Raw genomic sequence first — 41,595 nt, forward strand, 5'->3', positions numbered from 1 at the left:
ATTTTGGCTCTGCTGTTCAGCACTTTCTGTATGTTCAATAGTTTTTGTAAACGTCCTCTTGCTCATACGACACTCTGAACAATATCAGCATCTGTACCGCTACTCACTGCTGAAATGTTTGGAAAGTTGTTATGCGAGCCACTTACTAGAGCGTTTTGATTGTGCATGACTGCATTTATCTCTGCCATGATACCAAGTGCCAATGCTTCAGGACCGTCACCACCCAGCTTATAACCAATCGGATAGTGTAATTTATGGATGCCAGCATCCAAAATAGTAGGATTGCTAAGATTCATGCTGATTTCATTAATCAAGCGCTTAGTACGATAGCGTGGCCCCAACTGTCCTAAGTACTTATAATTGTCTGGATGCTTCAGCAGTATCGCTAGGCGAGCACGATCTTGACTCAAGCTGTGTGACATTAGCGCGACTGCTGCGTTATTACTCAGCTTAAGCAAAGTTTCACTGTCACCTAAAGGTAACGACATCACAGCGTCTGCTTGAGGAAACCGCATACGAGTTGCATATTGCGCGCGACTGTCTATAACTGTCACATGCCAATCTTGCAATTTAGCCATGGTCACCAGTGGCATTACATCATTACCTGCGCCGCAAATTAATAAACGCAATTGTGGTTGCAGGCGTTGCACGATCCACTCTGTTGTTACCTCACCATTTTCCACTGTCATGTATTCGGCATTATTATCAGACAATTTATATTGTGCTAGTTCTTCTGCGGTATCGTAGAGTGTACTTGAAGGATTTATTTCCTCTTGTTCTGAAATATCTCCTACACTACACTGTTCATCTAGATTAACCCGCATACCGATTTGCACATCATCACTGCTTCGCGATACAACATCTTGATGCTGATAGTCGTTAGCACGAATTAAAGTCGCCACAGTAATCGGCTGCTGAGTACGCCGAACGTTATGGATTAACTCTAACAATGGCTCAGCCGTTGCTAGTCGCTCAAACAATATATGTACTCGTCCATTACAACCCAGTCCAAAATTTAGCTCATCGAAGTCTGCGTCATCTAAATCGTCATCTAAGTCATTGTCTAAACTGTCATTTAAATCTCTATCTGTCTCGTCATGTATATCAGACTTAGTTTCGTTAACGCCTGCTTGCGCTTTACCATCGTCAGCGTATTCAATGTCATCACCAGTTTGATAAACCTGCACATTGGCACCATTACGCGTAAGCCAAAAAGCACGTTTGATAATATGCGGCTCCAAGCAACCACCACTAATCATCCCAACTGAGCGATCATCCTCACAGATGAGCATCATCGCGCCAGCACGGCGATACGCTGAACCCTCGGTACGTACGACTGTTGCCAATACAGCATCAATACCTTGCTGCTGAGCTTTGCTTGCCAGCCTAAGAATGTCAGCGACCTGATTCATAACACCTCTTATTTGATAATTACTTTCTTGATAATGACAGTACTGCTGATTAAGTTATAAAAACCCGCTCATTAAGCGGGTTCCTGTCGTACATATAGCTTAAAAAATTACTCTGGCATCTCGTAAAGCAGCTTGTCGAGCGTAATCGGAAAATCATAAACACTTACGCCAACGGCATTGTATATAGCATTAGCAATCGCAGCGGCAGCGCCGGCAATAGCCGTCTCACCAATACCTTTGATATGCATTGGGTTGGTATAAGAATCATCCTCTTCGACCAATATCACATCTAACTGCGGTACGTCGGCATTGACTGGTACGTGGTACTCGGCAAGGTCATGGTTACACAGACGACCGTCACGTTTGTCGTGGATGATCTCCTCCATCAATGCTGAACCAATACCAAATACCATGCCGCCATAGCATTGTGAGGTTGCAGTTTTGTGATTAAGAATACGACCTGCTGCAAATGCACCCGTCATACGTTTTACTCGGATTTCACCCGTGACTTTATGCACGGCTACTTCAGCGAAATTGGCACCAAAAGATGATTGACGATACTTTTTACCATTTTTACCTGGCTTTATCTGTCCTTTAGCACTAACTTTTTGCTCCTCATAACCTGCGACTACCTCGGTAAGCGCATATGACTCTTTATTCTCAAAATTATACTTTTCTGTTTCTGACAGTGTTTTTTCTTCTAATGCGTTCTCTGAAGTTGTATCGTGCTTGCCTACTTGCTTAATTTGACCATTATCCAGTTGTATCGTATCAGGATATAAGCCGACTTTTTCTGCTAGCATTTCACGTAGCTGCTCACAAGCTAGATATACTCCGCTACCTGCGCTCGCCGCACCCCAACTACCACCAGAACCTGATGCAGGTGGTAAGGCACTATCACCTAATTTCATCTCGATATGGTCAATGGGTAGCCCTAGTAAATCTGCAGCTACCTGAGAAAACACGGTATAAGACCCTGTACCGATATCTGTCATATCTGTTTCTATAACCGCCTTAATACCAAGTGCTTTTGATTTGTCGATTTGCAGCGTTGCTCGCGCTTCAGACGGTTGCAGCTGGTTACCACGTGCTGCCGCAGCCATCCCTGTCCCTATCCACCAGTCGCCTTCTAACTGACTGGCAGGCTTTGCGTTTCGCTGACTCCAACCGAACTGCTCAGCACCTTGCTCCATACAAGCAATCAGCTGACGCGTCGAAAATGGAATGTCTTTACTAGGGTCTTTTTCGGGTTCATTACGGCGACGCAGCTCTATAGGATCAATATCTAACTGCGCGGCCAACTCGTCCATTGCACATTCAACAGCAATCATACCGACCGCTTCACCAGGTGCTCGCATTGAGCCTGATAGCACTTGGTTCATATCGACCATTCCATAATTTACACGGCGGTTTTTACCGCGATATAAGTAATGAGTAGATAAGGCAGTTGGCTCAAAGAACGCTTCGTCTGGCAAATTGCTAGCAATGGTATCGTGTATCAAAGTATCGATAACACCATCGCAGTCACAGCCAATCGCAATGCGCTGCCGAGTGTTCGAGCGTCTGACCGTTGCTTCCATCACCTGTGGACGCGTCATTGTAATCAATACTGGACGACCAAGCTCTTTTGAAGCAATGGCAGCTGCGATAGATTCAGGGGCGATACCGAGCTTGCTACCAAAACCACCACCGACATAGTGCGCGATTAGCTGAACTTGATCTTTGTTTAAGTCTAGCGCATCCATCACTTGCTGCTTACAAGACGCAAGCATTTGATTGGCTGTATAAAGAACGAGCTTATCGCCTTCCCAGTGGGCTAATGTTGCGTGCGGCTCCATCGCCGAGCTGTTTTGACTCGGTGTATGATAAAAACGATCTAGTGTCACCTCAGCATCAATCAATCCTTGCTCTGGATCGCCTTGGACATAGTTTTTATCAGGGCCTTTTTTTTCATCGACTTCATGGGCGTTGGATAACTCTTTAGTAAAATTCAATGCCGCTTGGTCAGTCTCATCTTTATAAGTGACTTTAAGTGCGTTCGCTCCTTCCGTTGCTGCCTCAAAGGTTTCAGCGATGACCACTGCAATAGGCTGACCATGATAAAAAATCTCAGTCGCTCCCTGCTTCGGCGCTTTTTTTAATCCACCTTGCTGTGAATTACGCAAAAAGTGCTTAGGATCTGTCACAACCTTGATAATATCAGGAATGCAGTCTAAAGAACTGCTATCGATATTCTCGACTTGGCCTTTGGCAATGGTTGCACCGACCAAGACACCGTACGCTTTATTGTCTAAATAGATTTCGGCACTGTAAGGCGCTTGACCACTAACCTTTAGCGAACCGTCAACACGGTTGATAGGCTTACCAACCAATTTGCTCGCTGTTGTACTAAACAAAGACTCAACAGGCTCATCCATGATCATTTTTTTGGTCGGCTCTGACTGAGTTATTGATTCAAATAATAACATGATTATGCTCCCTCGCTCGCTAGTGCGCGCTGAATGACTTGTTTTAGTAGGCGACGCGTCAACGGTATCTTGAAGTCATTCTGACCATTACCTTTAGCATCCTTCAATAACAAATCAGCGGCTTGCGCGATAACGTCATTATTGCCATCGGTATTCGTTAATAATGCCTCAACTTCTTCGTTACGCCATGGCTCAGTACCGATACCACCAAATGCCAGTCGTACCGTCTTTAGATTGCCGCTATCATCAGTGTCTATCACTGCGCTACAGGATACCAGTGCAAAGGCATAAGAGGCGCGATCTCGCACTTTGTCATAGGTGTGCATGCCTTTGATAGGTGCAGGTAACACAACGTGAGTAATTAACTCGCCTGCCTCTAGTACGTTTTCGATATGCGGCGTATCTTTTGGTAAGCAATAAAAATCTTTAACATCAATAGTGCGAGTCGAGCCGTCAGGTTTGACTGTCTCGATAGTGGCATCCAACAAGCGCATGGCCACTGCCATATCAGACGGATGCTGAGCAATACAGGCATCGCTCGTACCTAAAATAGCCAGCGTACGGTTCTCGCCATTAATAGCAGGACAACCTGTGCCCGGCTCTCGCTTATTACAGGCGCTATCTGTTTGATAGAAGTAGTAACAACGGGTGCGCTGTAAAAAATTACCACCAGTCGTTGCTTTGTTACGCAGCTGACCTGTCGCCCCTGCCAAAATCGCTCGGGACAATACTGGGTAATTTTCAATAACATCAGGGTGCGCTGCCAAATCGCTATTGGTCACAAGCGTACCGATACGCAAACCACCGTCAGCAGTGGTTTCGACTTGTTCTAATTCCAAACGAGTAATATCGACCAATTTAATTGGCGTCTCGACCTCCAGTTTCATCAAGTCTAATAAGTTGGTACCACCTGCGATAAAAGAAGCCTCTTTATCACTGGCAGATATCGCGGCTTGCTCTGGTGCATCAGCACGGCTATATTCGAAGCGTTTCATGAGTGGCCTCCTGTGATACCAGTCGCTGTCTTACTATTTGTCGTATTGTTATCTGCTGAGGCCTTGCCAAGTTGCGCCTCACTCGGTGGCGGTGACCAAATACCTGTGACATTTGAGGTTTGCGCAGCGTTGTCTGTGGTTTGAATACTAGACTCTGACACTTCATTTTCAAGCACTTGTGAAATAGCTTTGATGATGTTCGGATAAGCTGAACAGCGACAAATGTTACCACTCATTCGCTCAGCAATTTCTTGTACAAGGAAACCATCAGGATTTTGCAAATCTGTGCTGACATGGCTTGGCCAGTTTTGTTTTACTTCTTCTATCAATGCAGTCGCTGAGCAAATCTGACCGGGTGTGCAATATCCACACTGAAAGGCGTCATTGTCTTTAAACGCTTGCTGCAACGCCGATAGTGAGTCTGGCGTTCCGATGCCTTCAATCGTGGTGATGTCATCGCCATTATGCATAAGAGCGAGCGTCAGACAGGAATTGACCCGTCGTCCATTGATAAGCATCGTACAAGCCCCGCATTGACCGTGGTCACAGCCTTTTTTGGGTCCAGTGATTTGCAGGTGCTGACGACAGACGTCGAGCAGTGTCGTACGGGTATCAAGATTTTCAAGCTGATAATCTTGCTTATTGATTGTTAAAGTCAAAGTAGACATGCTGGCTTCTCGCTGGCAGATGAACATAATAAAAAGCTGAAATACGCTTTAAAAAGAGAGCGTCGATAAATTTATTATGGCGTATGAAAAAAATTGTTTTGTTTTTACTTTGTAGGGATTCCAGTGTAGTTTTTAATCTACTAGACTCTAGAAATGTTAGCGCTACTAATAGGTGACATATTGTTTATCTTCAGTTTTTTACGTGATATCAGAGAGAGTTCCGATAAAAAAAGCCCCATAAACGGCAAGTTCATGGAGCTTTCAAATAGCTTTTTTCTATATAGAATTTGCTTACTGTATTTCTTAAATGCAACCTTTACGTAGCTAGCAACTGGCTACGCTTTCATGATAGTCGTTTTTTCATTAAAGCGTGATTTTGGTAACTCAGTATTAAGATCACCTTTACTACAGTAACCAAACGAAACGACCGCCACAGCAGTGTGACCTTTAATACGCAAATAAAACGCTTTTGTACTGTAATGCCGTTTTATCGCCTTAGCAATATTTTTCACCTGTGACTTCATTGTTGATATTAAGTTTTTATTCCCTCTCAGCGAATTTCTTCTTTAATTATCATTTCAACGAAGCCGCTCTGAATAAAAGCATATTCTAGGAATATGCCTGCTTGGCTAAGTATACGTAGATTTTATTATTACCGAGTCAACGTATCGAAAGAACGCCTACTTACTCGTTAATAATAGTTACAATTACGCTATCGAATTGGCGACTTAGACGGCGCAGACTACATTGTAATCACTTAGTCATTCTCTTAGTATGAACTGACTTGCTACCTAATCATTAAGTATATCTACTTGATTCCAACTAATACGCTACTATCTATACACCCCAAATAAAACATACATAATAGTATCTGTGAGGAAATATGAGCACATCAGAAAAACTGCTCCGAATAGACATCGTTTCAGACGTCGTTTGCCCTTGGTGCGTCATAGGCTATCGTCAATTAGCAGCAGCACTTGAGCAAACTAACACAGCTCACACCATCCACTGGCACCCATTTGAGCTAAACCCAAATATGCCAAGCGAGGGTCAAAACCTACGCGAACATATTATTGAAAAATACGGCTCTACTAAGCAAGAATCAGATGCTAGCCGAGTCAGAATGACTGAAGCTGGTTCCGAAGTTGGTTTTGAATTCAATTTCAACGATGACACACGCATGCACAACACTTTTAATTTGCATCAGCTGCTACATTTCGCTGATCAACAAGGCCGCATGCATGAGTTAAAACAAGCGTTATTTGCCGCGCATTTCACCAATAACAGAGACATCTCTGATATCAATGTGCTTGCCGATATTGCAGCAGAGACTGGGCTCGATCGTAGTGAATCATTGGCGGTATTAGAAGGTCAGTTCTTTGCAAATGAAGTTCGAGCAGAAGAGCAGCACTGGCAACAGCAAGGCATCCAAAGTGTACCAGCGATTATCTTTAATGAGCGTCATCTGGTCAGCGGCGCCCAAGGGGTCGAGAACTACATCAGTATATTAGAGCAATTGGCAAACATGACTGAATAAATCGCCTAACGTTATAAAAATGTCATTCTATAAAAGGATTGTTTATGTCTTCTGAACGCTTCCCCTCGATTATTGTGTTTGACGTCAATGAAACATTGCTCGACATCGACACACTAATGCCTTTATTCACGCGCGTCTTTGGTGAGCAAATAGTACTAAGAGAGTGGTTCGCTCAGCTAGTATTGTACTCACAAACCATGACATTGTCTGGTCTCTATACGTCTTTTGGCGAACTTGGCGTTGGGGCGTTGCAAATGGTTGCTGATATTAGACAAGTGACTTTGACAGACGACGACATCAATGAGTTCAAAGAAAGAATGAGTGCCCTGCCTGCTCATCCTGATGCTGCGCCTGCACTGACTCGTTTGCGCGATGCAGGGTTCCGACTGGTCACACTGACCAACTCAGCGAGCAGCACCTCTCCAACGCCACTAGAAAAAGCAGGTCTCAGTCAGTTCTTTGAGCAGCACTTCAGTATTGAGCCTGTTGGCAAGTTTAAGCCCGCACCTGAAACGTATCAGTTGGTGGCTGAGACATTAGATGTTGACATGTCAGAGATGTGTCTTGTTGCTTGTCACCTTTGGGATACTATAGGTGCTCAAGCGGCTGGTTGTCGCGGTGCGTTTTTGACCCGTCCTTATAATGCGATGCTGAACGCGCCCAATGTACCAGTTCCAGATTTGACCGCATCAGATTTATCGGTACTAGTCGATCAACTTATTAGCAAAAAAAGTGCTTAATACATCCAGCTAATAGGCTGTGTTTAGGCATAACGTACAAAAAAAGCTGCTTCAATATTGAAGCAGCTTTTTTCGTTTTAAAAGTATAATGTGAAAGCGATGACTACCATACAATAGCGTTAATATGTTCGTCAAAAACCCTACATCATAAAAGACTATGCATCGTAAAGCACCACACTTAAAAATTGACGACCGTACGAATACTTTCACCTTTGTGCATCAAGTCAAACGCTTCGTTAACGTCTTCTATTGGCATCGTATGAGTGATGAAATCTTGTAATGGAATCTCACCCGCTAGGTAGCGCTCGACATAACCTGGTAGTTCTGTGCGACCTTTTACACCGCCAAATGCTGAGCCTTTCCAAACTCGACCAGTCACTAACTGGAACGGACGAGTAGAAATTTCTTGCCCAGCACCAGCCACACCGATGATGACCGATTCACCCCAACCTTTATGACAGCACTCTAGCGCTGAACGCATGACATCAACGTTACCGATACATTCAAATGAATAATCAACACCGCCATCAGTCAACTCAACGATCACTTCGTGAATTGGTTTGTCATAGTTTTTAGGGTTGATAAAGTCAGTTGCGCCTAGCTTTTCGGCCAACTCAAACTTGCTTTCGTTAATATCAATTACGATGATACGGCTGGCTTTTGCCATAGCAGCGCCAATCACGGCTGACAGTCCGATACCGCCCATACCAAAGATAGCAACCGTTGCACCCTCTTCGACTTTTGCAGTATTCATGACTGCACCCATGCCGGTAGTCACACCACAACCGAGTAAGCAAACCTCTTCTAATGGGGCTTCTTTATTGACTTTGGCCAAAGAAATTTCTGGTAAAACCGTGTACTCAGAGAAAGTTGAGCAACCCATATAATGATAGATAGGCTCGCCATCTTTATAGAAACGCGTGGTACCATCTGGCATCAAGCCTTTACCCTGAGTCTCGCGTACTGCCGAGCAAAGATTGGTTTTGCCTGAGCGGCACATTTTACAGACGCCGCATTCTGCTGTGTATAACGGAATGACATGATCGCCGACCTGAACGCTGGTCACGCCCTCGCCCACTTGCTCAACGATACCGCCGCCTTCATGGCCCAAGATCGAAGGAAACACGCCTTCTGGATCTTCACCAGATAAGGTAAAAGCATCTGTGTGGCAGACACCGCTAGCGACGATTTTTACCAATACTTCGCCTTTACGCGGTAGCATGACGTCTACTTCTTCGATAGATAGTGGCTGGTTTGGACCCCACGCGATGGCTGCTTTTGATTTAATAAATTTATCGGACATAAAAATCTCTCTTTTAATTGATTGTTATTTATGGGTAATGACACAACAGTTTTGCTATAAGTACAAGCAGTTCTAATAAATTACTAATGCATGTTAGCGTTCACTATATCTACAGTTAAAACAAATAAAGATAGACTAAGCCGAGCTTATCTTGCCTGCCCTTTATAGGCAAGCATCGATGATAGTAAAACACCACTTTTTTACATTGATACTAACCATTATATTTGTTTCTGAGCTGATAACAATATGCTATATTTGCAAATATCTTTTACATACTGGTAATAATCATGCGCTGGGAAGGGATTAGTGAGTTTGTCTACGTAGCAGAATATGAGAGCTTTACGCGTGGTGCGAAAGAGCTTGGCATCTCGACTGCACAAGTCAGCCGCCAAATCAGCGCACTAGAGAAGCGCTTAAATATAAAGCTACTATATCGAACCACGCGCAGGGTCTCACTGACTGAAGAAGGCCGTGTTTTCTATCAGCACTGCCGCAGTGTGCTCGATGGGTTAGATGCGGCTGAGCAAGCCGTCAGTAACTTACAATCAAAGCCCCAAGGCAGGATAAAACTAACGGCGCCTGTGACTTACGGTGAGCAGCAGTTGTTACCACTCATCAATGATTTCATGATGCAGTATCACGATATCGAAGTGACTGCCTTTTTGAGTAACCAGAAAGTCGATTTGATTGAAGGGGGTTATGATTTGGCCATTCGTATTGGCAAACTGCATGACTCGACGATGATGGCAAAGAAACTTAGCCTGCGCACTAATTTTGTCTGCGCTGCGCCTTCTTATCTACAAAAACACGGTATACCGCATCATCTGAGTGATTTGAGTCAACATAATTGCCTATTGGGTACTCGTGACTACTGGCACTTTATAGATACCACTAAAGTAAAAGAGAACCGTGATACTCATGGTAGGGCGGACAACCAACAAACGAGTGTAGAAAGACACCTACGTGTCTCTGGTACTGTGCAATATAATAGCGGCTATAGTCTGGTCGATGCTGCGCTAAAAGGTCTGGGTATCGTACAGCTGCCTGATTATTATGTGCAAAAATATTTAGCGTCTGGTGAATTGGTTAGTTTGCTTGATGACTATAGAGAGCCTGAAGAAAGCATTTGGGCTGTTTATCCGCATAACCGTCATCTATCACCGAAGATTAGATTGTTAGTCGATTATCTGGCGGAACATTTGGTTTAACGTTCTGTTAAGAGCTGTTGCAATCACAAACCTGATTACGCACAATGAATATTCGATGTTGCTCATTATCGTCAGGTCTGACCATACTACAAATAACTTAAAGGTGTCATTATGATTAAAATCGTCTCTATCGCTGCGCTAGCAGTGGCTGTTTCCTCTTGTGCCAGTATCGATACGTTGTTGGATAAAACCAATAGCACTGGTGCGATGACAAATACAACAACCTCTATCAATGCTGAAAAAGGCTTGGTCACTTTACAGAGCAATCACTCTGTCCAAGATACTGCAGACAAACTGGTCTCAGTTATCGAAAGTAAAGGTATGAAGGTATTCGCGCGAGTCGATCATCAAAAAAATGCACAGGGTGTCGACTTATCATTGAGACCAACGCAAGTCGTTATGTTTGGTAATCCTAAAGCAGGTACGCCGTTAATGAACTGTGAGCAAACCGTTGCCATTGACTTGCCGCAAAAAATCCTAATTAGCGAAGATGCCGATAAGAAAGTATGGCTATCATATAACAACCCTGACTACCTCCAGACACGCCACAATATCGAAGGTTGCGATACCGAAATTGCCAATATCTCAAAAGCACTTAACGCTATCAGTACTGCAGCAACGGCAAAATAATGCGCTCAATACGTTTGAATAAATAAGTAAAACGGAAAATTGAAACTCTATTTACTTAATCTGCTTACTTGAAAGGCACTCCTATCAGGAATGACTAGATTGCTCTATCTGGTCATTCAATTCTACTTTTAATTTCTTTGCACACTCGATAATCTTTTTTCTATCGGCAGGAATGGCACCTTGCGCAATAGCGACTTCACGCATTTGGACCGTAATATCGTAGTGAGGATAGCTAGCGTTACGATGAAATAGACGCGCATCTACATCAATAAACGCCGCAAAATCATGCAGCTCTTGCAAACTATCCGCTAGCATATGACACCACTTATGGCCTTTAAATTTTATCTGCACAAAATCTACATATATCGCCATACAACCGCCTCTCTTACTTATTCACTGGTTCGCTTATCTAACTTGTTGTCAATAAAATACCTTTGCAACTTAATGGCACTATCATCAAAAATCTTTATAACAATGCGCGCACATCTTTTTTAAGTTGTTTGAGTCGTTCTTGATATTCATTGTGACTGGTATCAAATGTACTCAGTCGTCCATAGCGTAACTGACGGTAGTTTTGTCTAATTTCAACAAGCTTTGTCTGAATAACGATTGGGTCGTTACTATCTGTTAGCTGACTTGTAGCAGATTGGGCATTGTTATCCTGACGGCTATCAATAGCCGATGCCAGACGTTCCAGCCACGCTAGCTGCCCTTCATTATCCTTGCGGGCTAATAGTTTATCGTACTTGGCAATACGTTTTGAGAGCTGAGCAAGAGGTAGGTCTGCTGGATGCCAACGCTTACGGCAACGATACCAAATGACAAATACTAGGATAGCCATAACAGAAACCGCACTGGTGGCTAGCCAAATGATTTGCTGCATGATTGAGCTGATATTGAACCATTTGAGTAGCGAGTCGGCCTGTTTGTCTTGGTCATAGCCGACTACGTCTTTTTGCCAGTAGTAGCTCGCTTGGTCTGATAGTCGACGTAGCTTTTGTAGCATTTGATACTGCTGATAGTTGATTTGTGCACTGGCACCATTGCCGAACATAGCCGCCCCTTGCTGCTCGGTCATCGTATTCATGCCTTGCTCTACTCGCTCAGGCGCCACAAAGGCTGTCGGATCTACACGTACCCAGCCTTGACCTTCAAGCCAAACTTCAGTCCACGCATGCGCATCCATCTGACGCACTTCCCATACGTTACCATTACGACTAGGCTCACCGCCTTGATAGCCCGCTACTACTCGTGCAGGAATACCAGCGGCGCGTAGCATAAAGGTAAAGCTTGATGAGTAATGCTCACAAAACCCTGCTTTGGTTTCAAATAAAAACTCGTCAATACGATTGGTATTAAGCCGTGGTGGCGACAACGTATAGCGAAACTCTGTTCGATTGATCCATTGCTCGATAGCAGCTATATAGCGAACAGGATCTGAGCCTGATTGCTCAAATAACTGCTTAGCAAGCGCGCGTGCTTGAGGATTACCTTCATTAGGCAAAGCAAGGTTTTCACGTCTTGATGCCTCGGTCAGAACCGGATCAATACGCATCTGGGCAAACTGCAACACATCATAGCGAAGCTGCTGTGTAACAGGTTGCTCTTTTGATAAGGTGAATTCAGAGGTAGTATTGATATCTGGCTGCTGAGAAAACGGATAATCAAGACCGAATAGCCAGTTCTGCTGCGTGGGTTCTAAGATAATTTTGTAATTAACAGGTGCTGCTCTTGATTCATCAGGTACAGTCGCAAAAGCATTCTGAATCCATGCAGGGGCTTGCAATCTCGACGACCATTGATCCCTTTGAGGGGCTGGACGCCATGTGACACCATCGAAATCACTAAATACCAAGCCGCGCCAATACAATTGCTGTTGCGGCGGGCGATCATCAGCAAACTCTACACGAAAGGCCAGCTCAGTCGACTGGCCTAAATTGGCAAAATCACCAGGGGACATACTATCAGACACACCTGTGGTGGCTTGCTGACCTGAGAGTTGTACCGACCACAGTGGTGGCAGTCTCGGAAAAAACAAAAATAGCACCACTAATAATGGCAATGCGCCAACCCCTAACACGCCCAGTGTACGCAAGCGTCCATCACCGCTAGCATTGCTATCGTCATTAAGCGCAATAAATGCGAGCAATATAATGACTGCTCCAACGATCACTTCTAAAGTAGTCAGTAAACCTTGATTCATCAAAAATAGGGCCGTAAGTACGAACAACGATAGATTCAGCACTACATAGGCATCGCGGCGCTTATACAGCTCCCACAATTTACTAACTAGGCATAACACTAAAAATGCCACACCCATATCAAGCCCAAATGCCGTATTATAGGTCAACCACAGACCTAATAGCCCCAGCAAAAATCCCAGCATTTGCATACTTTGATAGATACGTTTTAGGTGCGACAGTTTTTTGAATTTAGCTTTGATATGAGGCAATTGAGCAGCGATACTGACAGCGGCAAATCCTATCAGCCATAATGGTAAATGTGCAGAATGCGGCAACACAACGACTACTTGAGCAATTAATACCCAGTAATAAGCTGGTAGTGCCAATAGTTTACGATACCATTTAGTATCATTTAGCTCAGGTTGAAGCGAGATTTTTTGACCTAAGGCCAACTGCTCAAAGCTGGCCGCTTGTGTAGCGTCGGCCTCAGAATACTCTGTGGACAGTACGTCAGCATCAGTAGAAGATAAGCCTTTAGAATTGGTCATGGTGCTTTTGCAAGCCTTAGCAAGCATGCTTGCGCAAAGGATTCTCCGTTACCCATCTCCGCAATAGCAGGATTATCACTAGGTAAACGCATTTTAAACGGCACGCCTAGCTGACCTAACGTCAATGCCCCATAAGCCAATTGTGCAAGTTTTTGTTCATGATGTGCGGCCGGCATATCTGCATAATCAAGCGTTTGCTCGTGACCGACCGGATCAGCGAAGTGCTTAGTCAGCATACCTTGTCCCCGTGCCACGTGCCCCCAAGAAACTCGTGCCAATGACTCACCCTCGACATAGTTATCTAACCGCTCAAAGTCGTCTTGACCCTGTCTATACTGCCCGCCTGTGGGTAAATCCTCTAAGCTTACGACTGCATGTTTTTCTTGCCAGTCAAAGGCTTCAGGCTTTGGATATATCCAAGCCGTACGCGCAAAGTAGACATAAGACCATGCACGCATGATACCTAAGGGATAAACTGTTTTTATTTTTAGCCGTGGCAGCTCAAGCTCACCACGAGTATCGGTATGGACAGGTAACCGAATGATTTGCTCACCTTGCAACCGCGTGATAAGCACTGAGTTTTGTGCGCTTATGCCATTTTTGGTTTTCTTATTGGCTAACTGCTCAAATTCAAACAGCAACTGGCGTCTTGGTTGGCGGCTATCACTATTTAGTTGTAGTGTCACCCAAACAGGCAAACCTGCTTCTGTCATAGTGACTTCTAGCAAACGTACCTTTAAGCCCGATATATGAGCAAAAGTAACATGAAAACTAATTAGCCAAACACTGACCAGATAAAAGCATAAACCCAGCACCAAATTATTGCCATAATTGATACCCGCGATAAAGGTAATTACTAACAATACAGCGAATAGCATTCCTTCACGACTAAAAAAAATATAAACGTTACGTAAGTTAAGCGTAGCACTATCACTTTTAGGGGCGCGTGAGGCAAACCAACGGCTCAGTGCTGATTTAAATGGTGCGGTTAATGCCTTTGGCAACAAGCTCATGACTACCTTATTATTACCATCTGATTGACAATGTTGTCGGTGTTTGTATTTGTATTTGTATTTGTATTTGTATTTATATCCGACTGACAGACTCAGGAATAGAACGATATAGTTGATTCAGGACAATTTAAATATAAGAAAAGCGGGTAAAAATACTGTAAATAATGAACTAGGTGGAGTTGATATTTTTTAAACTATATAGCTTTGACTATGTAAGAGACCATGATCAATTGATGTAGTTACTCAATACAGGTAAACAATATATCAACTGCTAAGCGACAACTGACACTTCTGCTAGGATACGTTGGGCAATAGTTTTAGTCGCTTGTCCACCAGTCACATGCGCAGGTACAAAGCGCTGGCCGAGACGATGATCGGTGACCGCAGCAAATACCGCTTGGATATCTTCAGGTGTCACTTCCATATATCCTGATACATAGGCATGCGCTTGGGCGGCGCGTTGCAGCGATAACACGCCGCGAGGTGATAAGCCATGATACTCTTGGCTTGCACGAGTTTTTGCAACCAGTCTTTGCAGGTAATCTAATACTGTATCTGCCACATAAACCTGCCTGACAGCTTGCTGAGCCAATAGTACAGCCTCAGTATCAAGCACTGTATCTAAACCTTTAAGTAGCTCGCGACGATCTTTACCTTTTAGCAGCTCACGCTCTGCGGTAGGTGACGGGTAACCCAGTGATAAGCATAACAAGAATCTATCTAGCTGCGACTCTGGCAGCGGATAAACACCTGCTTGTTGCAATGGGTTTTGAGTGGCAATGACAAAGAAAGGCTGCGGCAAAGGATATGTCTGACCATCTTGCGTGACTTGTCGCTCCTCCATCGCTTCAAGTAGCGCGCTTTGTGTTTTGGGACTGGAGCGGTTGATTTCATCAGCTAGTAATAACTGAGTAAATATGGGGCCCGGACGAAACTCGAATTGCTGTTTATTTTGGTCATAGATGCTCATACCTAGAATATCAGCTGGCAACATATCATTGGTAAACTGTACTCGACTGAAGCTCAAACCTAATAACTGTGCTAAGCCCTGCGCCAGAGTCGTCTTACCCATACCAGGCAAGTCCTGCAATAACAAATGGCCGCCTGCTAAGATACAACTGAGTGCCAACCTAACAGCTTGCGGTTTATCCAATACAATTTGATTTAATTGCGCTATTAGCTGTGCAATTTTCTGCTGATTGTATTGAATATCAGCTACATTAAGATTAGTTTGGCTAAGTGTTGTGGTTGTTGATGTATGTGATGATATATCGTTAGCTGCATGGGTCATAGTAGGTTATTAACTCATTTTTTAGGTCGCAATGATAATAATTTAGATATCAATTCACATCATCTGTAACGGCAGGTGCAGCAGCTCGTAGTGTGGATAAATAAGCAATGATATCAGCACGCTCTTTAGCATCCGGCATCGGGTCAGATAACATTTTGGAGTCTGGCATGGCTTTTTGCGCATCTGCAATATATGGATCGAGTGTCTCTGCGTCCCAGACCCAACCTGATTCTTCCAACCCTTTACTATAGGTATAATCTTTTAATTCGGCAGCCGGCGCACCATATATATTCATTAGTTGTGGGCCTTTTTTATTCAAGCCCGCATTGCGTTGATGACATTGACCGCAAGCATCTTTATAGATTATTGAGCCATTGTCAGCATCCCCTTCAGTATATAGAGGCAGGGTCACGGGATTACGGTGGTCAGGTGGTGTTTTCTCACAAGCTGTGAGCAATAGAACAGCAGCCAAAAGGCTGCTCATTTGATATTTACTGATAAGTGACATTTTTAGCAATCTTTGGTTGAAGAATATCATCGTCATAACACAAACAATATGACGTACTGGCCTTTTAACTCGCTACCTTCATTGTACTACTAGGCTCTTCTAAGTAATAACCTTGTAAATAGCGTGCACCCACACTCCAAGCGACTGACATCGTTGCTGCATCCTCAATATAAGGCATGAGCACGTCAACTTTGATCTCGTTAGTACGTATGATAAGAGACTTAACCGTTTCTAGATTTTCTGCTGAACTAATATCTTGAACATAGCTACGCGCTAAGCGTACCATATTAGGTTGGACAAAATTGGCAATTTCAATAGATTTAACGGAAGAGCCAAAATTATTAATACCAATTTGACAGCTGACAGCATTGAGTGCAGAAAATTGAGATTTCGCGATGGTCAAATGCTCAGAGATATCTATTTCATTGAACTGTAGCGTTAATACACCAGCTGCGCCGCCTACTGCTTTTATCAGCTGACTTGCCACTAGCGGCAATTTTTTATCGACCAATGAAGCACTGGTTAACTGTACTAACAGTTTTGCTTCAGGATATGATTTACGGACATCATTGACTTTTTTACAGGCATTGATAAGTACCCATCGATCTATCTTTTCTAGTAACTGATGCTTCTTAGCCACTGCCATGAACTGATCAGGGGTTAGTACCGTATTGTCAGCATCGGACAATGGTAGTCGTAGATATACTTCAAAAAAATCGCTACGATCGTTGTTGATATCGTATATTGATTGAAATGATAGCTCAAAGCGATTATTAGTAATGGCGTCAACCAACGATTCAGCAAGGGCATGATCATCACTATTGGCATGTTCGCTTGGATCATATATGTGGTAAGACCCACCGCTATTAGAAGTCTCTACCATGATTTGACTCATAGCGTCCATAGCACGTTCTAATATGATAGTGGGCTCTGCGGTGTTCTTTTCAATTCTGACAACGGCAGTACTAACCGTTGTATTTGTGGTGCGTTTATCAACTTCAATAAACATATTCTTGATAGTTGAGCCGATACACGCAGCAATCTCTTCAAGATCGCTTGTTGTCTTATTTTTCACTAATATTGTAAATGCGGTATCACTAAAACGGCTAACATGACCATCAGATACTAGCTCATCTAACATATAGGCAACTTGTTTAACCGTAGCGTCTATTCCTTGTAGACCTAAGCTACTTCTTATTTTACCTACATTATCAAGCTGCACATATAGTAGCGCCGCCGTCGCCAATCCTTGTACTGCCTGCTGATGTATTATTATCATCTGCTCTTCAAAGCCGCGACGATTATCGAGACCTGTCAAATTGTCTTTGCGCTCAGCTGCAGCTAAGCGCTTAGCAACCTCTACACTATTACTATTATTTTGTTGAATAATAATTTGAGTGACGGGCTCACCTTCCAGTGTTGCCGATGCCAATTGTAATTTCGCTTCAAACGTGCTGCCGTCTGTCCGCATACTTTCAAAGTTGAACTCAACGTCTTGACGACTGCCTTTATCGAATTGACGTAAGAACTGTTTAAACCCTTTGACACTATCCACACTTGAAATCAGGTCAATAATAGGGATGCCTATCACTTCGTTCATCGATTTAAAACCGAATAGCTGAAGGTAAGGATCATTGGCAAAGATATGAACCCCCTCATCGATATAAGCGACCGCGCTCTTAGAATTCTTAATCAACACGTTAGCACGTTGCTCTGCTTCAGAAAGCACTTGGCGTAAGGTTTTTAGCTCACGGCGACTGCGCAAACTACTATGCTGTAAGCAAATGGCCATCACGACTGGCATTTCTTGGTCCACTTTAAGCGCTTTGACCATGGTGCCACTAATAATAGTAGGTAGTCCTTCCTCATTGTAACCAGTCGATGCTACCTCGTCGCTCATCAAACAGATCATCGGCAAATCGATATCTTGCTCTTGAACAATGCTTACCACATCTGTAAAGCTCATATCATAAGCCTTACCAAATACTAAGACATCCCACGATTGACGTAAAAGTTTCAACAGCTCTTCTTTATCGTCTAAAAACCCCAAATTCACATTGTCATAATAAGGACTCAATAATTGCACAAGACGTTCAGCGTAAAGCTGATCATCATTAATCACCAATAAATTCAAGAGAGATTGAGAGCGCATAGGGAGCCTTTTAGTCGTATTTTTATCTTGGTACCTTACACCTTTCATTCAAACTAGACTAACATGAAAAAAGCACTAGAATGAATCTCAGAAAGCCTTATCGTATTGACTGAGTTTTGGCTTAGGTTATTTTTTATTGCGAGGGCTAGCATAGAAGTCAGAGTAACAATATTCGTCATTATAGACAATAATTCAGTCCGCTGCAGATTAACTTATGCTCGTTATTCTTCATCATATTTCCGTTAAGAACCTGCATAGCTTCGCTGCTACCAACCTATCCATCTACGTTTTGAAAACAAAGATGAGACCTATAGTTGTGCTACCTCATATTGACTAAACTCATCAGTCATTATAAGCCTGCGTCCTAACCGCAAGGAAGTTTGTTTGTTGCCGATACGCATGACGACTCTATCGTCTGCTTGAAAGTAAGAAGGTGGAACGATTAGCGTACCCGTTGTTTTCAGTTTTTCGTCTTTTCCAAGGATAAATGCGGGTAAAAAACGACGACTTCGCTTCTGACTGCCTTCCAAACGTAGTCCACATGCTACGATCTTATGCCCGAGTACCTGCCATTCTACCTCTGGGTTTTTAGTATCAACATTCAGCCAGCGCACCAATCCTATCGACCAATTAAACTGTTGTGCTCGGTTAGATCGAGAGACCAAAATCAGACTCATTATATGTAAGGGCTGCGGTGCTGTTGTAGAAATGTCAGGGTCAGTTTCCTCTACGCTGTTCTCTTCTCTATTGAGAAAATTTTTGTCGGCGACATTCTTCTTGAGCCCGCTATCTTTTGGTAACAAGTGCAATGTGTGATATGCTGGAAAGCTATCATGGTCATCGAATACCTTAATATTTATTGGGCTACTGCGACCACGATCATTATCAAATGTCTCGTATAAAGGCCTGTCTTCTTCTCGTAGGTATTTAACGTCGATTAAATTGGCAAAAGTTTTCGAATGACTTACGTAATAATGTATATTGTTGAAGTTAGTGATTAACTTTTTTGGCTGTTCGCTACTATATTGGGTTGGGAGTGTAAATGGTTGCTGCAAGTAGCGGTAGCTTATTGTCATTGAAATAGCATTGAGCAAACTATATTCTATTGTGTTGCCTTCCTTAAGCAAGGCTTTTTTCCGTGAATCAAAATGCCGAACCATCGGCGTTAATTCTATAAATAGACAATCATGACGATCTTCATATGGATTGATATAAGAGTTGACAGTTAAATAGCTTGGTGGATGACTACTATGAAGATCAACAAAGACCTTTGTATCGGTGGTGGGCTCCATTGTCGCAACCACATGTCTAGCCCATTCAGGCAATAAACGCTGTACGAGTAAGATGTTCGGGCGTCTCATAGCACGCAAATTTAACAAATCATGCAAACAGATTTGGCAATATAGCTGATGAATACTATTCGTTTGATGGGTAACGGTATGTAAGCTCAATTCAATATCAGCTACTTTTCTCTGATGAGCCAGATAATATAACTGATTGACTCTAGACCACAGGTAATCGGATGGTTTCCGATAGCACAGCGTCTCTTCTGCTAATAGTTTTTGGTATCTTAATAATGATTGATAAATCGCAATAGCAAGCGTGCTATCAGGTTTAGTCTCAGCGCCAAAAAAACGTTGCCATCTTTTGCCAGAAGAGTGATTTGAAGGGGCTTCTGAAAACTGAGTCTCAAAACGTATGACCTTGTCGTAGACCATGATAATCAAGTAATGCAGTGATTGTACTTGTGCAACACATAACATTTGAGTCTGATCAAGGGCGCCTGTCTCATATATATAATGTTGCCTCAAAGTCGCTATCAATCGATCTGAAGCATCAACGACTGCTGTCATTAATTTTAGGCGTTGCTGATTATCTATATTTGCTTCATGTAATACTCTCAGCACACTTTCTAAATGTTCTATTTGTTGCTCTTGAGTTTGCGTCGGTAGCGTTGTCAACGTTTTTAGCAAGTAGCGCTCTTGACCATTTACTGAACGATTAGATAACGGAGATAGTGGTTCTGTAGAATTTAAAACTTCTCGGAACATTGATAAAGTGATCATCAGTATCTTTACTCACTATTGGTCGTTTTAAGGCACTCAGTAATATGCAGTCGTACAAATACATGTATGACATAAAGAATGTTTGTTAAGCCCGACTATAGAAGAGTAATGATATTGATTGTGAGTCTGAATCTAGCAATACAGTACTATCCAACAATATCTAAATACTATTATTAGAAACCCATCTCTAACGCTGCATACTCTTTCATTGATTTGCGTGCCAACGGTTATATTCCGTTCCAATCATATATCTATTTGCACTTATAAAAAAGCATAAATTCTAGATTTTAGTTTCTTAAAATATTACTTACCTTTTTTTAAAACTCATTTTTTGTTTACTACCTCCCTAAACCGATATAGTGTCTTGCCTTAGCTATTACTGTAAATATCAATCGGTACTTTAAAGGGTTTATTCGGCAACTCCCTAACCAGCTTAGGGACAAGATAACCTGGCAATGATGCTAGTAATGCCCAATACAGCTCAATCGCTGCTTGCTCATTACTATCGAAATGCGCCGCGCCAGCCACTTTATCTAGTACATGCAAATAGTATGGTAGCACGCCAGAAGTAAACAACCGCTGACTAAGCTGCAATTGCGCGTCGAGAGTATCGTTGACACCGTTTAACAACACGGCTTGGTTTAATAGAGTAATCCCAGCCGCTTGAGTACGTTGCAAATGTTCAGCGGTCAGTGCATCGATCTCATTAGCATGATTACAATGAATAACCATAACGATATGACAGCGACTCTGAGACATCCTTTCTAGCAACGCAGCGTCTAAACGTGCAGGTATCACCAATGGCAAACGCGTATGCAGCCGAATAGTAGTAATTTGCGGAAGAGACTCCAAAGTATCGAGCCACGTAAATAAACGCCGGTTAGTCACATTTAAGGGATCACCACCGCTTAATATCACCTCATTGACCTCAGGATGTGCACCAATATAATTAATAATATTTTCTTTTGCATCAGCAGTAGGCATATTGGCACTATAGTCAAAATGCTGGCGAAAACAGTATCGGCAGTGAATAGCGCATGCACCAGTAATGGTTAACAACACTCTCGATTGATATTTATGAAGCAAGCCTTTCACGGGGTTTTGTGTATTTTCGCTTAGTGGATCTGCCACATAGCCTGTGACGTTGATTTGCTCTTGCTGATCTGGCAATACTTGTTTAAGCAGAGGATCATTTCGGTCGCCAATAACCATTTTTGCTACAAAGCCACGCGGTACACGCAGTTCAAAGTGTTTAGGCACGTAAACCTCTGTACGCATTGATTCAAGCTGTAAGATGCTTAATAGCTCATCAACAGACGTAATAGCTTCCGATAATTGCGTTTGCCAGTTTTTTTGTGTGATTAAATGGTTTATCATGACAGCCTACTACCTGTGCCCAAAATCCGATATTATACGCCCTTAGTGTCTAGCCTATCAAAGTATCCTCGTTAATCCGTAAATACTTGGCATAACAGAAAATTTTGGTACAGTCAGCCCTATGTCTTACTATTATATTTACAACCCCTAGGAGTTTTTTGTGGCAAATTTTTCTACTAATGAATTTAAAGCTGGTCTAAAAGTGATGCTTGATGGCAACCCTTGTGCCATTCTTGAAAACGAGTTTGTTAAACCTGGTAAAGGCCAAGCCTTTAACCGCGTCAAACTGCGCAATCTTCGTAGTGGTAAAGTATTGGAACAAACTTTCAAGTCAGGTGACAGCCTAGAAGCCGCTGACGTGCTAGATACTGAAATGAACTATCTATACAACGATGGCGAGTTTTGGCATTTTATGCATCCTGAAAGTTTTGAGCAGATTCAAGCTGACAAGACAGCATTGGGTGATTCCATACAGTGGCTAAAAGAAAACAGCAATGCTCTATGTACCATCACTCTATTCAATGGTAGCCCATTGTCAGTGACGCCGCCTAATTTTGTTGAGTTGCAAATTACAGAAACAGATCCTGGCGTACGCGGCGATACTTCAGGCGGTGGTGGTAAACCTGCTAAATTGGAGACAGGTGCGGTCGTACGTGTACCACTATTTGTACAACAAGGTGAAGTGGTCCGTGTTGATACACGTACTGGTGATTACCAAACTCGCGTAAACTAACATCACTTCAAATATGACTGATAGTTGATATTTACCAATGTCTTTATCATTAATAGAAAAGCTTAACCACTATATCGGCGGTTAAGCTTTTTTTATATTTGTCCATCATGATGACATCGGTTACATCAAGATGCTAGTTGCTGGTTCTGACAATAATATTAGTAAGTAAGTCACTCTTCTTCTAATGATTGCTTTTGTATCAGCCAATACTGTACCAAAGCATTTAATTGTTCTTGCTTAAAAGGTTTGGTGCAATAGTCCTGCATACCAACTTTTAGGTATTTCTCACGCTCACCATCCATTGCATTAGCAGTCAGAGCAATGATGGGCGGCAATAGTTGAGGGTCATATAATTTATGCAGTTTGATGGTTGCCTGTACACCATCTAAAATCGGCATATGGTGATCCATTAATATCACGTCATAGCGTTCAGGAAATAAAGCAAAGGCCTCAATTGCTTGCTGACCATCAGTGACATGAGTGACCATATGGCCACTATTGGTTAGTGCTTTTTTGGCAATAATTGCATTGACGGTATCGTCCTCAACCAACAATATATGGCCAGATCGTTCATGGGTAGGCTCAATCATGGTCGTATCGTTAGCATCTTGCCATGTCTCATACTTATCTTCATCTATAGTGGTTAACGGCAATAAGACACTGAATGTGGTGCCAACGCCTACTTCACTATTTACATGAATGTAACCACCCATCAAATCGACCAAAGACTTACAAACCGACAGTCCAAGTCCAGTACCACCATAAATACGATGGGTAAATTTATTTGCTTGGTCATAAGCATCAAATATCGCCTCTAACGATTCTGATTTGATGCCAACACCTGTATCTTTAACTTCTATACAAAGCGTCATATTTTGACCAGTCTCATCGTTTATCGCTTCATTTACATTGTTCTCTTGCCGCGATATAGCAACATTCTCGTCGCTACTATTTGGACAATGGCAGTTATTCATATGTTTGACATCGATACTGACTCGACCACCTTCACGAGTAAATTTAATCGCATTATTGACCAGATTTGCAATGATTTGTTTTAAACGTACAGGATCGCCTTTAACGTAGGGAGACAGTTTTTCAGTATAATTATAATCTAGGGCTACGCCTCTTTGGCGTGCCTTAATTGCAAATAAACTGATAACCTCATTGCACAAACTAGATAAATTCAATGGAATAGAATCAATCGTCATTTTTCCAGACTCGACTTTCGATAAGTCCAGAATACCATTAATAATGACCATCAAATGCTCGTTAGAAACCTTGATATTATCAACGTACTCTCGTTGTTCTTCACTAAGTTCGGTTTCGCCTAGCATTTCTACCATACCGATAATACCATTCATCGGTGTGCGGATCTCATGGCTCATATTGGCTAAAAAGCTCGATTTCATTTCGTTAGCATGCTTAGCGTCACGTTGCTTATCTTGTAGCTGCAAGGCATCAGCCGCCATTTTTGCAAATTCCGCCAAAATCGCTGATTGTTGCTCATTAAAACTATGGTTAGGCTTTGTATCCATCAGACATAAAGTACCTAGTCGATAACTTTTGTTATCCTCATACAAAATGATAGGCGCACCAACATAGAATCGTAAATACGGAAAGTCTGTGACCATAGGGTTTTGGCTAAAACGATCGTCGTTCCATGTATCTGGCACTACAAAAATATCATCTGACAAGATTGTATAATTACAAAATGCAATATCACGCGGTGTCTTACTGACACTCTCAGGTTCACTATCAAATTTACAGGCTGGCTTTAAGTATTGCGTTTCCTCATCCATAAAAGTGATCGTAACTACGGGTACATCAAAGAACAATTTTGCAAGTTCAACTAGCCGATCAAATGCGGGTTCATCATCTTCATTCAGTACTTGATATTTTTTTAGCTTGTTGATGCGCTCTAATTCATCTACCGCTACAGGGTAGCTTTGCTTTGGTAAGTTAGATATAGACAAGGTAAACTCCATTAAATAACAGCAGGCGTATTAATTACGATTCGTCTGCTTTATTAATAATTGTAATGCTTCACTCACCATAATCATCGCTACCACTGATGTAACGACCACTGCTGAGCCATAACCACCGCACTGCAAACCACCTGCCTGACAGCTCTTGTCTACAATTGGCGGTTCTGTCGAATAGACGCATTTGATACCAAACTTTTCTTTCAAAGCACTATTAATGCCCTTCTCATGGCGCAGTTTATTGCGTAACTTAGCAAGTAGCGGATCTTGGTAACAATCACGCAAATCACTCACTCTAATCTGACTTGGGTCTATCTTACCACCTGCGCCACCTGCGCAGACCAACTTTAGTTTATTAAATCGACAATGTAAGGCAATTGCTAGTTTAGCACTCATGTCATCTACACAGTCTAAAATCACAATCGGTTTACCATCAGCAATTGCAGATTTGGCTACATCACGACTTGGCAGTAATGTTGAAACATTCTCTGCCGTTAAAAAGTCATCAACTAAGTTCAATTTCACTGCAGGATTGATCTCTTTGATACGGGTTGCCATCGCTTCAATTTTGCTTTGACCAAATGTGCTGTCCAATGCGGGCAGTTGGCGATTGACATTAGAAGCAACTAACACATCCAAATCAATCAGCGTAATCGTTCCCACTGCTGTCCGAGCCAGCGCCTCGGCTGCCCAAGAGCCAACCCCTCCCACACCAATAATGTAGACGTGAGCTGCCGAAAAAGTATCAACCGCTGATGTGCCATAGAGTGTCCGTGTTCCTTGGAAACGACGATCGTATTGCTCATCTTGCTGGTGCGATCCGTCTCGTACAATGCTGTCTTCAACGGATTCTAACGGTTCACATTGTTGGGTATCACTCATAACAGATCAAATTCTCTTTTTGAATATCTTGGTTGCTATTTCTTCGGCTCGTACTTTCTTGCTTCTAATTGCAGTTGTGCTCTTACTACACATAATATGATTATACTGGATAAGCCCAGTTTACTTTTAGAGCATTACAACTATTTTGCCATAATTGCTTAGCCAGTTTATCATGTGGTATCTCTAATAACTCACTCAAGCTTGCTAATACCCAAGGCAGGTTGGCTGGTACATTTCTATTGTGTGCATGGGTATCATCCGATGTCTGACACATAATAGGTGTCATATCTGGACAGTCCGTCTCAATGACCAAGCATTCGATGCCATGACTATTGACTGCTACTTGAATAGCACGGCGTAGTTTTTTAGCATTCGGATTGGTAATTTGACCAGTAACACCAAGCTTAAACCCTAACTTTACGAAAGCCTTGGCTTCTTGTTCACCACCGCTGAAGCTGTGAGCGATGCCACCCAGTTTATGTGCGTCATATTCATGCGCTTTCAAGATCGCGAGTGCTTCAGCATGCGCTTTACGAATGTGTAGCATCACTGGTAGACCACTATCCACTGCCATATCCAATTGTGCCTTAAAAAACTTCTCCTGTTTGGCAAATACATCAGGCTGTTTCATTGCATCGGTAAAAGTATCTAATCCAATTTCACCGATGGCTAGCGGACGACTCTCAACTACTATCTGCTCAAGTTGTTTTAAATGTTCTTCAGTATGCTGCTCAATATAGAAAGGATGTAAGCCTAATGCGATATGCGTTTTAATACATTGTTGATCTTGATTATTTGCCTCTATCGCAGACGATTGCGACATCTTATTAATAAAATCTTGAGTACCATACATTCGATCAAAATACTGGTGTAAATAACCTACTAGCACCAAGTGGCGGATACCTTGACTATAGGCTTGCTCTACCTGCTGTCTTCGGTCCTTATCAAATACTGGAGCATCAAAGTGCGTATGCGTATCAATTAGAGGATAAGCATTTTTTAAAATTTCTCTAACGACTGTTTTTTCAGCAATCGTTGCTGACTCGTTGCCACACATTAATAGACTCCAAAAACATCTCTTTAAAACATAGAACTAAGTAATAAATGCTAAATAACTGTTCCCATACAAGCATGGTTATATAAAAATATTGCCATTACTCTATTATTAAGCTTTTATTTTTTGATTACTAGCTTTTACTTACTAAGCTCATCCCTATAATCGGCTTCAACGCTATTGCTCTTAGAAACAGCATCATAGTTATCAGCTATTTTCGTATTAGCCTTTCGACTACTACGTCTAGGAATAAGTAGTAGCGCAGTAGCAGCTACACTCAATACAAGCCATTTTTTTGTGTTTTTATTATCTGTCATTTTAGTGTCTAATTTACGGTAATGAGTAACATAATGCGTAACTTATTATATTAGTAACTAATATACTTAAATATAAGAGTGGTTATGTTTATCTGTGTTATGAGTACGCAAGCTAATGTACGATGTAATTATCTTATATCACATCGTACATTAGCTAATCGCATTGAAACATATTAACCGTTATATATATGGCTAGAGTTTTAACGATTGAGAGGATAGGTTGTGATACCGCTGTTAGGGCTATCTACTCTCGTAAAACCTTGCGTAGTAGATTTTGGCGCTTGATCGCGTTTAGGGACAAGGGGGTTAAGCGGCATTAGCTCGTAATCTGCACTGACATCTTCATTCCAACCCTCAGTGCCGCTTAATGGCAATTGCTTGATCGTACCATTTTTGTCGATGACCAGCTGCAATACTCGCATCTGATTGAATTTGCGTTCAGTCACGCTCGCTACTGCGCCGCCATCACGTAAGATAGTCGGCTGTAAAAAGATAATCAAATTGCTCTTTTGGGTGCTGTCGTTATCAGAACGAAAAAGTCTGCCGATAACTGGAACGTTCCCGAGCCCAGGGACTTTTTGTTGGCCTGTGGTCGTGTTATCACGCATCAATCCACCTAAAGCTATTGTCTGCTGATCATCAGCTAGGATGGTCGTATTAATAAGGCTTTTATTGGTAATCAATCCACTGGAGTTCCCCGTACTGCCTGGTACGACTGACGAGACTTCTTGTGATACCTCTAAACGTACTGTGCCATTGTCACCAATATGAGGAATAACATTCAGGTTAATACCAATATCTTGACGATCAATGGTCTGGAATGGGTTGTTTGAGTTGTTACCACTGGTGGTAAAAGAGCCTGTAACAAAGGGTACGTTTTGACCAACCAAAATACTGGCTTTTTCATTATCCAATGTCAAAATTGATGGCATGGACAGTAGATTAGCACTGGTAGATGTGTCAAGCGCCTGTAAGATAGCACCATAAAACTCTGTATTACCCTGACTGTCTTTGCGACTGTCTCCAATACCTATCAATGCACCTGCAATAGAGCTAGCAGCAGCACTAATACCTGCCGTACTCGACCCTGCTAGCGCAGCAGCTGCAAGTGTCGTCGCGCTCGCCCCTACATTGTTGAAGTTAACAACGCCATAGCCACTATTGGCATTACCTAGCGCCCATTGAACGCCTAGCTGAGTTGCATCATCGCCTGACACTTCAACAATAGCGGCTTGAATCAATACTTGTGCGCGGCGACTGTCTAATTGGTTGACCGCATCTTCAATCTCAAACATCAGCTCAGGCGATGCATTAACGATAACGGCGTTTTGAGTCTCGTCAGCGATAATACTGAACGGACGACCGTCTTTCCCTGTACTTGTTCCATTTGTGCCGCTAGTCGATACGGAGGCCGCACTGCTACTACCGATGCTATTGCTGGCTGTATTATTAATTGTGGCGCCTACGCTACTTGCATCATTTAGCGAAGCTGACTCTAGTGTCGAGGTTGCGCCTGCACTATTGATAGACTGATTCGCAAGTAAACCGCGTAACATATCAGCGATATGGCCGGCACTAGCATACTTTAAGCGAAAAACACGTAGACCACTTAGACGTCTGGTAGGCGTGGTATCCAATTGATTGACCATTTCTTGGACTTTCGCAATCATTTCAGGACTGCCTTTGACCAACAGCCTATCACTCGATGTATCGGCAATCACTTTTAGTTGATTGTTACCACCTTGTGCTTGTCCATTGCCCGCACTTGCTACTAAGGCGCTAATTAACTCCATCATACGCTCCGCATCGACGTGGCGTAGCGGTATCACTTGCAAACTGTCATTTATATTACTGTCTAAATCACGGATAAGGGTTGTCAACTGATTAAGGCTATCTGCTCGATCGGACAACACCAGCGCATTAACACCAGGTACAGCGGCTGCGTGAGCCGACTGCGGCATCAATGGACGAATAACCCCTAACACTTCTGCAGCTTGGGTATTGGTCAAATAAATAACCCGAGTAGCGAGCGACTCACCAACACTATCACCGCGTAAATCAACAGCCACACCCGATTGTTTAGCAATATTATCTGGCACCAGTTTCGTCGTCGTTCCCGATTCAATCGCAGCAATACCATTCACTTGCATCACGCTCAAAAATAACTGATAAATCTCATCGCGGGATAATGCCTTATTAGAGATAACGGTGACATTGCCATTGATACGTGGGTCAAGAACAAAGTTTTGTTCCGTAATGGTTGCAACTTCATTGATAAAGGCTTTTATATCAGCGTCTTGTAGGTTGACTTTCCAGCTCTCAGCATTGGCAAGACCAACACCAACAGCCCATAATGGTACTGCTAGACAAAGTGGGCGACACAAGCGCATCAGACGCTGCAGGCTACGGTGTAAAGGCTTAACTGAAAAATTATAAAAACTTACCATATTGATGATTACCTACAGTGATATTGCTTACTATGTGCTGAGTTTTTAAGGAGTAATTTTACTAAAAATCCATCTTGCTAAAACTGCTGGCGAATCGTAATAACTTGCTCACCACGTTGAACCTCTATCTGTGCTTCACCTGATTGTTGTACTTGCTGAAGTACACCAGCATCTTGCGCAGGGTTGTTACCTACGCTCTGTCCATTAACGGTTAATACCTTATCACCTGGCTCTAACCCTAAACGATTACGTAGTCCAGCAGGCATCGCCGCTGTTACTTGGTAGCTCTCACCTGATGCCATTACCCCCATCCTACTGAGATAACTGGCAGGGTTTTCCTGCAAGGCCGTAACCGCTTCTTCGATAACTGACTGTGGGTTACTTGGAGTATTTGAGCCATTTGTCCCTTCTGCCTCCGGAACAGCGTTTGGTACTGGCTGGGGCGCTGTAGGCAGCATACTATTATTTGGCAAACGTTGATTACTGATGCCGCCCGCCAACATATCACTTTGGTCTAATGGCATCGCTTCTGGCATTTTAATAACGGTCTCTTTATCGTTGGCATCAGCGATGATAGCTGAATTCCAGTCAACAGCCACAAGCGTATAATCACTTTCTCTTAGCTCATCACCAACTCGGTAATTTTTGACTTCGCCATTGACATTCAATAACGCCGAAGACATGCTCCTAGGTATGGCTAGCAATACGCCTTTTAGTTCAATATTGGCAGGTGGTTGCACGGCTGCGGTGATCGGATCAGGATCAGCAAAGATTGCGAATAAGCCGCTATAGTCATTGGTAGATTTGGCATTATTCTGTAGAGGTGCCAAAGGCAATGTAGGTGCTAAAGGTGCAGCGAGTAATAGCCATAAAAGACGGGCGGCTGTCCAACATAGCCAAGCAATGGCTAACAATAATAGCCAACCTGAAAAACGATTTAGAGTATTAACAATAGGTTTTAGGCTTGCGGCAATATTAATCATTTAATTCGCTCCCAAACCAGATAACAATGGCTGGCGCACATTAACCACTGGTGTATCCTGAGGAGCTTGCCCTTTATACTCAGGCATATTCTCGAGCAAGCGCTGCGTCAAACTGACATCGAGCATATTATCGCTATCGATATACAGATCCCCTAAACGCTTATCTTGATTGTTCAGTAAGTTAATATGCAGCAAATCTTGATTGTTTTTTTGCTCTGTACTAAGTTCAGCTTTTAGGGTGGGCATCTTAATATAAAAAACTTTATCACCGCTAGGATAGCCTACCTCGCCACCGATCCAAGTCAACTGACCATCTGCGGCACTGAATCCGCCAGAATCTTTAGCAGGCTCACTATTGGATGAGTCACTTGTATCAGAATGACGGGTTAGTGATACATTATTTACTTGAATAGGTGTGTTTGGCAGCTGCCAGTTGACCATGCTCGATAGCGTCTCAGGTGCAATTTTTCCACTCATGTTGTCCACTTGCCATGAGTTTAACCCAAGCTTAACTTGACCATTCAGGCGTGTCTGTGATGAGTGGATATTGACATCCGCACCTAGCTTACCTGTAAATAGCAGCCATGGCTGCCATGACCATTCTGCCATCCCTATGAGCGACGACGATGACATAGGCAACTGCCAAATAGCCGCACCTTGCCATACATTGCCAGATACATGCTGTACATAAGGCGTATCAGGTGCGTATTTCTCAAGTAACCATGCTGCTGGCATTTGCAAAACAGCAAATAGCGCAAACAGCACAAACCCAACCAGCCACCAGAGCTTACGGGGACGTTTATGAGAAAACTCAGATACTTGGGCCACAGTTGTACAACTCTTATATAAGACAAAAACGTCATTATCATAACAAACAATGGCATACAGATGACAGAAAAAAAGCCAGTATCTTTTTGCCAAAATACTGGCAGTAAAGATACTGACTTTTATTTTCAGAACAACAGCTCTATCTATCGCTAAATAGTTGTAAATACACCATTATCAATCGCGACTTCGAACTGGCTCACAGGAAATACTTCTATAAGAAAATAACTAATTAAATAGCAAAATCCTCGATGTCGCGACCTGCTGCTAGTGCTTCAACCAACCATGTTGGCTTACGGCCACGGCCAGTCCAAGTTTCACTATGGTCATTAGTATTGCGGTATTTAATACTGCGTTTTTTCTCTAACTTTTCACCAGCTTTCAGTATTTCTTCGATCGTTGCATTGCTATCTTCGGCAATCTGCTCAAACTGCATATAGGCATCATATAAACGTTGATGTTGTTTTTTAGCAATAAGTTGTTGAGCGTTTTCAGTGATAGCACGTAACTCATCTACATTCAAATTTTCTAAATCAATTGCGTTATTTTTGCTCATAATAAATCCAACTATAAAGTAAGAGTGTGACCTCTATTGAGGTAGTATTTTTCGTTAAAATATACCACGAACAAATCGTTCATTGGCAGTTAAACCTTTGTATAAAATATAACTAAATAGTATTTACTCTCTAAACACATCTTTTACAATCATCTACAAATAAAAACAGATGCTTATTGTATCTACTTTAAATAACTTAGTTTAAGGTAAATCTAAACACATAAGTCATCATTATTTATATAATAAGCCTAGGAGTGTTTTTAGCAAGAAAACAAATTTTTAGTATCTTTACTATCATAAGAATTTTATAATAATATTTCGACAAAAATCCACTATTAAAGCAATAGCAATTTTATCGAAATTATACCTAATAAAGATTAAGTATAAAGCTCAAATACTATAGTAGTAACTTTCTGTACTACCCTCTGGACAACTATTAACCTTAAAGGTAGTACTACAGTACCTCTGTCACTTACTATGCCAATATTAGAGTGCTTTTTAAAGAAGTCTACTACTTCATATAAATGTATTTTATCTAAACAGCTTTCGATTTATGAACTAATCATAAGTTGAAGTAAAACTTTAATCATTGTTATCGAGAGTTATTTTATTTATAGATAATCAATATATATTAACTATACGTCATATAAAAATAGTATAGCAATTTTTAAAACTAAATATCACCAATCATCATTATTTTTTGGTATAAACGGTCCATATAGGATATAGAAGGTATCAATCATACTAACTAATCCATAAATCAATAGTATTCGATCATTATTAAATAAACTTAAGTTTAATAATGATCGAATACTAAGAGCAAACTAAATACGTTAAAAAATGTCTTTAATAAAACCTTAGTTCAACTAAGTTAAAAGTATAACAACTAAACTATATTTTCAGATAGCAAGCATTAAAAAAGCCCTGCAATTGCAGAGCTTTTTCAACACTTAATTATGTATTCCTCAGAAAGGAATATCATCATCTACAGGGCCATCTGGCATTGCTGTAGGCTTAGATTGTGCAGGTTTTTGTGTTTGTTGATTGAACTGATTCTGCTGAGCAGGTGCTTGATTATTGAAATTATTCTGACCGCCTTGAGCAGCTAGTTGGTTATAGCCGCCTTGCTGTGCCATCTGATTATTTGGTTGCTGACCAAAGTTATTTTGGTTGTTCTGGCCACCTTGATTGTTATAGCCGCCGCTTTGACCTTGGTTTTGACCACCAAAGCTATTATCGCCTTGACCACCGCTCATGCCATCAAGCATCTGCATTTGTTCGGCACGGATCTCAGTAATATAACGGTCTTGCCCACTTTGGTCTTGGTATTTACGTGTACGTAAACTACCTTCGATATAAACTTTACTGCCTTTGCGCAGGTATTGCGCTGCGATTTCACCTAGACGATTGAAAAGTGCAATACGATGCCACTCTGTCGCTTCTCTTTTTTCGCCGCTTTGCTTGTCTGTCCATTGCTCTGATGTTGCAACCGAAATGTTGGTTACGCTACCGCCATTACTGAATTGGCGTGCCTCAGGATCTGCTCCGAGGTTACCGATGATGATAACTTTATTGACTCCGCGCATGATACCGTCCTTTCATTTGTGAATAATTTAACAAACTGTTTTAATCATTATTTGATAGCATTAATTGGCACTATCACTTTTATAATTTTACTTTAACCAATTTTTATCAAAATAGCTACAGGCTACCTATGGCGCACGTCAGTATATGTCGCCTAGACAGTCTGTCTTGGTATATCAGTCAATCCTATAGGGTTTAATAGATAAAAGTGCTGCTATTTTGCCATTTTAAGATACTTAATAAAACCATTTATCTTTATCGATATTGCATCGCACCTTACTTATTATCAAGTAATTTAGACGTTTTTAGTTAGTATCAGTAGGCTTACGATGCATGCTCAAAGTCACGCTACCTAGCTCTACACCAAACTTTTTCATCACTGAGCGATTAAGCATGACATCCTCATCGATAAGATACATCCAATCATCAAACGTTACTTTGTATGTCTTGTCCTCAACAGGTAACTCTAATAAATAATTCCAGTGCAGCGTATTGCCAACCACTTGTCCTGTTGCCTCGCCAATGACATCACCTGCCACACCTTTCCAACTGCCATCTGTCTGCTCAGTCAGTCGCCATATACGCTGCGATTTGGTGCCATCTGCCCACGAGAATTTCTCATTTAGGACAATGACATCATCACCCTCATGGGTCGCATCAATGTCGACATAAAAGCGCTTTTCGACTTCGCCATTTCGACCTTGGAACATGCCCCAGCCATCAATCTGACCCGAAAAAAACTCATGCATATCGAGCGTCGGTGTAGTGCTCTGATACGCCTGAATATTCTGCGTGGCACATCCAGAAGTTAATAGCATGGCTGATAAACCCAAACCTACTGTTAACTTCGCTATTGAGTAATGCGCTTTCTTTCTAACTTCAATAAAACTACCAGACAATATCTTAAACTTACTCATATTAATTCCTTTTAAATAGAGATAAACAGTTAGTTTCCACTTGTTGATATTGGCGATTTATACGATTGATGTCTGTGCAGTTTTTGCTATTTGGCTTTATTTCTATATCAAACTACAAGCTTGGAATTATTATATAGCGTATTAGATATCTAGCGGGCTTTGTGCCAAACTCGATAGCTGCTGACGTGAATCATCCGTCAACTGTGTTTTGTCTAACTTTAGATAAGCGACTTGCTCTTTTGCCATTACAACCAGCTCATCAACGCCATCTACTGCTAACATTTTTCGTGACCAGTCTTGGATGTTAATGTCTTTGGGAATAGTGACCGTCGTGCTCGATAGATAAGGTGGCTGTGCAATTGGAATAATTAGGAGCAATGCTGCACCCATAATAATAGCCAATATACCCCACGCCAATAAATTAGACTGACTTAATAACAGACCACCCATTGCCCCGCCGACAAACGCACCAAAGAACTGACTAGAGGAATTAAGACCCATCGCCGTTGCTTTATTGGCGACTGGTGCACGCTTAGATATCCACGAAGGAATCGTTGCCTCAAGCAAGTTAAAGCCCATAAAGTACAGCAGCAAGCCCAATATGATACCAACACCGACCTGACTACCAAGTGCTAATAACGCTAAAGCAGCAGTCATCAAAGCAATCGCACCCAAAAACACCTGACGCATTTTACGTTTCTTTTCGGCGATGATGATAAATGGTATCGCAATGGCAAAGCCAATGAATAATAGCGGCAAATAAACCAGTCCTTGCTGACGCACTGATAAGCCAAGTACTTCGCTAAGCTGGTGTGGCAATATCACAAATATGGCAGTCATCGTTAGATGTAGCGCAAAGATACCGATATGTAAGCGGTTAAGATCACCAATTTTAAGAACCGTCGCCAGTTGCTGACCAATGGTTTTATTATCTAGATTGTGTTTGAGCACGCGCATAGGCGTCGGTATGACCACTAATAGCAGCATCGCCAAAACAGCAAATCCTGAGGTCAGCCAAAACAGCCCAGAAATACCGAGCGAACCGACTAATAATGGCCCAAAAGCAAAGGCAAGCATAATGGAGGTCGCAATGGTTAGGCCCATCGTGGCCATCGCTTTGGTACGCATCTCTTCACGAGTTACATCTGCCAATAGTGCCATGAGTACAGCAGAGACCGCGCCACTACCTGCCAGCGCCCGACCAATAATAACCTCATATATATCCGTCGCATTTGCCGCAATCATGCCGCCTACAGCAAACAGTATCAACCCCAAAAATATAATAGGCTTACGCGGAAATTTATCAGCAGCAAGGCTCATCGGTATCTGAAAGATCGCCTGCCCTAATCCATAAATACCAACTGCCAAACCAATTAAAAATGGCGTTGCATGTGCATAATTTTCACCATAAACAGAAAATACCGGCACAATCATAAACAAGCCAATCATACGTAAGGCAAAGATGCCACCGACTCCGAGGATTGCTCGTTTCTCTACGCTATTCATACTTGCCTCACTGGTTGATCATTACTGGTTGCTCATTGCCATCTTTCATGACTAACACTTGCGCTATACCATGATGCATCACTGCTGGTTTATTAAGGTATTAGCCTATAAATCAAGCCCCCTAGTATAAGACATTCGTCGTTTGGTTGCCGAGACTTTTGTCTTACTGATGCAGCAATGTATATACTCTTAACCCAAGCCTTTCATATTATGAGATTATTTTGTTACCAAGTGCATCAGATGCATAGTCATGCCTTGAATAATGCTATCACTATGACAATAAAGTAAAACGTCGTAAGCATAATTAATATCCAGCTCGACACATCTATATAGCGACGAACGGCTTCTATAAAATGACATTTTTGGTCAAAACCATAACAAACGATGCCTGTTACTTAACACTAATTTGATTTAGATTTGCTTAGTCCCATAAAAAAGTCATAGAAAAAGCAATACAAAGACAAACAATAATAGAAAACGAACAACTAGACTCGCACGGCTTTTACCTTATAAATATTTAAATCATCTATAACAACACGATTTATAACTGCCCCTTTTATAACGACACCATAACTTTAGAATAACTCACGTTTTTACCAACTACTTTACTGACCTGTATTTACTTTTTGACTTGAGATATTTCCCAATCCCCTTTTAGCAAATAGGAAACCTGTAACCGATGGCACATGACCATATCGCAATACGCGGCGCACGTACTCATAATTTAAAAAACATTGATTTAGACATTCCACGAGATAAATTCGTGGTTATCACTGGCCTATCTGGCTCTGGTAAATCTTCATTGGCATTTGATACGCTATATGCCGAAGGACAACGTCGTTATGTCGAGAGTTTATCGGCATACGCTCGTCAGTTCCTCTCTCAAATGGAAAAACCTGAAGTCGATAGTATTGAAGGTTTGTCTCCTGCAATTGCTATCGAACAGAAATCAACCAACCATAACCCACGCTCGACTGTTGGTACAATTACCGAAATTTATGACTATCTTCGTCTGCTATATGCACGTATTGGTACACCATATTGCCCTGAGCACGGTGAGCCGATGGTCGCACAGTCGGTTACTGAGATGGTTGATCAGGTCATGGCATTGCCAGAAGATACTAAGCTGATGATATTAGCACCAGTGATTCGTGAGCGTAAAGGTGAGCATACCGTTTTACTTGAGCAGCTGATTGGGCAAGGTTTTGTCCGTGTGCGCGTTGATGGTGATGTCTATGATACCGATGAGCTACCGACACTGGATAAAAAGAAAAAACATACCATCGAGGTGGTAGTCGATCGCTTTAAAGTTCGTGATGACTTAGGTAACCGTGTCGCTGAAAGTTTGGAAACGGCTCTCCGCTTAGGTCAAGGACTGGTTACGCTACACTTTATGGATGGTAACCCAAAAGAAGGCGGCAGTGACAATCAAGTCATGTCGGCTAAGCACTCTTGCCCTGTCTGTGATCGTGCCGTGCCTGAGCTTGAACCACGTATGTTCAGTTTTAACAATCCATATGGTGCGTGCCCAAGCTGTGACGGTCTTGGTAAACGTCAGTACTTTGCCGCAGAAAAATTGATTACGCATCATGAGAAGTCACTTAACCAAGGCGCAATTAATGGTTGGGACAAGCGTCATGCCTACTATTTTGGCCTGCTTAGCACTGTCTGTAATCACTTCAAAATCGATATGGATATGCCATGGCAAGACCTGAGTAAAAAGCATCAAGACATCATCATGCACGGCTCTGGCAAAGAAAAGCTCACTTTTAACTTCACCGATGAGCGCGGTCGCAAAACGAACAAGACCGTACCATTTGAAGGCGTGCTGCCTTACTTAGAGCGTCGTTATGCTAAGACGCAAAGTAACCTCGTCCGTGATGAGCTGGCCAAATACTTGGCAGATACGACTTGTAACGTCTGTGATGGCGCGCGCCTAAATGAAATCTCGCGCAATGTCCGTGTTGACGATCAGACTATTGCTGAAATCGTCAAACTGTCTATCGGTGATGCGGCGGACTATTATAAAACACTAAAAATTAGCGGTCACAAAGGTGAAGTCGCCGAAAAGATCTTTAAAGAAATTAATGAGCGTTTAAACTTCCTTGTGAGTGTCGGGCTTGACTATCTTACTCTTGCTCGCTCTGCCGAAACGCTATCAGGCGGTGAAGCACAGCGTATTCGTCTTGCTAGCCAAATCGGTGCAGGTTTAATGGGCGTGATGTATGTACTCGATGAGCCATCTATCGGTCTGCATCAACGTGACAATGACCGTCTGCTAAAAACCCTCACCCGCTTGCGTGACTTAGGTAATACCGTCCTGGTCGTTGAGCATGATGAAGATGCCATTCGCCAAGCGGATCATGTCATTGATATCGGTATTGGCGCAGGCGTTCACGGCGGTCATGTGATCGCTCAAGGTACAGTCGATGACATCATGGCAAACAAGGAGTCGTTGACTGGACAGTATATGTCTGGTGAAAAGAAAATCGAGATTCCAGCGATACGTCATACTGCAAAAACCATGGACGTGGAAGTAAAAGGTAAAGCCAAAGCTAAAAAAGCGCCGATGATGATTGAACTAAAGGGCGCATCAGGCAACAACTTGCATGATGTAGATCTGACCATTCCTGTAGGCGTTATGACCTGTGTAACTGGTGTATCAGGTTCGGGCAAGTCTACCTTGATTAACCGTACACTCATGCCATTGGCAGCAACACAGTTAAATAACGCCTCAACCTTGCTCGCCGATAAGTTTGAAAGTATTAGTGGTCTTGAGCATTTGGATAAAATGGTCGACATTGATCAAAGTCCGATTGGTCGTACGCCCCGCTCAAATCCAGCGACTTATACTGGCGTGTTTACTCCAGTACGTGAGATGTTTGCTCAAACGCAAGAAGCACGTGCCCGTGGTTATAAGCCTGGCCGCTTTAGCTTTAATGTAAAAGGCGGACGCTGTGAGATGTGCCAAGGTGATGGCCTCATCAAAGTTGAGATGCATTTCCTACCGGATATGTATGTACCGTGTGATACCTGTGAGGGCAAGCGCTATAACCGTGAGACGTTAGAGATTCACTATAAAGGCAAGAGCATCGCCGAAGTGTTAGAAATGACTGTGGAAGATGCGACTGAGTTCTTCTCAGCGATACCTGCGATCTATCGCCGCCTGCAAGCGTTGATGGATGTTGGTCTTGGCTATATCCGTTTGGGTCAGTCAGCACCCACGCTATCTGGCGGTGAAGCGCAACGTGTCAAACTGGCGCGTGAGCTTGCTAAGCGCGATACGGGACAGACGCTCTATATCTTGGATGAGCCAACTACTGGTTTGCACTTCCACGATATCTACAAGCTGCTACACATTCTGCATACCCTACGCGATAAAGGCAATACTATCGTGGTCATCGAGCATAACCTCGATGTCATTAAAACAGCAGATTGGGTGATCGATCTTGGCCCTGAAGGCGGTAAAGGTGGCGGTATGATCATCGCTGAAGGCACGCCTGAAGAAGTCGCAGAAGTCAAAGGCTCATACACAGGTGAGTTCTTAAAGCCAATGCTCGAGCAAGGCATGAAGGACGTAAGCTAATACAAACCGATTAATCGTTGATAAAAGGCCACTCTTTATAGGGTGGCCTTTTTTTGCTATCACAAATTCTTATTTTGCAAAATTTTATATCGTTGGTGTATCTCAAGCTTAATACAGAGTAACTGACTAAAGAAATACCCATAATATTTAAAAATAGATTAACGTCATTATTTTTTAATATATTAAGCAGCACCCTAGTCATGATCATGTCTATTCTATGTATCAACAGAACGAACACATTATGCTATTAAACCACCCTACCTTCTGAAAAAGTTTATCTTAGTTCTATTTTTAACCAGTAATAGAATTAAGATGTATCCGCTAAAACAGTATGAAGAGCTAACATACTTCAAACACTGCATTTGACACCTAGTCTACTTTTGCCTACTATCTGTAACTTTGTTACTCATTGTATACTTTGACATTTCTAAAATGTAACGATTATAAGCCTAAAAATACAATGTCATATCTAATATCACCTCTTAATACTGCAAATGGAACCTAAAAGTATGAAAGTATTTTTGCGAAATAAATTGTCAGTCATGACTGTTTTTATGATGACTTCGTTGGCATTGGTTGGTTGTAATGACGATAACGACTCAACATCAAACCAAACGAATCCTGAAAACCCAGGAGAAGTGGTTGATCCGGCACAGCCCAATCAAAATACAGTATATGGCAAGTTGCTTTCATATGATGGTCAAACGCCAATCGCTAATGCGCTGGTATACGCCGTAGCATCAGCAGAAGGTGCTAATGTTAGTAGCCATATTGCAGCGAGCACCTACAGCGCTAGTAGTATACAGACTATGACAGTTAAGTCAGCGGATAGTACTACAGATGCTGACTGCGGCATTGCGCCCGCAAATAGCTTGGCAAGTACCTGTACCGATACGGATGGTAGCTATCGTCTAGATCTTGAAACGTCTACAAATGAGTTGCAGGTTCAGTTCAAAAAAGGGGCTTTTAGTGCTGAGCAAGAACTTACCCTATCAGGAACTGGATCATCTACAACAGAGATAACTCAGTTAGAAGATACCGTCCTCACAGAAGTTCCTAAAATGCTCGTCATCGAAGGAGCATATGACAGTATTGAACTCATACTCGCAAAGCTAGGTCTTGCAGATGTTGATGCAGCAGATGGTGATATTATTGACTCCAAGTTTGATATCTGGGAGTCCACGGACAATTTATTTGTAGATAGTAATAACGATGGTCAAGCCAATATATTTGATTATGAAGTGGTGTTTTTTAACTGTGGTCTAGATGACGAAAGCTGGTTGATGGATGATGATAAGAGACAGATGCTAAAAGAGTATGTCGATGGTGGTGGTCGAATCTATGTGAGCGATTTGGCATATGATGTCGTAGAGCAAACATTCCCAGAGTACATCGACTATTACGGTTCTGACGAGACACCAACCAATCAACCAGAAGAGGATGGCAGCGCTACGACAGGTGAAGACTCTATTACTATCCGTAGTAACATCGAGCCGACACTCAAATCATGGCTGGAAGAAGTCACCTGTACACAAGGCGATTGCTTGAATACTGATGGCACAGTGACTATCGACGGGTTTGCTAGTGGCTGGGCACGAATGAACGGCGTCAACAGTAGTGAAAATGTCGATGTATATGTAAGCGGGCAAGACAGTGATGGCACTATGCGTCCATTAACCGTTGGCTTTAATTATGGTAGTGGACGCGTGACCTACACCTCTTATCATAATGAAGAAGGCGGCGATAGCTACTGCTATAGCTTATTACTTGATGAAACGTTGGATCCTGAAGATTACATTGCCTGTCTGGAAGACCCAACTGAGGTAACCAGTATTCAGATAAGTGCTCAACAAAGAATCTTACAGTATCTGGTCTTTGAGCTATAGAGTACTTGATCATCAGCCTAGTTTTGGTAGATGACAAATAATGCATTGGGATTCATTAAAAGGCTGCTCTTTAGGGAGTGGCTTTTTTTGTTATTTTAATTTCAACATAATAGTTAATTAGTAAAAAATATTGATAATTATCAAAATATATAATGTGCATTCTTGAATAGCTATATTCGTTTATTTAAAAGTATTTACCTCTGAATACTCACTCAATTCATCCACATAACCCTCTATA

The 41,595-nt window shown here is 42.2% G+C and carries 31 protein-coding genes; 7 read left to right on the top strand and 24 right to left on the bottom strand.

The features are described 5' to 3' along the window. Positions 1 to 62: 62 nt before the first annotated feature. The 5 genes from ACT3QQ_RS10045 to ACT3QQ_RS10065 all read right to left on the bottom strand — a co-directional run bounded on the left by ACT3QQ_RS10045 (position 63) and on the right by ACT3QQ_RS10065 (position 6,055). Positions 63 to 1,412 (bottom strand): XdhC family protein, encoded by a 1,350-nt coding sequence (locus ACT3QQ_RS10045; RefSeq protein ID WP_444527904.1) that lies wholly within the window; start codon positions 1,410 to 1,412, stop codon positions 63 to 65. 107 nt (positions 1,413 to 1,519) lie between these two features. Then, positions 1,520 to 3,880: a molybdopterin cofactor-binding domain-containing protein gene (locus ACT3QQ_RS10050; RefSeq protein ID WP_444527905.1), complete on the bottom strand. Its 2,361-nt coding sequence runs from the start codon at positions 3,878 to 3,880 to the stop codon at positions 1,520 to 1,522. A 2-nt stretch (positions 3,881 to 3,882) separates the two neighbouring features. Further along, positions 3,883 to 4,875 (bottom strand): FAD binding domain-containing protein, encoded by a 993-nt coding sequence (locus tag ACT3QQ_RS10055; protein ID WP_444527906.1) that lies wholly within the window; start codon positions 4,873 to 4,875, stop codon positions 3,883 to 3,885. Continuing rightward, a complete protein-coding gene (locus ACT3QQ_RS10060; RefSeq protein WP_444521853.1) occupies positions 4,872 to 5,543 on the bottom strand; it encodes a 2Fe-2S iron-sulfur cluster-binding protein in 672 nt (223 codons plus the stop codon). Before ACT3QQ_RS10060 ends, ACT3QQ_RS10055 begins: the two co-directional genes overlap by 4 nt. Before the next feature lie 335 nt (positions 5,544 to 5,878). Beyond that, entirely contained in the window at positions 5,879 to 6,055 is a 177-nt protein-coding gene (locus ACT3QQ_RS10065) for a hypothetical protein (protein WP_444527907.1), read from the bottom strand. 371 nt (positions 6,056 to 6,426) lie between these two features. Between ACT3QQ_RS10065 and ACT3QQ_RS10070 the strand changes: the two genes are divergently transcribed. Both ACT3QQ_RS10070 and ACT3QQ_RS10075 read left to right on the top strand, forming a co-directional pair. Then, positions 6,427 to 7,080, top strand: coding sequence for a DsbA family oxidoreductase (locus ACT3QQ_RS10070; protein WP_444521852.1), 654 nt, complete (start codon positions 6,427 to 6,429; stop codon positions 7,078 to 7,080). A 44-nt stretch (positions 7,081 to 7,124) separates the two neighbouring features. Further along, on the top strand, positions 7,125 to 7,820 hold the full coding sequence (locus ACT3QQ_RS10075) for a haloacid dehalogenase type II (RefSeq protein ID WP_444527908.1): 696 nt from the start codon (positions 7,125 to 7,127) through the stop codon (positions 7,818 to 7,820). A gap of 178 nt (positions 7,821 to 7,998) precedes the next feature. Here ACT3QQ_RS10075 and ACT3QQ_RS10080 read toward each other — a convergent pair whose 3' ends face one another. Continuing rightward, on the bottom strand, positions 7,999 to 9,123 hold the full coding sequence (locus ACT3QQ_RS10080) for an S-(hydroxymethyl)glutathione dehydrogenase/class III alcohol dehydrogenase (RefSeq protein ID WP_444522416.1): 1,125 nt from the start codon (positions 9,121 to 9,123) through the stop codon (positions 7,999 to 8,001). A gap of 287 nt (positions 9,124 to 9,410) precedes the next feature. On the opposite strand from ACT3QQ_RS10080, the gene ACT3QQ_RS10085 reads away from it, so the two are divergent. Together ACT3QQ_RS10085 and ACT3QQ_RS10090 are read left to right on the top strand one after the other, a co-directional pair. Continuing rightward, positions 9,411 to 10,331 (top strand): LysR family transcriptional regulator, encoded by a 921-nt coding sequence (locus ACT3QQ_RS10085; RefSeq protein ID WP_444527909.1) that lies wholly within the window; start codon positions 9,411 to 9,413, stop codon positions 10,329 to 10,331. Between the two features lie 111 nt (positions 10,332 to 10,442). After that, complete coding sequence (locus ACT3QQ_RS10090; protein WP_444527910.1) at positions 10,443 to 10,961, top strand: DUF302 domain-containing protein; 519 nt, start codon at positions 10,443 to 10,445, stop codon at positions 10,959 to 10,961. Positions 10,962 to 11,045: 84 nt separating this feature from the next. On the opposite strand, the gene ACT3QQ_RS10095 is transcribed toward ACT3QQ_RS10090, so the two are convergent. The 8 genes from ACT3QQ_RS10095 to epmB form a co-directional block, all read right to left on the bottom strand. Beyond that, a complete protein-coding gene (locus ACT3QQ_RS10095) occupies positions 11,046 to 11,333 on the bottom strand; it encodes a DUF4031 domain-containing protein (protein ID WP_444527911.1) in 288 nt (95 codons plus the stop codon). A gap of 94 nt (positions 11,334 to 11,427) precedes the next feature. Then, complete coding sequence (locus ACT3QQ_RS10100) at positions 11,428 to 13,692, bottom strand: transglutaminase family protein (protein WP_444527912.1); 2,265 nt, start codon at positions 13,690 to 13,692, stop codon at positions 11,428 to 11,430. Further along, complete coding sequence (locus ACT3QQ_RS10105; protein WP_444527913.1) at positions 13,689 to 14,705, bottom strand: hypothetical protein; 1,017 nt, start codon at positions 14,703 to 14,705, stop codon at positions 13,689 to 13,691. Before ACT3QQ_RS10105 ends, ACT3QQ_RS10100 begins: the two co-directional genes overlap by 4 nt. Before the next feature lie 271 nt (positions 14,706 to 14,976). Further along, entirely contained in the window at positions 14,977 to 15,996 is a 1,020-nt protein-coding gene (locus ACT3QQ_RS10110) for an AAA family ATPase (RefSeq protein ID WP_444527914.1), read from the bottom strand. A 49-nt stretch (positions 15,997 to 16,045) separates the two neighbouring features. Next, on the bottom strand, positions 16,046 to 16,504 hold the full coding sequence (locus ACT3QQ_RS10115; protein WP_444527915.1) for a c-type cytochrome: 459 nt from the start codon (positions 16,502 to 16,504) through the stop codon (positions 16,046 to 16,048). Between the two features lie 64 nt (positions 16,505 to 16,568). Then, on the bottom strand, positions 16,569 to 18,656 hold the full coding sequence (locus ACT3QQ_RS10120) for an EAL domain-containing protein (RefSeq protein WP_444527916.1): 2,088 nt from the start codon (positions 18,654 to 18,656) through the stop codon (positions 16,569 to 16,571). A 308-nt stretch (positions 18,657 to 18,964) separates the two neighbouring features. Beyond that, entirely contained in the window at positions 18,965 to 20,722 is a 1,758-nt protein-coding gene (locus tag ACT3QQ_RS10125; protein ID WP_444527917.1) for a hypothetical protein, read from the bottom strand. 369 nt (positions 20,723 to 21,091) lie between these two features. After that, positions 21,092 to 22,099, bottom strand: coding sequence for an EF-P beta-lysylation protein EpmB (epmB, locus tag ACT3QQ_RS10130; RefSeq protein WP_444527918.1), 1,008 nt, complete (start codon positions 22,097 to 22,099; stop codon positions 21,092 to 21,094). A gap of 160 nt (positions 22,100 to 22,259) precedes the next feature. Between epmB and efp the strand changes: the two genes are divergently transcribed. After that, the gene (efp, locus tag ACT3QQ_RS10135) at positions 22,260 to 22,832 is read left to right on the top strand and encodes an elongation factor P (protein ID WP_444527919.1); all 573 of its coding nucleotides are present in this window, start codon (positions 22,260 to 22,262) and stop codon (positions 22,830 to 22,832) included. A 170-nt stretch (positions 22,833 to 23,002) separates the two neighbouring features. On the opposite strand, the gene ACT3QQ_RS10140 is transcribed toward efp, so the two are convergent. From ACT3QQ_RS10140 to ACT3QQ_RS10185, 10 genes are all read right to left on the bottom strand, one after another. After that, on the bottom strand, positions 23,003 to 24,805 hold the full coding sequence (locus tag ACT3QQ_RS10140; protein ID WP_444527920.1) for an ATP-binding protein: 1,803 nt from the start codon (positions 24,803 to 24,805) through the stop codon (positions 23,003 to 23,005). A gap of 30 nt (positions 24,806 to 24,835) precedes the next feature. Next, on the bottom strand, positions 24,836 to 25,696 hold the full coding sequence (locus ACT3QQ_RS10145) for a tRNA threonylcarbamoyladenosine dehydratase (protein ID WP_444527921.1): 861 nt from the start codon (positions 25,694 to 25,696) through the stop codon (positions 24,836 to 24,838). A gap of 100 nt (positions 25,697 to 25,796) precedes the next feature. Then, positions 25,797 to 26,753 (bottom strand): TatD family hydrolase, encoded by a 957-nt coding sequence (locus ACT3QQ_RS10150; RefSeq protein ID WP_444527922.1) that lies wholly within the window; start codon positions 26,751 to 26,753, stop codon positions 25,797 to 25,799. Between the two features lie 514 nt (positions 26,754 to 27,267). After that, positions 27,268 to 29,514: a type II secretion system secretin GspD gene (gene gspD / locus ACT3QQ_RS10155; RefSeq protein WP_444527923.1), complete on the bottom strand. Its 2,247-nt coding sequence runs from the start codon at positions 29,512 to 29,514 to the stop codon at positions 27,268 to 27,270. A 77-nt stretch (positions 29,515 to 29,591) separates the two neighbouring features. Beyond that, positions 29,592 to 30,497 carry a type II secretion system protein N gene (locus ACT3QQ_RS10160; protein ID WP_444527924.1) on the bottom strand — a complete coding sequence of 302 codons (906 nt, stop codon included), beginning with the start codon at positions 30,495 to 30,497 and terminating at the stop codon, positions 29,592 to 29,594. Next, positions 30,498 to 31,325, bottom strand: a complete 828-nt coding sequence (gene gspN, locus ACT3QQ_RS10165; protein WP_444527925.1) for a type II secretion system protein N — start codon at positions 31,323 to 31,325, stop codon at positions 30,498 to 30,500. Positions 31,326 to 31,554: 229 nt separating this feature from the next. After that, positions 31,555 to 31,878 carry an H-NS histone family protein gene (locus tag ACT3QQ_RS10170; protein WP_201548150.1) on the bottom strand — a complete coding sequence of 108 codons (324 nt, stop codon included), beginning with the start codon at positions 31,876 to 31,878 and terminating at the stop codon, positions 31,555 to 31,557. Positions 31,879 to 32,843: 965 nt separating this feature from the next. After that, positions 32,844 to 33,464, bottom strand: coding sequence for a single-stranded DNA-binding protein (gene ssb, locus ACT3QQ_RS10175; protein ID WP_444527926.1), 621 nt, complete (start codon positions 33,462 to 33,464; stop codon positions 32,844 to 32,846). Positions 33,465 to 33,767: 303 nt separating this feature from the next. Further along, complete coding sequence (locus ACT3QQ_RS10180; protein ID WP_444527927.1) at positions 33,768 to 34,379, bottom strand: DUF3833 domain-containing protein; 612 nt, start codon at positions 34,377 to 34,379, stop codon at positions 33,768 to 33,770. Positions 34,380 to 34,520: 141 nt separating this feature from the next. Then, the gene (locus tag ACT3QQ_RS10185; protein ID WP_444527928.1) at positions 34,521 to 35,885 is read right to left on the bottom strand and encodes an MFS transporter; all 1,365 of its coding nucleotides are present in this window, start codon (positions 35,883 to 35,885) and stop codon (positions 34,521 to 34,523) included. A 679-nt stretch (positions 35,886 to 36,564) separates the two neighbouring features. Here ACT3QQ_RS10185 and uvrA point away from each other — a divergent pair. Next, positions 36,565 to 39,471, top strand: coding sequence for an excinuclease ABC subunit UvrA (gene uvrA / locus ACT3QQ_RS10190; RefSeq protein WP_444527929.1), 2,907 nt, complete (start codon positions 36,565 to 36,567; stop codon positions 39,469 to 39,471). Between the two features lie 554 nt (positions 39,472 to 40,025). Continuing rightward, entirely contained in the window at positions 40,026 to 41,357 is a 1,332-nt protein-coding gene (locus ACT3QQ_RS10195) for a hypothetical protein (protein ID WP_444527930.1), read from the top strand. The last annotated feature ends 238 nt before the right edge of the window (positions 41,358 to 41,595 follow it).

Source organism: Psychrobacter sp. AOP7-A1-24 (assembly GCF_052376235.1).
Taxonomy (GTDB): domain Bacteria; phylum Pseudomonadota; class Gammaproteobacteria; order Pseudomonadales; family Moraxellaceae; genus Psychrobacter.

What these genes read in the sequence shown, in the direction of transcription:
- ACT3QQ_RS10050 (WP_444527905.1), bottom strand. Translation starts at nt 3,880, where the DNA reads ATGTTATTATTTGAATCAATAACTCAGTCAGAGCCGACCAAAAAAATG.
- ACT3QQ_RS10170 (WP_201548150.1), bottom strand. Translation starts at nt 31,878, where the DNA reads ATGAGCAAAAATAACGCAATTGATTTAGAAAATTTGAATGTAGATGAG.
- ACT3QQ_RS10045 (WP_444527904.1), bottom strand. Translation starts at nt 1,412, where the DNA reads ATGAATCAGGTCGCTGACATTCTTAGGCTGGCAAGCAAAGCTCAGCAG.
- gspD (WP_444527923.1), bottom strand. Translation starts at nt 29,514, where the DNA reads ATGGTAAGTTTTTATAATTTTTCAGTTAAGCCTTTACACCGTAGCCTG.
- ACT3QQ_RS10145 (WP_444527921.1), bottom strand. Translation starts at nt 25,696, where the DNA reads ATGAGTGATACCCAACAATGTGAACCGTTAGAATCCGTTGAAGACAGC.
- ACT3QQ_RS10185 (WP_444527928.1), bottom strand. Translation starts at nt 35,885, where the DNA reads ATGAATAGCGTAGAGAAACGAGCAATCCTCGGAGTCGGTGGCATCTTT.
- ACT3QQ_RS10120 (WP_444527916.1), bottom strand. Translation starts at nt 18,656, where the DNA reads ATGCGCTCTCAATCTCTCTTGAATTTATTGGTGATTAATGATGATCAG.
- ACT3QQ_RS10090 (WP_444527910.1), top strand. Translation starts at nt 10,443, where the DNA reads ATGATTAAAATCGTCTCTATCGCTGCGCTAGCAGTGGCTGTTTCCTCT.
- ACT3QQ_RS10100 (WP_444527912.1), bottom strand. Translation starts at nt 13,692, where the DNA reads ATGACCAATTCTAAAGGCTTATCTTCTACTGATGCTGACGTACTGTCC.
- ACT3QQ_RS10055 (WP_444527906.1), bottom strand. Translation starts at nt 4,875, where the DNA reads ATGAAACGCTTCGAATATAGCCGTGCTGATGCACCAGAGCAAGCCGCG.
- uvrA (WP_444527929.1), top strand. Translation starts at nt 36,565, where the DNA reads ATGGCACATGACCATATCGCAATACGCGGCGCACGTACTCATAATTTA.
- ACT3QQ_RS10180 (WP_444527927.1), bottom strand. Translation starts at nt 34,379, where the DNA reads ATGAGTAAGTTTAAGATATTGTCTGGTAGTTTTATTGAAGTTAGAAAG.
- ACT3QQ_RS10160 (WP_444527924.1), bottom strand. Translation starts at nt 30,497, where the DNA reads ATGATTAATATTGCCGCAAGCCTAAAACCTATTGTTAATACTCTAAAT.
- ACT3QQ_RS10105 (WP_444527913.1), bottom strand. Translation starts at nt 14,705, where the DNA reads ATGAGCTTGTTGCCAAAGGCATTAACCGCACCATTTAAATCAGCACTG.
- ACT3QQ_RS10075 (WP_444527908.1), top strand. Translation starts at nt 7,125, where the DNA reads ATGTCTTCTGAACGCTTCCCCTCGATTATTGTGTTTGACGTCAATGAA.
- ACT3QQ_RS10095 (WP_444527911.1), bottom strand. Translation starts at nt 11,333, where the DNA reads ATGGCGATATATGTAGATTTTGTGCAGATAAAATTTAAAGGCCATAAG.
- ssb (WP_444527926.1), bottom strand. Translation starts at nt 33,464, where the DNA reads ATGCGCGGAGTCAATAAAGTTATCATCATCGGTAACCTCGGAGCAGAT.
- ACT3QQ_RS10070 (WP_444521852.1), top strand. Translation starts at nt 6,427, where the DNA reads ATGAGCACATCAGAAAAACTGCTCCGAATAGACATCGTTTCAGACGTC.
- ACT3QQ_RS10115 (WP_444527915.1), bottom strand. Translation starts at nt 16,504, where the DNA reads ATGTCACTTATCAGTAAATATCAAATGAGCAGCCTTTTGGCTGCTGTT.
- ACT3QQ_RS10110 (WP_444527914.1), bottom strand. Translation starts at nt 15,996, where the DNA reads ATGACCCATGCAGCTAACGATATATCATCACATACATCAACAACCACA.
- ACT3QQ_RS10060 (WP_444521853.1), bottom strand. Translation starts at nt 5,543, where the DNA reads ATGTCTACTTTGACTTTAACAATCAATAAGCAAGATTATCAGCTTGAA.
- ACT3QQ_RS10085 (WP_444527909.1), top strand. Translation starts at nt 9,411, where the DNA reads ATGCGCTGGGAAGGGATTAGTGAGTTTGTCTACGTAGCAGAATATGAG.
- ACT3QQ_RS10150 (WP_444527922.1), bottom strand. Translation starts at nt 26,753, where the DNA reads ATGTGTGGCAACGAGTCAGCAACGATTGCTGAAAAAACAGTCGTTAGA.
- ACT3QQ_RS10080 (WP_444522416.1), bottom strand. Translation starts at nt 9,123, where the DNA reads ATGTCCGATAAATTTATTAAATCAAAAGCAGCCATCGCGTGGGGTCCA.
- epmB (WP_444527918.1), bottom strand. Translation starts at nt 22,099, where the DNA reads ATGATAAACCATTTAATCACACAAAAAAACTGGCAAACGCAATTATCG.
- ACT3QQ_RS10125 (WP_444527917.1), bottom strand. Translation starts at nt 20,722, where the DNA reads ATGATCACTTTATCAATGTTCCGAGAAGTTTTAAATTCTACAGAACCA.
- ACT3QQ_RS10195 (WP_444527930.1), top strand. Translation starts at nt 40,026, where the DNA reads ATGATGACTTCGTTGGCATTGGTTGGTTGTAATGACGATAACGACTCA.